Here is a 54,488-nt window from a genome sequence, read left to right as displayed (position 1 = left end):
CCGGGCATGGCGGCGGAAATGTACCTGGCCAGCGTGATGCTGGTGGACGACCAGCAGGACGCCGAGCGCAGCTACCTGGACGAGCTGGCGGCGGCGCTGCGGATCGACCCCGAGCTGCAAGTGCATCTGGAACAGCAGGCCAAGGGCGGGGCGGCCTGATCAACAACGCGGACCGGCCCCGGGTGGGGCCGGTCCATGACCCATGACGGGAGTGCGGCAACAGGGATATTCATCTTTCAAGGAGCGATACGCCATGAGTTCACTCAATCGAGAGCTGCCGGACATCTTCAGGCAATCGGCATTTTTCAGGGCGCAGGACGTCTATCACCCGTACATGGACTGGCAGACGCTGGTCCATGATTTCTACCCCGACTCGCTGCTGGAACTGACCCAGTCGCAATCCAGTATCACCGCGTCCTTTTACGGCCAGATGCTCAAGCAGGCCGGCGAGCTGTTTGGCCTGGAGCGCATGCAGGAACTGTCCAGCCGGACCTTCTACCAGCACGGCAAAAGCCTGGCGCAGCGCCACATGGCGAGGAAACCCGAGCTGGAGCGCAATGCCCGGGGCATCACCACGCTGGTGCTCGCGGGAGTCTTTACCTCCAATCCGGAATACCGTTTCGAGATCCTGCAGTTCGACGCCGGGCATGCGCGCATCCGCATGACCGGCGTCGACCGCTACCACCGCATCACCCACGCCCTGGGCATCGACCAGCACCTGCAATGGCCGGTGAACGGCGACTTCTTCACCGGATTGCGCGACGAGCTGGGACTGGCCGAGCTGTACGCCATCAGCCAGCAGCTCAAGTACCTGGATGAAAGCAGCCGCTGCGATTACGAGATCGATATCCGCGCGATCTGAGGGGGGGCGAAGTACCCGGCCACCCGCAGCGCTTCGGCGGTGCGGGTGGCGCCATCGATGGCCGGGGTGGATTGTCGCAGCGCGGATTTATTTGCCATCTCCGGGCGCCGGCGAGGTGATAATGCCCGACCTGTCCGCCACGCAAGCATAGTTGCCATGTTCGAGATCCAGCCGCAGAACCCCGAGAGTTTTCGCCAGCAAACCCGCCGCAGCACGCTGTTTATCGCCTTGATCTTCCTATCCCTGGCCATGCTGCTGTCCAGCGCCGCGGTGCTGCTGTTCGGCACGCCGGGCGGCGATAACTTCCGCCTGAATGTCGCCGGCGTGCTGGCCGGGTTGGTGCTGAGCATCGTGCTGATGCGCCTGCGCTTCTGGTCGCAGCCGTGGATGGCCGCGGCGGTCTACGGCTGGCAGCTCAAGCGCAGCCTGATGAGCGTGACCAATGTCATGCACCACGTCACCGCCGGCGTTGATGCCCAAGACCCGACGGCGATGAAACTGCTGCGCTTCTACCACCTGGGCCTGACCCAGATGCACCAGCTGGATGCCAACTCCAGTGCGCTGAGCCAGGCGGTGCATGAGATCGACCGGCACAAGGAGCGAATGGAAGCCCTGGGCATGGACACCGAGCAGAAGCGTTTGAATCCTGACTGGATCGACGCGGTGAAGCGGATTCCAGTAGCAAAATAAGCTGAAGAAGGGCGGTTTCGAGCCAATTTCGACATGTGATTGGTGCATGAAGTCTGAGGGTTTCATGCGCTGGATACATGACAAAAAGGCAAAGAGTTATAAGGTTAGATTTTATTTATATAAATGGACATAAGCATTAGCCGCTATGCTGCCGCCAGTTTTTTACCTGGCCGCGGTTGATGCGTAGGGCTTATTGATGGATGTGGGTAATTTCGGTTTTGTAATCGCGGGCCTGTTGGTGGGTTTCATTGTGGGGATGACGGGGGTGGGAGGCGGTTCGCTGATGACCCCGATCCTGTTGTGGTTTGGTATCAACCCGGCGACCGCTGTGGGGACCGACCTGCTGTACGCCGCCATCACCAAGTCCGGTGGTGTGCTGGTCCATCAGAAAAACCGCAACATCGACTGGAAGATCACCGGCTGGCTGACCCTGGGCAGCGTGCCCGCGGTGTTGGCCACCCTGTGGTTCCTCAAGAGCCTGGACACCGACCCGCAAGCGCTGAACAGCGTGATCAAGCAGGCCCTGGGCTTTGTGCTGCTGCTCACCGCGCTGGCGATCCTGTTCAAGAAAAAGCTCCTGGCTTTTGCCCAGAAGCATGCCGGCGATCACTACCACCTGAAGGACTCCAGCCTCAACGGGCTGACGGTGGTCACCGGCGTGATCCTCGGCACCATGGTCGCCCTGACCTCCATCGGCGCCGGCGCCCTGGGCACCGTGGCGCTGTTCATCCTGTACCCCTTCCTGGCCACCAAGCGCCTGGTCGGCACTGAAATCGCCCACGCCGTGCCCCTGACCCTGGTCGCCGGCCTGGGGCACGCGAGCATGGGCAACATGGACTGGCAACTGCTGGGCTTTTTGCTGATGGGCTCGCTGCCGGGGATCTGGCTCGGCAGCCACATGACCGGCCGCGTCTCGGACGAACTGCTGCGGCCGTTCCTGGCGGTCATGCTGTTTTCCATCGGTTACAAGCTGGCGTTCTGAACCCGCGCGGCGGGTCGAGCCAAAGCCTCCTGCGGGAGGCTTTTGTGTTTTTGGGGCGCGCCTTTCCTGTTGGACCAGCACTGGCGTCCAGCACAACTGAAGCGAGTACTGTGGATGGGATTATTCCCTGGATGGCATTCGCGCGTGGGCTTCTTCAGTAGGAGCGAGGCTTGCCCGCGATGGCGTCAGTGGCTACACCCAGATCTTTGAATTTCAGGATCCCCTGATTCAGCAGCTTGATCCCCGTCGTTACGTTCGAGGCCCATCCCTCACCAGGAACGTACTCCATGACTTTTGTTATCAGGGAAGGCGCCCCCCCCCCACAACAGGCGACAAGGTTATTGCCGGCCCGACAACAAGCTTTGCGGAACGGTGGTAGCCCTATTTTGCCCGTGAAGGTGAAGAACCAGCCGGGGAGTTTTTGGGAGAGCTGATTTATGAAGGAAGGAACGCATGGTAATCACTACCGCACATATCGTGCTTGGTGTTTTTATCGGGATAACTTTTCTCGGTATGTTCACCATGATCGGTATCTATATCTACTGGGGATATACCCGCATGGATGAGATGCTCAGGCATGTCAAAAACTGCCAGATGATCACCGGCAACAGGTTCTATCTGCATATGGGAGCCTGGGGGCGGATGATGATGGTGGGGGTGGTAGCGGGTTATCTGGCATGTCCCGGCTTCTTCATTAGAAGGGGATTGTTGGATGCTGATGAGATAAACAACTTTCCTCAGCCTCTTAAAAGAAGACTGATTATTTCGCATTGGATCATGGGCGGGCTGCTGGTGAGCCTGGGCCTGGAGTACATAGCGATGACGATAATAAGAAGCTAGTCCGCACTATTCACGATGCAGCCTGGCTCGCTGGCCTGGAGCCTGAGGGCAGGCGAGTGACCTACCCTCACGCCACTCTCAGCGTTGCGCCAACCAGTAATCGTGCAGCCCACGGGCTGCCTGTTCGACACTGGCGACAGTCTGACGATGCTGAACCAGATCCAGGTCGGCCGGCAGTTCGAAGTTGTCCTGTTCGGCGCAGGTGATGATGGCTTGCAGCTGGGCGGCCTGGGCGGCAGGGAGCTCGGGCCAGTTGCTGACGGCCATGGCGCGGAGGTAGCCGAAGCACCATTCTTCCGCCAGCGTCAGCGGCTGGTCCTGATGTTCGGTCTGTTCGAAGCGCGGCTGAAAGCTCGCCGAGTCGCTCGCCAGTGCGGTGGCGAGGGCGTTCAGGTGGCGCACGCTCAGCTCGATGAAGCGCTTGCACTCCTCGGGGTCCTGCCAGTCCGGGTTCTGCCCGCCCCAGATGGCCGGGAACCATTCGGCGATGTCCACCTGGGCCGGGCCGGACACCAGGGCGGTGCAAAAGCCGTCGAGCTCGGCCAGGTTGAGCACGGAGTGGTCGTCACCGTATTTGAGCAGGGTGTCTTCGATGAATTCGAACTCGGCGGGGCTGAGCGGCTGGTTGTGCATGGACGGCTTCCTTGGAAAAACGTGCGCCCCCCAGGGGCTGCGCGGAAAAAAGACGCGGAGGATGGCGCGTTCCGCCAGTTTTATCCAGCGCCGATCATCGTCGCGGAGCGCGTTGTGATGGATAAGGCGTGCCCCCAGCCGGTCCAGCGGCCTGGTCCGTCAATCGACCCGGCCGCTGTTTTTCTCAGGGTTGCGTCGCCGCGCCGACCTGCTTGTCCAGGGCATCGAGCAGGGCATGGGCGACCTTCACTCGTTCGGCGTTGGGGTAGTTCTTGTTCGCCAGCAGCACCAGGCCGATGTCCTTGCCGGGCACGAACAGCACATAGGCGCCGAAGCCGTTGGTGGAACCGGTCTTGTTCAGCAGGGCATTGGCCTGTGGTGCCTGGGGCGGGCTGAACCAGCGGGTCGGGTGCGGTTCGAAGGCCATCTGCGACGAGTTGCCGGCCAGCAGGGCATTCAGGCTGAGCGGGTAGGGGTAGAGCTCCCAGCCCAGGCCCTGGGTCATGCCTTCGACCTGGTAGTAGCCGGTGTGGGTGATGGCGATTGCCTGCGGCCAGGGTTGCGGCAGCGACTCGGGCTTGAGGTTGGCCTGGACGAAACGCAGCAGGTCGGCGGCGCTGGTCTTCACCCCGTAGGCTTCTGCATCCAGGGCACCGGGGCCGAGCCGCACCGGCTTGCCGTCCTTGCCGTAGCCCTCGGCGTAATTGCCCATCTGCGAGTTCGGCACCTGGATATAGCTGTGCTGCAGGCCCAGTTGCGGGAACAGCTTCTGCTCCATCAATTGCTCGAAGGGCTGGCCCAGGCTTTGCGCGGCCAGGTAGCCGAACAGGCCGATACTCGGGTTCGAGTACAGGCGCTGGGCGCCGGGGGCAAAGGCCGGTTTCCAGGCCTGGTAGTAGCCGAGCATCTTGTCCTGGCTGTCCCACTGCGCCGGGAACTGCAAGGGCAGGCCGCCGGCGCTGTAGGTCCCCAGTTGCAACAGGCTGATGTGCTCGAAAGCGCTGCCTTTCAGCGCCGGCAGGTAGCGGCTGGCCGGGTCGTTGAGGGACAGTTTGCCGCTGGCCTGGGCATAGGCCCCCAGGGTCGCGGTGAAGAGCTTGCTCACCGAGCCGACCTCGAACAGCGTGTCGGCGTCGACGGCTTTCTGCTCCTCTTTGGAGGCCAGGCCGTAGTTAAAGTAATGGGGCTGCCCTTTGATGCTGATGGCCACCGCCATGCCGGCGATGTCCTGTTGTTGCATCAGCGGGCGGATCGCCGCGTCGACCAGGGGCTTGAGCGCGCTGTCCGGCTGGCTGGCGGCCAAGCAGGCGCTGGTACCGGACAGCAGCAGGGAAACGGCGAAAAATCCAGATAGGGCTAGGTTTTTGTTGTGCATGATGGGCTGAAATTCCATGATTTTGCAGGGTGATGGCCGCTACACTCCGAGCGGCTTTTGCCAGCGCCTGCACCTGCACTCAGGGGGCAGGGCGCTGCGAGCCGGCTCAATGTAGGCGGTCGGCGAAGGATCGGCAAACGACGATATTTCGCAGGAGCCATTAGAAAAACTAGGGAATGCTCATGATCCGACCCCATCTGCCGCTGAATGCCCTGCGAGCCTTCGAGGCCTCGGCGCGGCATTTGAGTTTTACCCGCGCGGCCATCGAGCTGTGCGTGACCCAGGCGGCGGTCAGTCATCAGGTGAAAAGCCTCGAGGCCCAGCTCAACGTCACCCTGTTCAAGCGCCTGCCCCGCGGGCTGATGCTGACCAGCGAGGGCGAAACCCTGCTGCCGGTGCTGTGCGAGTGTTTCGATCGCATCGCCGAAACCCTCGGCCGCTTCGAAGGCGGGCACTACCGCGAGATGCTCAGCGTCGGCGCGGTCGGTACCTTTGCCGTTGGCTGGTTGCTGCCGCGCCTGGAGGACTTCCAGGCCCGCCATCCGTTTATCGACCTGCGCCTGTCGACCCACAACAACCGGGTCGACGTTGCCGCCGAAGGCCTGGACTACGCCATCCGTTTCGGCAGCGGTGCCTGGCACGGCACCGATGCCATCCAGTTGCTGGAAGCGCCGCTGTCGGTGCTCTGCGTACCGGAGCTGGCGCGGCAACTGCACAGCCCCGCCGACCTGCTTGGCCAGACCCTGCTGCGCTCCTACCGCACCGACGAATGGCCGGAATGGTTCAGCGCCGCCGGCTTGCCCGCCAGCACCCTGCCGTCGCGCAGCATCGTCTTCGACTCGTCCCTGGGCATGATGGAAGCCGCGCAGCAGGGCATAGGCATAGCCCTGGCGCCGCCGCTGATGTTCGCCCGGCAGCTGCACGCCGGCAGCATCGTCCAGCCGTTCGCGGTGGGCATCACCACCGGCAGCTACTGGCTGACCCGCTTGCAGTCACGGGCGCAGAGCCCGGCGATGCTGGCGTTCAAGGAATGGCTGTTGGGGACCGTAGAGGAAGGCTGAATGACTTTTATCAACATTAAGTTGAATATTCAACTTGGTGTTGATATTTTCGTCGGATTCTTTTTCTGCGAAACCGCCATGAAAACCCCCAGCAGCCCTTTTTCCCCTGAGTGTGCCGCCGAACGCCAGCTGGTGTTCAAGGTGCTGCACAGCACCCTGAACATGCTCGGCAGCGTGGTGGGCCGGCACACCGAAATCGTCCTGCATGACCTGACCCGGCCCGAGGCCTCCATCGTTGCCATCGCCAATGGCCATGTCACCGGTCGCCGGGTCGGCAGCCCGGTGCTGGCCGGGCCGCGCGAGGACCTGGGGTTTATCGCCGTGCGCCGGGCCATGGAAGATAGCTCCGGCAGCGAGCCGGTGCTGGTGGAGAACTACCCGACCACCGCGCCCGACGGTCGCCCGTTGCGCAGCTCGACGGTGGTATACCGCGACAGCAGCGGCCAGCCTTTCGCCACCCTGTGCACCAATGCCGACCTCAGCGGCATCGCCGCCGCCCATGCCTGCCTGGGCGAGCTGCTGGGCCTGGGCGCAGCCCCCGAACCGCGCCACGACGAGCCCCAGGACATGGAGCAACTGATGGCGGAAATCATTCAGCAAGCCTGCCCCGGCGGCCGGGCATTGATGAAGAAGGCCCAGAAGCTCGACGCCGTGCGCCAGATGCAGGACCGCGGGCTGTTCATCGTCAAGGGCGGCATCGAGAAGGCCGCCGCGGCCCTGGGCGTCACCCGCTACACCATCTACAACTACCTGGACCAGATCCGGGCCACAGACCAAGCCAGTCAACAGGAGTGAAGCCGATGCAGCTCGATATCTTTCAGGTGGATGCCTTTTCCTCCACGCCTTTCGGCGGCAACCCGGCGGCGGTCTGCCCGCTGGACGCCTGGCTGCCCGATGCCACGCTGCAACGGATCGCCGAAGAGAACAACCTCTCGGAAACCGCCTACTTCGTGCGCAACGGTGAGCTGTTCGAGCTGCGCTGGTTCACCCCGACCGTGGAAGTCGACCTCTGTGGCCACGCCACCCTGGCGGCGGCCTGGGTGCTGTTCGAACAGCTGAACGAACCCAGCGAACTGCTGCGCTTCAGCACCCGCAGCGGCGAGTTGCGCGTGCGCCGTGATGGCGAGCGCCTGTCCATGGACTTCCCGGCCAAGCAGCCGGTGGCCGTGGAGATTCCGCCGAGCCTGCTGCAAGCCCTCGGCCTGCCGCGCGCAGAAGCCCTGTACCGCACCGACGACTATTTGCTGGTGGTCGAGGACGCAGCGATCATCGCCGGCCTCAAGCCCGACTTCGCCGCATTGGCCAACTTCGATGTGCGCGGTATCGCCGTCACCGCGCCGGGCCAGCAGTTCGACTTCGTCTCCCGCTGGTTCGGCCCGAGTGTCGGGGTCAACGAAGACCCGGTCACCGGCTCGGCCCACACCTCCCTGGCACCCTACTGGGCCCAGCGCCTGGGCAAAACCCGGCTGAGCGCGGAGCAGGGCGGGGCGCGCAAGGGCCAGCTGTGGTGCGAGGTGCTGGATAACGGCCGGGTTCTGATCAGCGGCCAGGGCGCGCTGTATCTGAAGGGCACGATCTTTATCTGAAGCCCTGGCGTTCCCTTCGCCAGGATCATGAGTGAACGAAGATCGCCGGAACCGCTTCATGCGCTTCCGGCGATCCTTTATTGCCTGGTTCAGCCTTGCAGCGCGGTCATCAGCACCTGCACCAGTTGACCGCCCTGTGGCGTCGCCCAGCTTCCCGCCAGTTCGGCGATCAGCTGGTTGGTGCTGGTCAGGGTCACGCCGCCCTTGTCCATCCGGCGCAGGGCGATGTCATCGGCCATGGCGCTGGGGGAGCCGCCGGCGTCGGCCACCACCTGCACCTCATAGCCATCGCGCACCAGGCTCAGGGCCGGGTACACCGTGCAGACGTCATTGGTGACCCCGGCGATGATCAGTTTCTTGCGGCCCGTGGCCTGGACCGCCTTGGCGAAGTTGTCGTCGTCCATGGCGTTGACGATCCCCAGGCGCTTGATGCGCGCGGCGAATTCCCTGGGCAGGATCTGCTCCAGTTCACTCAGCAGCGGACCCTGGGCGTACTCCTCCATGCTCGAAGTCAGGACCACCGGCAGTTGCAGGATACTGGCGGCCCTGGCGAGCATCAGCGCGTTGCGTTTCATCTCTTCGAAGGGAATGGATTTCACCCAGCCCATGGTCCCCACCTGGTGATCGATCAACAGCAGGGCGGCATTCTCGGCACTGAATCTTTCGTAGGACATGATGGTGCTCCTAGTATGTGAGGCTGGGCGCTCGCGCCCTGGGATTGGAAACGCTCGCGCCCTGGGGTTAGAGGCGTTCACGCCCCGGGGGTGGAGGCGTTGCGCCCCGATTGATGGCCAGGGCGATCAGCGCGCTTGCAGCGTGCCGAATGCCCCGCGCTGGTAGGCCTCGACGGCCGCGGCCAGCGCCTCTTGCGAGGCAAGGGCCAGCGGCCCCTGCCAATACACCGGTTGCCCCAGGGGGCGACCGGAAAACAGCACCGCTTTAGCCGGCCCCTGGCCCGCCCGCAGGCTGATCTGGCGCTCCATGGGCTGTGGCGGGATCACCGGCAGCCGGGCTTGCATCAGGTCGAAGGGCTGGTCATCCACCGCCAGCTCGCCGTCGATCGGCATCACGAAGGCGCCATGGCCCGCCGCGATCGGCACCCTTACCTGCGCCCCTGGCTCCAGGGAGATGTCGAGCAAGCTGACCTCGGTGGGCAGCGACAGTGGCGAGCGGACATCCGCGAAGCTGCCCAGCGGCACCCGGACTTTCACTCCTGGCAGCTGCACCACCGGCACGTCCCGGGCTTCGAGGCTGAAGACGAAGGGTGCCGCGCCCTGCAGCTGCAGCGGCAGGTTGATGAAGACCTGCAGCATGTGCACGGTCTTGCCCGTCTCGGCGGGCACCTCCTCATGCACCACGCCTGTGCCCGCCGCGGTCCAGTGCAGGCCACCGGGCTGGATCAGGTTGCGGTTGCCCAGGGAGTCGCGGTTGTCGATCCCGGTCTCGGAGTCGAGAAACAGGTAGGACACCGCGGAAAAACCGGCATGGGGGTGCGGCGGGAAGGTCGGCCCGCTGGTCCAGGCATGGTCGACCGCGAGGAAGGGGTCGATGGCCGTGACGGGCTGGCCTCCGCGCAGGGTGAAGGCCCGGAAGTGGCTGCCGTGGTTCATCCGCTGCAGGCGTGCGATGTGGGTCATGGCGGTGTCCTCAGGCACCCAGGCTCGGGTAGTCGATATAGCCTTGCGCGCCGGGGCTGTAGAAGGTCTCCTTGTGCGGCGCATTCAGCTCGGCGCCCAGGCGGAAACGCTCGGGCAGGTCCGGGTTGGCGAGGAAGGCCGCGCCGAACACCACGGCATCGGCCCGGCCATCGGCGAGCAGCGCTTCGGCGGCCTGCTGGTCGAGCCCGCCACCGATCAGGTAGCGGCCGTCGAACAGCGGACGCAACAGGGCGTGATAGTCGAGGCTGGCGCCGAACAGAGCCACGTGCAGATAGGCCAGGTCGAGCCCGCGCAACTGCTCCACCAGGTAGCGGTAGGTCTGCTGCGGGTTGGCGTCGGTGATGTCGTTGAAGTTCATTTCCGGCGAGATCTTCAGGCCGACCCGGTCACCGCCGATTTCCGCGGTGAGCGCCGCCAGTACCTCAAGGACAAAGCGCGCGCGGTTCTCCACCGAACCGCCATAGGCATCGCTGCGCTGGTTGCTGCCGGACGAGAGGAACTGTTCCGGCAGATAGCCCGAGGCGCCATGCAGCTCGACCCCGTCGAAATCGGCCTCGATGGCCAGGCGCGCGGCCTGCCGATAGCCCGCGACCACTGTGGCGATTTCTTCCAGGCTCAGCGCATGGGGGGTGACGAAGTCCTGCAGGCCGCTCGCGGTCCAGGTCTGGCCCGCCGGCTTGATCGCCGAAGGGGCCAGGGGCAGGGCGCCTTCAGGCAGCAGCGAAGGGTGAGAGATGCGCCCGCAGTGCATCAACTGCATGAAGATCTTGCCGCCGCGGGCGTGCACTGCCGCGGTGACCTGCTTCCAGGCAGCCACCTGCGCTGCGGTTTCGATCCCCGGGGTACGCACGTAGCCCTGGCCCAGGGCGGCGGGGAACACGCCCTCGGAAATGATCAGGCCGGCGCCGGCGCGCTGGGCGTAATAGGTCACCGCCAACTCGCTGGGCACCCCCGCGTCATCGGCGCGGGAACGGGTCATCGGCGCCATGACCAGGCGGTTGGACAAGCGTTGGCGACCTAGTTGGACGGGGGAAAAAAGCGAACTCATGGCGGTGCTCCTCAATTGGCGATGTGGTTATCATTGATCAATCCAGAGGCGGGATAAATCCGCCTGAATTGAAATGACTGATCCACTGATGGAGCAATCTGCGTGGAATTGCTGAACGATATGGCGCTGTTCGTCGAGGTGGTGAAGGCCCGCAGTTTCCGCCGCGCGGCGGAAGCGATGGGGATGCCGAACTCGACCTTGTCGCGGCGCATCAGCGGCCTGGAAAAGGCCATCGGCCTACGGCTGCTGCACCGCACCACCCGCAAGATCGAACTGACCGAGGCGGGGCAGCTGTACTTCGATCGCTGCAAGCGCATCGTCGAGGAGGCCCGGCTCGCCCACGAGCAGTTGGGGGAAATGCTGGCGCGACCCAGCGGCCTGTTGCGGGCGTCGCTGCCGGTGGATTTCGCCACCATCTACCTGGCGCCGCTGATCGCCGAGTTCGCCGCCCGCTACCCGGGCATCAGCTTCGATTTCGATCTGACGCCGCGCCAGGTCGACCTGATCAGCGAGCCGGTCGACCTGGTCATTCGCATGGGCGAGCCGCCCAGCTCGAACCTGATCGCGCGCAAGCTCGCCAGCCTGCCGCGCTATCTGTACGCCTCACCGGCTTATCTGGAACGCTTCGGCGAGCCGGCTCACCCGAGGGAGCTGGCGGGCCATGAATGCCTGCGCCTGCGCTCGCCCAAAACCGACAACTGGACGCTGTCACGCCCTGGCGAAACGCTGGAGGTCGAGGTGGGCGGGCGCTTCCAGCTCAACAGCGTGGGCCTGATCCGTCGCCTGGCGACGCTCGACCTGGGCATCGCCGTGCTGGCGCAAGGCATAGTCGTCGAGGAACTGGCCAACGGCAGCCTGCGCAGGGTCATGCCGCAGTGGCAGGCCAGCCCCATCCCGGTCTACGCCCTCACCGAAACCCGCCTGCTGCCGGCAAAGACCCAGCGCTTTATCGAGTTTTTGCGGGAGCGGTTGGAGGAGGGGTGATCGACTCGGGTCGTGCCTGAGCCCCTCAGGATCGATCACTGCTGGGTGGACGATAGCTCTGTCAGATAACCCATGTAGCCCTGGGAGAAGTCCAGGTAGGCCCGCACGATGGCCGATGGGTGACGATGGGACGGGTAGAGCAGATTGATTTGCTGCTCCGGCAAGGGATGGTCGGGCAGCAGCGCCAGCAGCTGGCCTTCGCGGATGGCGCGTGCCGCGAGGAAGGGCGGCAGCTCTGTCACCAGGTCACCGGCCAGCGCGCGGCTGCGCAGGTGCGCATAGTCGTTGGTGGCGAGCATGGCCCTGGGCCTGAAGGCCACATCTCCCAGTTGCCAGGTCCCCGGGCTGCCCTGGCTCCAGACGCCGCAGGGGTAAGCGTTCAGCGCCTCGACGCTGCTGGGTGGGCCCAGCCGCTCGATCAGCCCGGGACTGGCTACCAGCAGGTGGCGATAGCTCAGCAGGCGGCGGGCGACCATGGTTTCGTGGGTAATCGCGCCGACCCGCAGCGCCACATCCACACCGTCTTCGATCAGGTCGATGCGCCGCTCCGTGGTATGCACGCTGACCTCGACCTGCGGGTAGCGGCGCTGGAACGCCGACAGCACATCCCACCAGGGTTCGAACGAGGGCGGCAACGACAGCCGCAAGCGGCCCTTCAACAATGCCTGATCGCTGATCACCGCCTGTTCGCCCTCGACCAATGCCTCGATGCCGCGGCTGGCGTGTTCGTACAGGCGCGCCCCCGAGTCGGTGAGCTTGGTGCCCCGCACCGAGCGTTCGAGCAGTTGTACCTTCAGCTGTTGTTCGAGTTCACGAATGCGTCGGCTCAAGGTCGGTAGGGGAATGTCCAGGCGCTCGGCGGCAGCGGAAAGACTGCCGGTCTGCGCCACGCTGACAAACATCCGGACGGCGTTGAAGTCCATGATTATTCCTCTCATTAGTGAGAGGAAGCCTATCTGTTGTGTGGATTATCTTCCAGTTTCGATTGATGGATAGTGAAGTCACTTGCCCAGGCGGCAATGGCTTCAACCCACAACGTACTTGAGGAACTCCACCATGAAAGCTTATGTGATCGAACAGACCGGCGGCCCGGAAGTCCTGCAACTGCGGGATATCCCATCCCCCGCGCCGACGGCCGACGAAGTGCTGATCCGCGTCCGCGCCTTTGGCCTCAACCGCGCCGAAACCTATCTGCGCGCTGGCAAGATGGGCGCCATCAGCGCACCTCGGGTGCCGGGCATCGAGGCGGTAGGCGAAGTCATCCAAGACCCCTCGGGCCTGTTGCGCACTGGCCAGCGGGTGGTCACGGCCATGGGGGGCATGCAGTTCACCCGTAACGGCAGCTACGCCGAGCAGGTAACGGTGCTGCGCAACAATGTGATCGCTCTGGACGACACTTCGCTGTCCTGGGAACAACTGGCCACGCTGCCGGAAGCGTACCTCACGGTGTGGGGCGCGCTGGACAAGAGCCTGGGCATCCAGAAGGGCCAGACCTTGCTGGTACGGGGCGGCACTTCATCGGTGGGCCTGGCCGCCATCACCTATGCCAAGGCTCGTGGGTTGAAGGTCATCGCGACCACCCGCAGCTCTGAAAACAGCCAGCGCCTTTACCAGGCAGGGGCCGACGTGGTGGTGGTCGACAACGGCGATATTGCCCCGCGCATTCGCGAAATCGCGCCCGATGGGGTCGATGCCGCCCTGGAAATCGTGGGCGCGCCCACCCTGCGAGACACGCTCAAGACCCTGCGACCCTTCGGCGCGGTGAGCGTGATCGGACTGCTCGGCGGTGCCCCCATCCTGGAGCAATTCCACCTGATGCAGGACCTGCCCGCGGGCGTGCGGCTGAACTTTTTCCCGAGCGGCTTGTTCGGGACGCCGGCCTTGCCCCTGCAGGACACGCCATTGCCGTGGCTGGCCAAGGAACTCGCCGCCAAGCGCATACCGTCGATCCATACCCGAACCTTCGCCTTTGACGAAGTCCGTGAGGCCCATCGCTTGATGGAAAGCGATCGTGCACTGGGCAAGCTCGTCGTGGTGCTTTGATCTCAAGGAGAACAGCATGCGTATCCCATTGATCACACTGATGCTCGGCAGCCTGTTGCTGCCCCTGGCGGCCCAGGCTGCCAAGCCGGGCGCCGAGGCGGGGGTGACCGCGGCGGTCACCCAGCAACTCAAACGTTATGAAACGGCGCTGAACACCTCCGACCTCGACCAGGTCATGACCCTGTATGCCGGCGATGCGGTGTTCATGCCGCAGAACAGCCCGCCGGCCGTAGGCCGTGACGCGGTACGCGCGGCGTATCGGCAGGTCTTCGACCTGATCAGGCTGAACGTGCGTTTCACCATCGATGAGATCCAGCCGCTGTCACGGGACTGGGCGTTTGCCCGGACCCGTTCCAACGGCACGGTCAAGTTGCTGAAGGGCGATCAGCCTGCCAGCGCCGAAGGCAATCAGGAGGTTTTCCTGTTGCATCGAGAAAGCGATGGCCAATGGCGTTTTGCACGCTACATTTTCTCGACCACCCAGCCACGCCAGTAGATGAAGGAAGCAGTGGCGCTGTCCTGGAACGGGCTACAGATGGATCACGGTTTTCAGGCGCGCCTTCAACGGGGCGGGAGTGGAGCTTGTCATGCTCCGATCCCGCCCCTTTTAGTTACCCGCCGATTATTTACCCGCCACCAGTGCCGGAGTCCGCGGCGGAATCAGGCGTTTGCTGCCGGTGGACTCGTAGGCCGCCGCCAGGCGCAGCAGGTTCGAGTCGTCGTAGGCGCGGCCGGCGAAGGTCAGGCCGATGGGCATGCCGATGTCCGGCATGACGCCCATCGGCACGGTGACCGTGGGCACGCCCAGGTGGCGGATGGCGAGGTTGCCGTTGGCCACCCAGATGCCGTTGCTCCAGGCGATATCCGCCGACGCAGGGTCGACATCGGCATTGGCCGGGCCGACGTCGGCCACGGTCGGGAAGATCACCGCATCGAGCCCCAGTTTGTCCATCCAGTCTTCGAGGTCGAGCTTGCGGGTTTTCTCCAGGCCGCGCAGGCCGTCGGGCAGGGTGCTGATCTGATCCCAAGGGGTGATGCCGCGCTCGGCCATCTTCACGTACTCGTCCATGCCGGCGGCGAGGTCGCCTTCGCGGTTGGGCAGGGTGCCCGGGTCGTGAGGGAAAATCAGCGGGCCGTCGACGTCCACCAGGCGATTGAGTTGCGGGTCGCCGTTGGCCCGCAGGAAGTCATCGAAGGCCCAGGCGGTCAGGTCCCATAACTCATGGTGCAGGAACTCCTTGGACACCAGGCCGCGGTTGAACACCGTCGGCGCGCCGGGGCGGTCGCCCTCGCAATTGGACACCAGGGGGAAATCCACTTCGAGCACTTCGGCGCCCGCGGCTTCGAGCGCCTGGCGCGCCTGCTGCCAGAGGCCGATCACCGAAGGGCGGGTATGGATGCGTTGCCCGGTCGGGCCACCGATCCCCGGCGCCTCGCTGGTGCCAGCCTCGGGGTCGGCGTTGATGTACATGCGCGGTACGCCGAAGCGTTTGCCGGCCAGGGCGCTGCCGGTGGCGGCCAGTTCCTGATAAGACGCCGGGCGCACCGAGGCCACGCTGGGAATCGGCACCCAGGGTTGCAGGCGCCACAGATCGCCACGGGTGTCCGGGTCTTCGGCGACCACCACGTCGAGCACTTCGAGCAGGTCGGCCATGGTCCGGGCGTAGGGCACTACCACGTCCATGGTCGGGGTCAGCGGCCAGTTGCCGCGCACCGAGATCACCCCGCGCGAAGGGGTGTAGGCACACAAGCCATTGTTCGAGGCCGGGCCGCGGCCGCTGGACCAGGTTTCTTCAGCCAAACCGAAGGCGGCGAAGCTGGCGGCGGTGGCGCTACCCGCGCCGTTCGACGAACCCGAGGCGAAGGGCGCGGTGAGGTAGTCGGCGTTGTACGGGCTTTCCGCGCGGCCATAGACCCCGCGTTGCATGCCGCCGTTGGCCATGGGCGGCATATTGGTCTTGCCCAGGCAGATCGCCCCGGCGGCGCGCAGCCGTTCGATGGTGAAGGCATCGCGATAGGCGATCAGCTTGGCRAAGGCAGGGCTGCCGGAAGCCGCGGTGAGGCCCTTGACCAGATAGCTGTCCTTGGCCGTGTAGGGAATGCCATCGAGCGGCCCCAGGGTCTGGCCCTTGGCCCGGCGAGCGTCGGAGGCCTGGGCTTCCTGGAGCGCGTCGGGGTTGCGCACCACTACCGCGTTGAGGGCGGTGGGAGTGTCGGGGCCGTCGTAGGCATCGATCCTGGCGAGATAGGCCTGGACCAGTTCGACCGCCGTGGTCTGGCCGGATTCGAGCGCGGCGCGCAGTTGGGCAATGGAAACCTCGGTGACTTCGATCATGCTGTTACCGCCGACTGCTGATGGGTGATGTGGTGAAGGTTGCCATCACACTGGCGCTGGGGTTTGGGCGGCTTGGGCACATCGCTTATCTCACAATGGGTGTTCATATCGGTTCTCGTTGCGCGGCACGACGCGACTGGGGCTGGGCTACAACCTGAGCGGGGTATTTTGCACCAAGTTGCCGGCGGGGGAATCGCTAAACGCTTGGCCGTCGTTGTTGGCTGCTGATCGGCAGCTGGCGCCCGCTGTCTAGCGGTTTCCGGGTATCGGTGGTTTTTACCTCAGTCCAGGCTTAAAAAGTAAGTAGCTGTTTTAAAAACAAATTTATGCATCCTGGTCTTCACAGACGGAGAAAAAGTTGATAAATTTCCGCGCGTTCTTGCAGAGGCCCCACGGGGCTAGCAGTGAAAGCAAGCAACACCAGAGATAGGGGCGTCGCCAAGCGGTAAGGCAGCAGGTTTTGATCCTGCCATGCGTTGGTTCGAATCCAGCCGCCCCTGCCATCTCTCACCCATCCAGATACCCCTCGGCCGCCAGGCATGAGGCGAGTCCTGCCGAAACACCCATCCTTCTGTTTTATCAAACACTCCCGTAATGCCCCGGTATCCGTGTGGATGCTCAAGCGGCCCGTTTTCCTGTGCCCGGATCACCCCATCGGCTCGCCCTTGCCCGACTGCTAGCGAAAGCGCTGCGGGATGGCCTCGGCAAAGGGGTAATGGACAAAGTAGGGCCGGGCTTCGTCGATGACCCGTTGGAACGAGGGCCGCTGTATCAGCCGCTCGAAATAGGCGCTCAGGTGGCGATGGTCGTCGGCAAAGGCCACGAGCGTGCTGGCATAGAACAAGGCCGGGGCGGCGGCGCAGTCGGCCAGGCTGAAGTCCGGGCTGGCCACCCAGATCCTCGAGGCCATGCGCTGCTCGAGCATGGCGTATGCGCTCAGCAGGGCCGCGCGTTCCCGGCTCAGGTCGCCGTTGGTGCCATACAGGCGATCGGCGACTATCCGCTGCATCGGCCCCTGGACATGGCAATCGAAAAAACGGTCCCACAGCCGGACTTCCAGCGCACTGTCCCAATCCTCGGGAATCAACGGCTGCGGGCCCCTGTAAAACCGGTCCAGATACTCGATGATCACACTCGATTCCGGCACATCGCGCTGCCGGGCATGATCGCGGATGACCGGGAACTTGCCCAGCGGCCACAGGCTTTGCAGCTCGGCCCGGTCGGCGTCGTTGGCCAGATCGATGATGCGCTTTTCAAAGGCGATGCCCTGTTCGTACAGGGCGATCAGCACCTTGTGGCAGAACGACGACAGGGGATGGAAATACAGGGTCAGCGGCATTGTCCGGTTCCTCGGTGAAGTGTGGGGCGCACAACTTGCCAGCAGGGCAACCCACAGAGTATCGACCTGCCTGGGCGGCCACGCGCTGGCAGGCGACGAGCCGGGCTACAGCCCTCCTGAATATTTCACCGCCGCCGCGGCCCGCGACGGCACGTTGAGGATGCGCAGCAGCGAAGACACATGGATGCGCACGGTGAAGGGCGAGATCTCCAGGTCGCGGGCGATCTCCTTGTTGGTCTTGCCCTGGGCGATCAGGCGCAGCACCTCGAGCTGGCGCGTGGTCAGGGTGGCGCCGGTGCCCAGGGGCAGCAGGCCGGAAGGGGCGAACTTGACCAGCACCTCGCCTTCGCGAATGGCCAGGACGGCCTGGCCGATCTCGTCCGGGGCGATGTTCTTGCCGATAAAACCGTCGATGCCGGCGGCCATGACCTCGCCGATCAGCGCCTGGTCATCTACCATCGACACCACGATCAGGGTGGTGCGCGGCAGTTGCTTGCGCAACTCGGCCAACTGGCTGACGCAGGTCAGGCCTGGGAAACGCAGGTCGAGGATCAGCGTATCCAGCTCGTCGCCGGCCTGGGTCAGGGCGAGTACTGTGTCCAGGTCGCCGGCCTGTTCGATCAGCGCATCCGGCAACAGGCGCTGGACCGTGCGCAACATGCCTTCGCGAAACAGCGGGTGATCGTCGGCTATGATGATCCGACATGTCATGGGGGACCCTCCTTGGGTCGAGCTTCCTTGAGGCATGCTACTTTAGCAGCGGGCCAGGCAACTGCCTGTGGTTCGTGCTGGGTATGACGACTACCGCACAAGGATGTTCCCCATGAAGTTCGAGAAAAACACCGAACTCGACCAGGCCAACCTGCGCATCATCGTGGGCAGCTGCGCCGTGGCCTATATCGGTGTACTGGGTTTTCTGCCCGGGCAGCGGGTCGATACCTACCTGCCGATCGTGATCTATATCGTCCTGTTCCTGCTGCTGTCGATTGTCCTGCGCCAGGCCATCCTGCGCTGGCCCGGCCACTATCCGGCGCGGCGGATCCTGAGCATGGTCCACGACTACACCGGCACCTCGTTCGGCCTGGTGGTCGGCGGGGAAGCGGCGCTGCCGCTGTACGCGGTGATGGTCTGGGTCAACCTGGGCAACGGCATGCGCTTTGGCTCGCGCTACCTGGCGATTGCCACGGCCCTGGCGTTGCTGGCGCTGGTGATCGTCTATCGCCTGACGCCGCTGTGGCAGGCGCAACCCTTCATGGTGCTGATGCTGCTGATCACCAGCACGGTGATCCCGATCTACGCCCATATATTGCTGGAGCGCACGCGCAAGGCCTCGGAAGAGGCGATTGCCGCCAACCTGGAAAAGTCGCGTTTTCTCGCCCAGGCCAGCCATGACCTGCGCCAGCCGATCCACTCCATCGGCCTGTTCACCGCCTGCCTGCGCGAGGCGCGCCTGGGCGACGAGGAGCGGCGCCTGGTGGACAACATCGACCGTTCGCTGCTCAACGTCTCCCAGCTGTTTCGCTCGATTCTCGACCTCTACACCCTGGACAACGGGCGGGTGCAACCCAGTTTCCAGACCCTGCACCTGGGGGAATTCCTCGCCGACCAGGTGCGGCAGAACGCCGAGGCCGCGCGCTGGGCCGGGGTCGAGCTGCGCCTGCGCCCCTGTGCGCACTGGGTCCGGGCGGACCCGGCGCTGCTCGCCACCATGGTCCAGAACGTGCTGTCCAACTGCTTCAAATACGCGGCCCAGCGCCCGGTGCTGATTGGCGTGCGCAAGCGCGGCGCGGGGCTGGCCATCGTCATCTATGACCGGGGCCGGGGGATTGCCGAGGAACACCTGCCGAACCTGTTCGAGGAGTTCTATCGGGTACGCGAGCTAAGGGACAAGGACGTCGAAGGCGTGGGCCTGGGCTTGTCCATCGTCAAGCGCCTGGGGCAGTTGACGGGGCTCGAAGTGGCGATCCGTTCGCGGCTTGGCCACGGCACTGCGGTGAGTCTGTACGGGTTGCCCTTGGCGCCACCGCAGTTGCAAGTGGGCAGCTTCGACGAGGCGCGGCAGGCGGGGCTGCTGACCGGTTTGAAGGTGTGCCTGGTGGAGGATGATCGCAATGTGCTGCTGGCCACTTCGGCTTTGCTCGAGCGCTGGGGCTGTGTGGTCCAGGCCGAGCTTTGCGGCCGGGACCTGGTCAGCGACTGCGACGTCATCGTCGCCGACTATGACCTGGGCAACCACGCCACGGGCATCGAATGCATCGACGACCTGCGCCGGCAACGGGGCTGGGCGGTGCCGGCGCTGATCCTCACCGGGCATGAGGTCGAGAAGATCCAGGCCGCATTGCACGACCGCAATATCGCCATCCTGTCCAAGCCGGTGCGGCCGGCCGAACTGCGCGGCAGCTTGCGTGCGCTGCGCCAGCATGCTGTGCCGGCGGCTATGCCTGAGGTGTGACTGGGCGGTTCAGCGAGCCGCGGCCACTCCCCGCACTAAGGCAAGGGGAGCGACTCGGTGTTGTTCGAATCGCTTCACTCCCCGCAGACTTCCCGCACGCAGTCGCGCAACCAGCGATGCGCCGGGTCGCTGTTCATTCGCGGGTGCCAGAGCATGGATACGGTGATTTCCGGTGTGGCCACCGGCAGGGCGAAGCTGTGCAGGCCGCTGCGCAGGTTGTGGGTGTGGCGCTCGGGGACGGCGGCGATCAGGTCCGAGGCGCGAACCAGGGCCAGGGCGGCGAAGAAGCCGCCAACGACGGTGGCGATATCGCGTGCCAGGCCCGCTGCCTGCAACGCGTCGTCCACCAGCCCGCGGTCGAGGCCCTGGCGCGATACCAGCACATGCTCGCCGGCGGCGTAACGGGCGGCGCTGATCGGGCCGCTGCTCAGCGGATGGCCGGTGCGCACCACGCCGATAAAACGATCGCGGAACAGCGCGCGGGTGTGGATTTCCGGGCTGGCGTTGGCGTCCACCACACCGGTGTCGAGGTCGACTGTGCCGTCGCGCAGGGGCGTGCTGTCCTTGCTGGTTTTCTGCATGAAATGCAGGCGTACCCCAGGGGCTTCGGCGCGCAGGCGGGCGACCAGGGCCGGGCCGAAGTTCTCGACGAAACCGTCGCTGCTGCGCAGGGTGAAGCTGCGCACCAGGCGCTGCAGGTCGAGCCGTTCGACGGGGCGCAGCATGGCTTCGGCATCCTGTACCAGGTGGCCGACCCGCTCGCGCAACTCCAGGGCGCGCGGGGTCGGCACCAGGCCGCGGCCGGCGCGCACCAGCAGCGGGTCGCCGGTGGTTTCGCGCAGGCGCGCCAGGGCCCGGCTCATCGCCGACGGACTCAGCCGCAGACGCTGGGCGGCGCGGGCCACGCTGCCTTCGGCGAGCAGCACGTCGAGGGTGATCAGCAGATTGAGATCGGGTGTGGACATGGCGGCGGCCCCGTAAAGTGATATGGCGTCAGATGCACGAATAACCTGCAAAGGCTGCGCCTTCCGCCATGTTAGACCGCGGGCTAGATTGGCGACAGCGCCGTTTCGCGCGGGTCAGAGGGGGAGTGCAGAGTGAAGCCAGTCAGTACCGGAACAGAACCACAGGGAGTGTCAGTCGGCTGGGCGCTGGCCAGCCTGTCGCTGTCGATGTTGCTGGCGTCCCTGGGCACCAGCATCGCCAACGTGGGGCTGCCGACCCTGGTGCAGGCGTTCGGGGCGAGCTTCCAGCAGGTGCAGTGGGTGGTCCTTGCCTACCTGCTGGCGATGACCGCACTGATCGTCAGCGTCGGCCGGCTCGGCGATCTGTTGGGACGGCGGCGCCTGCTGCTGGTGGGGATCCTGCTGTTCACCCTGGCCTCCATGCTCTGTGCTGCCGCTCCGACGCTGGGGATGCTGATCGCGGCCCGGGCGCTACAGGGCGTCGGCGCGGCAATCATGATGGCGCTGACCCTGGCCCTGGTCGGCGAGACGGTCAGCAAGGCCCGTACCGGCAGCGCTATGGGCCTGCTGGGCACGATGTCGGCGATCGGCACCGCCCTCGGCCCGTCCCTGGGCGGGGTGTTGATCGCCGGGTTCGGCTGGCAGGCGCTGTTCCTGGTCTGCGTGCCGTTGGGCGGGCTGACCTGGGCGCTGGCTTATCGCTATCTGCCGGCCGCTGGTCAGGCGCGGGCCATTGAACGGGGTGCTTTCGATCCGCTGGGCACCTTGCTGCTGGCCCTCACATTGCTGGCCTACGGGCTGGCCATGACCCTGGGCCGCGGCCATTTCGGCCTGCTCAACGCTGGGCTGCTGTTGGCGGCGCTGCTGGCGGCCGGCCTGTTTGTCTGGGTGGAGGCGCGGGTGGCCGCGCCGCTGATACGCCTGGCGCTGTTTCGCGATGCGGCCTTGAGCGGCAGCCTGGCCATGAGCGCGCTGGTTTCGACGGTGATGATGGCGACGCTGGTGGTCGGGCCTTTTTACCTGGCCCACGGGCTCGGGCTGGAAACCTTTGCGGTGGGGTTGGCGATGTCGCTCGGCCCCTGTGTCACCGCGCTGAGCGGCGTACCCGCCGGACGTATCGCCGATCGGTTTGGCGTGCGGCCCATGATCCTCGCCGGCCTCGGCGCCATGGCCCTTGGCTGCCTGATGCTGGCGTTGCTGCCAACGAGCCTGGGCATCGGCGGCTACCTGGCGCCCATCGTTATCACCACCCTGGGTTATGCAACGTTCCAGACCGCCAACAACACCGCGGTGATGAGTGACGTGAGGGCGGAGCAGCGCGGAGTGATCTCCGGCCTGCTCAACCTGTCGCGCAACCTCGGGCTGATCACCGGCGCCTCGCTGATGGGCGCGGTGTTCGCCGCGGTGGCCGGTGACCTCACCACGGCAAGCGCCGAGGCTGTCGCCAGCGGCATGCATTTCACCTTTGCCCTGGCCGCGGGGCTGGTGGTCATGGCCTTGTCTATTGCACTGGCCAGCCAGCTGCATGGGCGGCGGGCGGTGGATTCGGCGGCTTAGCCCGGAGACCGCATCAGCAAAAGCCTGACGAGCGCAAACGCCTTCTGTAGGAGCGAGGCTTGCCCGCGATAACAGACTNTGGTTCGACGCAAGAGTTGCGCTGCATGGGATGGCCCTATCGCGGGCAAGCCTCGCTCCTACAGAGATGTGGTGGGGAATGGCCGCGATTGCGTGGGACAATCGCGGGCCGTTTCTTGCCCGATGGTTTTACTGGGCGCTCTCGACGTTCACCGCGTCGTTGTTTGCGCCTTTCCTCATGGTGCCGTTGGTGGTCGGGCAATTGGGTTTGTAGCTGCCGACAATGCTGTAGTTGCGCTCCAGGTCGTCGTTCTGGCAGCGCTCGCGCCGGGCGTAACCCAGGTTGATCGGGTCGTAGCGGGCCTCGGGTTCGCGCAAGGGATGAGGTGCCTTCAACCGGGGGATATCCATCCTCAGAAACACACTGGCATGGACCTTGTCCCGTTCCACCGGTTTGCGGCGAATCAGCCCGGCTTCCTTGTAGGCGGAACTGATCACGTATTTGGCATCGTGGAATTCATCATGCAGCGGACCGCCGATGCACTCGGCCGGCCAGCTCGTGCTGTTGGCGAATAGGCCGTCGCTCTCGAGGTTTTTCAGCATCCAGCGCAGCGGGATGGTTTCCAGCCCCTGGCCGCCCTTGGCATAAGGGTTTTCACCGCACTTGGCGGTATCCGGGTCATTGAGGTAACCGCCCCCCACATCGGCATGGGCGCCGGCAAACCACACCTCTTCCAGTACCTGTGCCTTCGATTGCGGCAGGCCGAAGCGCAACAGACGGAACGAGGCCCGCTGTTCATCCAGGGACATGGCGTGGTAGCCGCGCTCGGCATACAGCTCCAGGCGGTGTTCGTCGGGCTCTTCCTTCAGGTTGGTGCCCACCGCCGGTACTGTGTCGAATACCCCGATGACTTTGACCACGACTTTCTTTTCGTCCTTTCCATTAAAACCATCACCGTAGACATGGATGTCATTGGCTTTTCGATATTGCGCCAGAAGGTCTCGCAGCTTGTCGTCGAAGCCAGGCACGCCATCGTTCCTCGACTTGTAGATGTCGTACATGTCCTCGACCACATCGTGCATATGGCCGGTCCAGCCCCACAGGAGGCTGTTGTCCCAGTCATCGGCTTTCAGATTGCTGGGCAGGCCGGCGACTTCGATAAACCCGTTCAACGAACGAGCGGTAAAGGCACCCCGGCTGAACCCGAAGATATAGATCTCGTCGCCGGGCCGGTAAGCCTCGATCAGAAAACGGTAGGCCTGGCGGATATTCAGGCTGACCCCGCTGCCGAACAGGGCGCCGAAGGGGGTGGTAATGCTGGTGGCCACGCCTTTGTCGTAATAGGGAATGACCCTGGCCCCGCTATTGGCCTGTTCGAGCGCCTGGTTATACATGCGCCAGATATTGGTGTTGTCCTTTTTGGTGTTTTCGGTGCCATCGAGCAGCACCACCAGTTTTCTGGGGCCTTGGTCGCTGTACAGGCACTTGTTGATCAGTTGCCAGCGTTTGCGGACTTTGCGATAGCCATCTTCGATGCCCTCGGCGGCTTTGGCGTCGTAATCCTTACAGTCGGGTGTCGTTGCTGCTTGGGGGGATATTCGAGCTTTTGCCAGTAGCTTGTGGTCCAGGGTTTGTGTGGTTTGCAGGTTGATCGCGCTGTGCTGTGAAGTGGAACAGGCTGACAGGAGGGCGAGGCTCAATAGAAGGGCAATGCGCATATCGAAGGTCTCCGTGACCAGATACGGACTATGGCGTGGCGATACCCGCAGCCACCGAGGCAGGGAGAGCGCTCCAATGGCTGCTTCAGTGACACTAGTCGAAGGTATTCAAAATGCCATCATTGGGCAGGGGCCAGATTTGACAGGGCGAAGCCAGGGCAGGTGAGGAATCAGCCCGCGCTTTCCCCCGCCAGCAACGCGCTGTAGGCCCGCAACCGCTGCACGAACTCACTCACCGAACCCTGGGGCACATAGGCCTGCTTGAGGAAGAACCCGGCGTATTCGGCCATCCCCGGTTCGGCTGCCGACAGCAGTTGCGCATGCTCCTCCAGGCTGGTCGGCCAGCCGCGTTCCTGTTCGCCGCGCAGCAGGTTGGCCGAGCGCAGCGCCTTGCGCGCCGCGGCCCGTTGCAGGCGTTGTTGCAGCAAAGGTTCGCGGCTTTGTTCCAGCTGTTGCGCGTAGCCTTCCAGCACCTGCGGGAAGTCGCCATTCAGCGCCAGGGCGATGGTCCGGCTCGGGCGAAAGGGCTCGAAGCGCAGCCCCAGGTCATTGCCCCAGATGCAGCGGCACTGATGCTTGAGCCAGAAACCCCAGCGGTAGCGATTGTCGGGCGCCAGCACCTCGCTGAGCACGCCGATATCGAAATCGATCTTCGACACTTCCGGGTGCCGCGCTTCCAGCTCTTGCCGAGTCTCCTCCAGCCGCTGGCGCTCCTCGGGGCTCGGCGCCCAGGCCAGCACCAGGGTCACATCCAGGTCGGAGGTGCCCGGCCGCGCATCGCCACGGGCCACGCTGCCGTACAGGTACAGGCCGTCGAGCAGCGCCGGAAAACGCCGCGAGAGCATGGCGCACAGCTCATCCACCAGAGGGCTGAACGCCGGTTGCAACGGTTGGTCGGGCAGGGACTGGATAAAACCTTCGGCGTCGACGCCTGGGTACTGCGACATGGTGATCTCTATGGGGCGCTGGCGATGAAAACAGCCCGGGCCAGGCGGGCGGTTGGCAGACAGTCTGGCTGACTTCAGGGATCGCGCAAGCCGGCGCGGTTCAGGCCACTGCTATCACGAGTCGAGGGTCGCCAGATCGTTACCCAGTGGCATCGGCGACTCGCCGCTGATGGCGCACAGCAATGCGCTGATGGTTTCCCCCTCGACCGTGCCGCGTTCTTGCAGCAGGTCCGCCACTGCGCCGACCGCCGGCCAGTAGCGATGCACCAGGCAACTGGCGCGGGCCATGGCCCGGGATTCGGCATCGAGCAGCTTGCGCGGTGGCAGCAGGCTGATCAACTCGTGACCGCGGCTCAGGTCGCCGCGGCCGCTGCCCCTGATCAGCCTGTCGGATCGGCCATGGCGGTAGATCGCTTCGGCCACCGGGCCGGCAAAGCAATGCAGCAGGTCGCGCTCGATGGCCTCGATCATCGACGGCAGGTATTCGGCGATCCCCGGAGCATCGAAGGCGGGGCGCGGGACCAGGTAATCGGCCTCCACCAAGCCTTCTACATAATGCGCGGTGCCACGCAGATCGAGCATCGGACCAGCGGCCGCTTCAGCCCTGGTGCGCACGCTGATACGGGCGATCGGCTGACCGTTCCACCAGAAGGCCAGGGCGTGGCCGGCTTCGTGGATGGCCGTGCCACGCGGGCGCTGGTTCATGCTCTTCTCCCGTGCTGGGCAGGCTTGGGGCGTGGTGAAAACGCGCCAGGGGCCGGAAAGCAGGCGACCCCGCAGGCGCTGTCCCTATCATTGGCTTCATCTGCGCAGGCCGGATAAAAGCTTGTTCCTATCAACAAGCAATAGTCCGCCTATTAGCGATCCGCCACAGAGGGTCTAGCCTTAGTTCAGCGCCGGCGTCAGCCGGCCGGATGAGACCTGATCAAGAGATAACGAAGAACGAGTCAGAAGCGTACTGGGCTTACCGTGGGCCACCGTCCTGGCAACTTGCTTGCCACTCTCCAGCAGCCTGTGGCCACAACCATCAGTTGAGCGAACTGTGAGCCCTGCAACCTATGTCATTGCTTTCGCCTGTCGCTATTCAGCGCCCGCCCGGGCCGGATAGCTGGATGAATACGACCAAAGGTAGCTCCTCATGGCAAACGAATCGAAATGCCCGTTCAACCACGCCGCCGGCGGTGGTGTCACCAACCGCGACTGGTGGCCGAACCAACTGAACCTGAAGATCCTGCACCAGCACTCGTCCCTGTCCGACCCCATGGGCGCGGACTTCAACTACGCCGAAGCTTTCAAAAGCCTGGATTTCCAGGCCCTGAAACAAGACCTGAATGCGCTGATGACCGACTCCCAGGACTGGTGGCCCGCCGACTTCGGCCACTATGGGCCGCTGTTCATCCGCATGGCCTGGCACAGCGCCGGCACCTACCGCACCGGTGACGGGCGTGGCGGCGCCGGTTCCGGCCAGCAGCGTTTCGCGCCGCTCAACAGCTGGCCGGACAACGTCAGCCTGGACAAGGCACGGCGCCTGCTGTGGCCGATCAAGCAGAAGTACGGCCGCAACATCTCCTGGGCCGACCTGATCGTCCTCGCCGGCAACGTCGCCCTGGAATCCATGGGCTTCAAGACCTTCGGTTTTTCCGGCGGTCGCCCGGACGCCTGGGAGCCGGATGAAGATGTCTACTGGGGCGCCGAAAGCACCTGGCTGGGGGGCGACACACGCTATGGCAAAGGGCCGGGAGCCCCCGCCGCCGAGCCGGGGCGCAACCTGGAGAACCCGCTGGCCGCGGTGCAGATGGGCCTGATCTATGTGAACCCGGAAGGCCCCGAAGGCAACCCGGACCCGGTCGCGGCGGCGGTGGACATCCGCGAAACCTTCGCCCGCATGGCGATGAACGACGAAGAAACCGTGGCCCTGATCGCTGGCGGCCACGCCTTCGGCAAGACCCACGGCGCCGGGCCCGCCAGCAATGTCGGCGCCGAGCCCGAAGCCGCCGGCCTGGAGCTGCAGGGCCTGGGCTGGAAAAGCACCTTCGGCAGCGGCAAGGGCGCCGACGCCATCACCAGCGGCCTGGAAGTGACCTGGACCACCACGCCCACCCGCTGGAGCAACAACTACCTGGAGAACCTGTTCGGCTATGAGTGGGAGCTGACCAAGAGCCCGGCGGGGGCGCACCAGTGGACGCCGAAGAACGGCGCGGGCGCCGGCACCGTCCCGGATGCCCACGACCCGTCCAAGCGGCGCAATCCGACCATGCTGACCACCGACCTGTCGCTGCGCTTCGACCCGATCTACGAACCGATCTCGCGGCGCTTCCTGGCGAACCCCAACCAGTTGGCCGACGCCTTCGCCCGCGCCTGGTACAAGCTGATCCACCGCGACATGGGCCCGCTTTCGCGCTATCTGGGTCCGGAAATGCCCAACGAGGAACTGCTGTGGCAGGACCCGGTCCCCGCGGTCGACCACCCCCTGGTCAACCACGGCGACGTCGCCACCCTCAAGAGCAAGCTGCTGGCCTCGGGCCTGTCGGTGTCCCAGCTGGTATCGACCGCCTGGGCGGCGGCCTCCAGCTTCCGTGGCTCCGACAAACGCGGCGGCGCCAATGGCGGGCGCCTGCGCCTGGCCCCGCAAAAAGACTGGGCGGCCAACCAGCCAACGCAACTGGCGACGGTGCTGCAAACCCTGGAAGACATTCAGCGCGACTTCAACAGCGCGCAAACCGGCGGCAAGAAAATCTCCCTGGCCGACCTGATCGTGCTGGCCGGCAGTGCCGGCATCGAACTGGCGGCGAAAAACGCCGGGCTCACTATCAGCGTGCCGTTCACCCCGGGCCGCACGGATGCGAGTCAGGAACAGACGGACGTCCAGTCCTTCGCTCACCTCGAACCCATCGCCGATGGCTTCCGTAACTACCTCAAGGGCCACTACCGCGTACCCGCCGAGGCTCTGCTGGTGGACAAGGCGCAACTGCTGACCCTCACCGCACCGGAAATGACCGCGCTGATCGGCGGCCTGCGCGTGCTCGACATCAACGTCGGCCACACCCCCCACGGCGTCTTCACCATGCGCCCGGGGGCGCTGAGCAACGACTTCTTCGTCAACCTGCTGGACATGGGCGTGGAATGGAAACCGCTGTCCGACGCCCAGCAAGAGTTCGAAGCCCGCGACCGCAAGACCGGCCAGGTCAAATGGACCGGCACCCGCGTCGACCTGGTCTTCGGCTCCAACGCCCAACTGCGGGCATTGGCCGAGGTCTATGCCAGCGCGGATGCGCAGGAGCAATTTGTGAAGGACTTTGTCGCGGCCTGGGTCAAGGTGATGAATCTGGATAGGTTTGATTTGAGGTGAGGGGGCTTTTGAGGTCTGAAAGGAAGAGCCCTCGACCTGAGTGTTCGGGTTGGGGGTTGGAGTAGAAGGCCTTATTTGCTGCTGAGTGTTTCTGTAAATCCGTAACGCCTCCCTGTTGGGAGGCGTTTTTTTGCTTGAGTGGAGTGACGAAATATCGGCTTTTTCCCCGCTTGCAGTCCTGTGTTCGCCGGGCGATCGAGGCGTAATTGACCTTACTGTCGACAAAGTCATCGGAGAGAGCCGCTCACATGGCTTAGGATCACCGAAGGCTGCAATGGACCCTCTCGACCAACAGGAAGCGACATTTATGGAAACTCCCTTTTCTCAAGTCAGCGAGCGTTTGAACAATCGTCGATTTATCGTCGCGAACAACGCCCAAGGCTTATCCGGCACAGGCACGGTATTTCATTACCAGGTCGAGGAAGATGCCATTTTCAGCACTTACCAAGGCGGGCGGATCCGCATGGGCAATCAAGTCGGGCGCGCGACAGGCCCCAATACCATCGAGCTGCTTTATCAGTGCTTGACCACGGAAGGCGAGCTGCTTGCCGGCTGGTCGCGTGGCACGGTGGGTGTTGATCAAGCAGGACGTACCACGCTGTCTTTCGTATGGGGCTGGTTGTCGGGCGCGACGGGAGGAGGGGAGTCGAACTACGTCGAGTTCATCGCGTAGTCGTCGATTCGCCAAAGGTCAGTGCTTACTTCACCTTGGTGGTGACCCACGCATCGTGGACGGCCATTTCCAGAGCATGGGAGTAATGCTGGAAGGAATGAGGTTTTATGGCGGATCCCTCTCGCGCAATGGGTATTGGCTGATAGGGCGCTCCGGTGTCTGCAGGGGAGTGGTAGGGGGGGCGTTGGATGGTTGGGGCCTGGACATAAACAGCGACGCTTTAGCGGTTGTCTCACCCTGAGCACAAACCTAGTCTGCCTCTGTCCCTGCAAAAGCAGCGACCGGGCCTGAGAACCCGATTAGATGCAGGCGCACAATATGGGAGCTTCAACCATGTACGCCCGTAATTCATCTGGATATTGCCGCTTTTCGTCTCGGCTGCCTCTACTCAAAAACACCTGCTGCCTGACAGTCGCGGGAGGTGACCTATGAGCACTCAGGCCTCCGTCAAAACCCTGGGTTTCGTCACCTTCGGTCAATGCACCGACCCCGAACAAACCCTGTTCCGCGTTAACGCCGACGTCCCCTTGAAACAAGCCCTGGAGCACGCCTCGACCCTGCTGTACTACGCCAAGAAGCTCGCCCTGGATGCCGCCATGGAAGAGCGGGGCGAGCGCTACGCTTGGGCTTCGCATTTTTTGGTGGAGATGGGGAAGGCGGTGATTGATGATGTTTGTTTGGGGTTGGGGGAGGGGCGATGATTTGATTTTGAGTTAAGGTTTTATGGTGTGAACTATGTAAAAAACGCCGCTTATCGTTGGGGGGGATGAGTGGCGTTTTTTATTCTGTGGGATACCGCTTTCGGCCAGATACAGACCTACTGCACTAGCTTTGGATGAGAGACCTTCCGTCTAGGCTGCCCAAGTAGTCTGAAATCTCTGGATAAAAAAGCGTCTTGCTGGCAGTGATCATGAATACAAACATTGCGAATGCTCTGATGTGACAGACGCCACCCTCAGTTGGTCGAAAGAGTTGATGCTTTAGATTAATACCCGCCAGACTAGAATAAGGAAGAAAGCCACCTTCGGAGGCGTACGCTAAAACACCATCATCAATACTCAATATGAGATTGTGTTTATGTCTATGCTCAATCGAAGAGTCATACATTGCATCGATCTCAGTCTCGAGGTTTGAGATGTCAAAATCGAGCTTCTGGCATATAAGAATCGAGGGAACAAGATCGTTAGGATTGTTGAGTGGATCGAATGGTCCCGGCGTACCTTTGCGAATGATCGTTGGATGAGAAATTCGCTCACTGAGAATCTTGATTTTCGCTAACTTATTCAGTGCGTCAGCAAACTGCGACTTGCCAAGCGTCGATTTAACTTCACCTATACAGAAAATTGATTCAATTGGGAAAAATCTTTGGCGGTCACCCTCTACATATAAGGGGGTCATGCTCGAGTCGAAGATTACGATATCACACTGGGTGCTCACGTCATTCATGCTTGTAATTACAAAGCCAGTGGATAAATCCAGGCTGCGCGGCACCACAAATTTTAGAAAGTCACGCACAATTGCTTCACGAAAGGTACCGTACTCACCTGTATGGCGAAGCCGTTTGGTGATTTGATCATAGAATACTTCTGTCGAGACACTCGAGAAAGCAGACTTAAAGATATCAATCCTTTCTTTTAGGAGAGCGTTAAATACTTCACTTGCCATCTAAGTTCCCTTTTTCTTCAGTATTGATCTGAACTCACTATACTGAGACTTGAGCTCTCTAATGGTCAACTGGACCGACAGTGCCCTGCTGCCTAAGGTCCGCTTTGGGGCGGAAGCAGCGATTCCTGAAAGGTTTCTTTTAACTAAAACAATTAAGTTCTGCCCAGCGATCTATCTCGTAGACCACCTTTGGAAGCAACTGGATCAGCCTTTCGAAAAGGACTAGCTTGATTCAGACCCTCTTGGGTTCTTGGTTGTAATGGCTACCGTAGTTGCAGAGGTGCCTGCTAGATAAAAGAAGATTTCACAGCCAAGAGCGACAACACCCCGTGGTGCCATCTGGCGACCAGAGCCTCCAACCCACCAAGCCTACCCAACCCCCGAACTATAATTAATAAGCACCCCCATTTGCCCGGCGAGTACCACCACGTCCATCCACAACCCACCACGCTCACCCGCCAGGCAGAGGGCAGTCCAACCAATGGGACGGGACGCCCAACTGATTACGCGAGAGGGGCCCGCCATGAAACTTCATTCCTTCCAGCATTACTCCCATGGTCTGGAAATGGCCGTTCACGATGCCTGGATCACCACCAAGGTGAAGTCGGCCCTGGCCTTTGCCGAACCGACCCGCGGCCTGCATATCAATGTCAAAACCCATGCGGGCATGGTCACCTTGAGTGGCCGGCTTATCACCCACAAGCAGTGTGAGCAGGCCGTCAGCCTGACCCGCGCGGTGCATGGCGTCGTCGATATCGAGGCCAGCGACTTGCAGACCCATATGTTCACGCCGGGCAGCCTGCCTGAAGCGCCCAACGCCGAAGAGAGCAGCGAATACCCTTCGCAGTCGTCGACGAAGAGGGACGACAAATGATGAAGGCGATCGCTTGAGCGTCGCGCCGGGAAGCCAGGGCGGCGCAGGGTTCGAGAACCCTTTCGACAGGGCCTCGGGAGGATCATCAGCACCTTAAAAGCCCCACTCCAGCCGGGTGGGGCTTTTTCTCATGCGCGAAGTTGGGCTGTATCCGGCCTGTTGCAACGCGCGGGCAATCCCGACGAAGCCTTTAGTCCATCGCAGCCAGCATCAAATCCAGATTCTCCACCGCCGCCCCCGCCGCGCCTTTGCCCAGGTTGTCGAACACCGCCGCCAACAGCACCTGACCCTCACCCTCGAACACCATCAAGCGCATACCATCCGTATCGTTCAGCGCCCGTGGATCAAGGCCCGTGAGTTCTTGTGCATGCCGAATCGACATCACCTGCACACAACCGCTCCCGGCGTAATGCTGCTCCAGGCAGGCATGGATACGGGCGGCATCGACACCCGGGGCAAGCAGGTGCAATTGCAGGGGAATGGTCAGCACGATGCCCTGGCGAAAGGCACCGTAGGCCGGGACGAACAGCGGGCGTTCACTGAGGCCGCTGTGTTGCTGGATCTCCGGCACATGTTTGTGAGCCAGGCCCAGGCCGTAGATCTGGAAAGGGGCGGCTTTGGACGCATTCGGCCCTTCGTGTGCTTCGACCGCGGCGCGGCCGCCGCCGGAGTAGCCGGAGATCGCGTTGATGCTGATCGGGTAGTCCTGCGGCAGCAGTCCGGCTTGCAGCAAAGGGCGCAGCAGGCCGATGGCGCCGGTGGGGTAGCAGCCGGGGTTGCTCACCCGTTTGGCGCTGGCGATGCGTTGTGCCTGTTGCGGGTGCATTTGCGCAAAGCCGTAGGTCCAGTGGGGGTGGGTGCGGTGCGCCGAGCTGGCGTCGATCACCCGCACGGCCGGGTTGCGGATGCTGGCGACGGCATCGCGGGCAGCGTCGTCGGGCAGGCAGAGCAGGGCGATGTCGCAGGCGTTGATGGCTTCGGCGCGCCGCTGCGGGTCTTTGCGCTGGTCGGCGGCGAGGGTCAGCAGGTGCAGGTCGCTGCGGCCGCGCAGGCGCTGGTGGATCTGCAACCCGGTGGTGCCCTGGTCGCCGTCGATAAATACGAGGGGTGTGCTCATGCTGTGTGCTCGCAAGCCGGAAAAGTTGGGCAAATCTTCCGGCCGAAGCTGAAATAGAGAAAGTTGAATTTAATAACGCTAAGATTCAGTTTTTCTGAATCTGGAGCGACCCATGCGCGAAATCAGCCTCGACCGGCTGCGCACCCTGGTGGCGATTGTCGACCTCGGTTCCTTTGCCGAAGCGGCCCGCGCGCTGAACCTGGCGCCGCCCACGGTCAGCCTGCATATCGCCGACCTGGAGGCGCGGGTAGGCGGCTCGCTGTTATCGCGCACCCGCGGCCGGGTGCAGCCCTCGGCCATTGGCGAAACCCTGGTGGAGCGGGCGCGGCGGTTGTTGGCCGATGCCGAGCAGGCGCTGGAGGATGTGCAGCGCCAGGTCCTGGGCCTGGCCGGCCGGGTGCGCCTCGGGGCGTCCACCGGCGCCATCGCCCAGTTGCTGCCCCAGGCCCTGGAGATTCTTGGCCAGCGGCACCCGGGCATTGATCTGCAGGTGGCGGTGCTGACTTCCCAGGAGAGCTTGAAGAAACTCGCCGAAGGTTCGCTGGATATCGGCCTGGTGGCCTTGCCGCAAACCCCGGTCAAGGGCTTGCGCATCGAGCCCTGGCGCAAGGACCCGGTCATGGCCTTCCTGCCGTCCCGCTGGCAATGTCCCGACCCAGTGACCCCGCAGTGGCTCGCTACCCAGCCCCTGATCCTCAACGACCACAGCACCCGGCTGTCGCGCCTGACCTCGGAGTGGTTCGCCCTGGGCGGGCAGCAGCCCACGGCGCGCATCCAGCTCAACTATAACGACGCGATCAAGAGCCTGGTGGCCGCCGGTTATGGCGCCACCTTGCTGCCCCACGAAGCCGCCACGCCGCTGCCCGACACACGGATCGCCATGCGCCCGTTGCAGCCGCCGCTATGGCGACAGCTGGGCATTGCCCATAGAGCCGGGGACGTGGAGCGCTCGACCCAGCATGTGCTGGAGGTGTTGTGGGGGTTGAGCGCCGATTGACGACCGAGCGTCCTAGCCCAGCAGATGCTTGGAGATCTACTTGGAGATTTCCACCATCGAGGTCTTGCCGGTGAACTCGAACTTCACCCTGCCCAGCGACGAAAAGTAGATCTCCAGTTCGGAGTCCAGGTCGAAGGTGCCGGAGGTTTCCACCGAGTAGGCAACGATGTTTTTGTAGGGCAGGGAGGTGAAGTCCTTTTTGCTGCCAGTGATGCCCTGCACGTTGATCGCGATGATGCGCTTGTTGGTAAACACCACACCGTCGCGCATGGCCTTATAGGCGTCGATCACCTGCTCGCCTTCCAGCAACAGGTCGCTGACCCGCTCGGCGTATTCGTCGTTTTGCTTGAGCTTGAAGAAGCCTTTGTTGTTGAAGTCGATCATGGGGGGAGTCCTCATTCTTGAAGCGATATTCCAGGTTTTTGCTGGCTGTTAAGGCGTGTCGAACCCGGCTCAGGTTCCATCGGCTCCAATGCAAAGCGTATGGCCTTTGCGGTGGGTCCGCCGCTTGGGTATTGGTGGCACAGCGCTATACCAAGAGTTTGCTGGCAGCAGATACCCGTTAAGGCGATGTCTCTGATGGCCTTCGGATTATTCTGATTGATTTTTAGCCGGAATTAATAATTCATGAGGCGGCCACTATTTTTGAGTACACATGATTTTATTTTCATGTGGCATCACTGGTGAAGACTAATTGTTGGGAGCTAAAAGGGTGAAACGGATTTTAGCGGTATTGCTTTTGACCGCAGGCAATATAGGCAGCGCTGCTTATGCTGGGGTTGATGTTGCAGCGGCCCGGCAGTCGTTGAAGAATTATGGTCTTGGCTATTGCATCGTTAATCAGTTTAAAGATGAGTCCGATGTGAAGAGCGATATCGAGTCGGCTATTGGCGCCTATTCCTTCATGGGAAGTGGTATGCACAGCATTCTTCAGAATGAAGATACCTTGGAGACGCGGCATAACCCTTATGACGCGACAACGGATTTTGTATCTTCCATGTATGAGAAAACCCAGGCCAGTAGCAAATACACGGATAAGAAAGTCGTGTTTTATGCCTGTCTCGATATCTATAACTCCAAGGCGTTCGACGAATTTATCAAGACGCAGGACCCATACATTACACAATGATGGGTAAAGAGCTGGCCGAGCGCGATATCCAATATCGCGCTCGCTGCCCAGCCTTAAAACAACTTCCAGCTATAACTCAGCAACAACCGGTTCTCATTGATATCGGTCCGATAGTTCGACCTCGCCACCACGTTACGCACCTTGATCCCCAGTCCGCCCAACGGCCCGGACTGGATCACGTAACCGATATCCAGATCGCGCTCCCAGTCCTTGCCCTCAAAGCCCTTGCCGGTGTCGACGTTGTCGCCGCGGATGTAGCGCACAGTGCTGGTCAGGCCGGGGAGGCCGCTGGCGGCGAAGTCGTAGTCGTAGCGCAGCTGCCAGGAGCGTTCGTCGGTGTAGGCGAACTCGTAGGTGGGTACTTCGTTGCCCAGCGGGGTGATGTTGGCGAAGACCCGGGGAAAGGCGCTGTCGCCGAACATGCCCTGGTAGCCGACATAGAAGGTATGGCCGCCGCGTTTGGCCGACAGCAGCGAGAAGAAGGCCTGGTTGTCGATGGCGCCGAGCAGCTGTTTGCCGTCTTCTTCGCTGTTGTAGTAGCCGAGGTTGGCGCCGAGTGTCCAGTCGCCCAGCGGCTGGCTGTGCTTCAGGCCGAGGAAGCGCTGGTGGTAGATGTCCTCCAGTTGACCGTACCAGGCACTGACGCTGGTGCGTTTGTCGTTGAAGGCGTAGTCGGCGCCGGCGTAGTTGAAGGCGTCGCTGCTGACTGCGCGTTTCGGCACGTGGCCGAGCATGGCTTGCAGTTTGCCGTCGCCGGATTCGTTGCGCAGGCTGGTGGAGCGCAGGCGGCCGCCTTGCAGGGTCAGGCCGTCGATGTCGTTCGAGACGATGCTCGCGCCCTGGTAGGACGGCGGCAGCAGGCGGATATCGCTGAAGCTCAGTACCGGCAGGTTGGGTTGCAGTTCGCCGATGCGCAACTCGCTTTTCGCTAGGCGCAGTTTCAGCGCCAGGCCGAGGCGGCTGTAGTCGTCGGCGGCTTCGCCGTCCTCCTGTACCGGCAGCAGGCCGCTGTTGACCCGGCCCTTGCCGCTGTCGAGCTTGAGCCCCAGGGTGCCGATGGCATCCAGGCCCACGCCTAGGGTGCCGGGGGTGTAGCCGGACTTGAAGTTGAGGATAAAACCCTGGGCCCATTCCTGGGCCATGGACTGCTCGGTGCCGCGGATATCCGAATAGTCGCGGCTGAAGAAGTAGTTGCGGGCCTGGAGGGTGGCGGTGGCGTCCTTGATAAAACCACCTTCTTCGGCCAGCAGCGGCTGGGGCGCGCTCAGGCACACCGAGCTGGCGCCCAGCACGGCGAGGGTCTTTGCAGGTTTCATTGCTTTTACTCTTATTGTTATGGAAAGCAGTTCACTGTGCGCAGGCTAGGGGCGGGTATGGGGCGGGCACTATCCGTTGCCTGCAGACCTGTATCCCTTTTCTGCAGGCGCGCTTTTTTTGCGGCAAGGGGAGGCGGGCGCAACCGCTGACCGGTTGTGCGCGAGGGGAGGTCAGGCGTCGGGATGTTCGGCGCGCAGTTCGTCGATCATCCGCAGGCAGTGGCTGAGCCCGGCGGACACATCGCCGACCCGCCGGCTGATGATGATCGGCGAGGTGGCGTTGGCTTCCAGCAGCGGGCTGAAGCCGATGTCGTCGCGATGCAGCAATTGCACCGAGGCCGGCACCAGGGTGATGCCGATGCCGGCGCCCACCAGGCCGATGGCGGTCTGCAGTTCGTTGGTCCATTGCACGATGCGGATATTCAGGCCGTGGGTGTTGAACAGCGCGATCACGTGGTCGGCGTAGCTCGGACGCGGGTTGCCGGGGTAGAGCACGAAAGGTTCGTCGGCCAGTTGCGCCAGGCTCACCGGCTGGCCGATCAGCGGATGGCCGGCGGGCAGGGCGGCCACCAGGCGATCCTCGGTCTGCACCTTCTGCACGATGGCCGGATCGTCGATGCGGATCCGCCCGAAGCCGATGTCGATGCGCCCGGCCTTGAGGGCTTCCACCTGTTGCAGGGTGGTCATTTCCGACAGCCCCAGCTCCAGGGCCAGGGTCTCGTGGCTGCGCAGGCGGCGGATCAGTTCCGGCAGCAGGCCGTACAGGGTCGAGGGGGCGAAGCCGATGCCGAGCCAGGTCTTTTCGCCGTGGCCGATGCGCCGGGTGTTGTCGCAGACCTTGGCCAGTTGCTCCAGCAGCACGCTGGAATGCTCATAGAAGAAGCGCCCGGCTTCGGTCAGGCGCAACGGCCGGCCGCGCTCCAGCAATAACACCCCGAGTTCCTCTTCCAGTTGCTGGATCTGCCGGCTCAGGGGCGGCTGGGCGATGTGCAGGCGCTCGGCGGCCTTGGTGAAGTTGAGGGTCTGGCCCAGCACCTGGAAGTAACGCAGATGACGCAGTTCCATAAGGCCTCCGCAGGCAAAGAGTGAATACCTTTGAGGTATCGAGCCAGACCAATTCTATATTGGAACCCCGGAAAAAGCCGTACGAGAATCGGGTCCATAACTTCAAGAACCTGATGGGTATGGAAATGCTTTCGAGTGCCATTGAATCGATCGAAACGATCATCGTCGATCTGCCGACCATCCGCCCGCACAAGCTGGCGATGCACACCATGCAGAACCAGACCCTGGTGCTGATCCGCTTGCGCTGCGCCGACGGCATCGAAGGCCTGGGCGAGGCCACCACCATCGGCGGCCTGGCCTATGGCAATGAAAGCCCGGACAGCATCAAGACCAATATCGACCGCTTCTTCACGCCGCTGCTGCTCGGCCAGGACGGCGCCAATGTCAATGCCGCCATGCAGCGCCTGGAGCGCAGCATCCGCGGCAACACCTTCGCCAAGTCCGGTATCGAAAGCGCCTTGCTCGACGCCCAGGGCAAGCGCCTGGGGCTGCCGGTCAGCGAGCTGCTCGGCGGCCGGGTGCGCGACGCCTTGCCGGTGGCCTGGACCCTGGCCAGCGGCGACACTGCCAAGGACATCGCCGAAGCGGAAAAAATGCTCGACCTGCGCCGCCACCGCATCTTCAAGCTGAAGATCGGCGCCGGCGAAGTGGACCGCGACCTGGCCCATGTGATCGCGATCAAGAAGGCCCTGGGCGACCGCGCCAGCGTGCGGGTCGACGTCAACCAGGCCTGGGACGAAGCGGTGGCGGTGCGCGCCTGCCGGGTCCTGGGCGGCAACGGCATCGACCTGATCGAACAGCCGATCTCGCGCAACAACCGCGCTGGTATGGTGCGCCTCAACGCCATCAGCCCGGCGCCGATCATGGCTGACGAATCCATCGAATGCGTGGAAGACGCCTTCAACCTGGCCCGCGAAGGCGCGGCCTCGGTGTTCGCCCTGAAGATCGCCAAGAACGGCGGCCCGCGCGCCGTGCTGCGCACCGCGGCGATCGCCGAGGCGGCGGGCATCGGCCTGTATGGCGGCACCATGCTCGAAGGCGGCATCGGCACCCTGGCGTCGGCCCATGCCTTCCTCACCCTCAATACCTTGAGCTGGGATACCGAGCTGTTCGGCCCGCTGCTGCTGACCGAGGACATCCTCGCCGAGCCGCCGCTGTACCGCGATTTCCAATTGCACGTATCCCAGGCGCCGGGCCTCGGCCTGAGCCTGGACGAGGAACGCCTGGCGTTCTTCCGCCGCGACAAAGCCTGAACTGCCATTCATCACGTCTGAGGAGAGCACCATGCTGTTCCACGTCAAAATGACCGTGAATCTGCCGGTCGACATGAACCCCGAGCGCGCCGCCCAGCTCAAGGCCGACGAAAAGGCCCTGGCCCAGCGCCTGCAGGAGCAGGGCAAGTGGCGGCACCTGTGGCGCATCGCCGGCCTGTACGCCAACTACAGCGTATTCGACGTCGACAGCGTGCAGGAACTGCACGACCTGCTGATGCAACTGCCGCTGTACCCCTACATGGCTATCGAAGTGAACGCGCTGTGCAGGCATCCTTCGTCCATTCATGCGGATGACCGCTGAGCCCGCGCCGGCTCGCTCCAGACTCTAATAAATACAAGATGAGGAATAACCATGAACGTCCGAATTTCCCACACTGCCAGCGCCCAGAAATTTCTCGAAGAAGTCAGCGGCCAGTTCAACGACCAGGGCAACCCGCGCACCAAGGCCCTGGTGTACCGCATCCTGCGTGACACGGTGAACATCATCGAGGACCTCGATGTGACCCCGGAAGAATTCTGGAAGGCGGTCAACTACCTCAACGTGCTCGGCGCGCGCCAGGAAGCCGGGCTGCTGGTGGCCGGCCTGGGCCTGGAGCACTACCTGGACCTGCTGATGGACGCCGCCGACGAACAGGCCGGCAAGACCGGCGGCACCCCGCGCACCATCGAAGGCCCGCTGTACGTGGCCGGTGCGCCGCTGAGCCAGGGTGAAGCGCGCCTCGACGATGGCCGCGATCCGGGCGTGGTGCTGTTCATGCAGGGCCAGGTGCGCAACACCGCCGGCCAGCCGCTGGCCGGGGCTATTGTCGATGTCTGGCACGCCAATACCGGCGGCACCTATTCCTACTTCGATACCGCCCAGTCCGAGTTCAACCTGCGTCGCCGCATCGTCACCGATGCCGAAGGCCGCTATCGTTTCCGTAGCATCGTGCCCTCGGGTTACGGCTGCCCGCCGGACGGTCCGACCCAGCAACTGCTCGACCAGCTGGGCCGTCATGGCCAGCGTCCGGCGCATATCCACTTCTTCATCTCGGCCGACGACCACCGTCACCTGACCACCCAGATCAACCTCGATGGCGACCAGTACCTGCACGACGATTTCGCCTACGCCACCCGCGACGAGCTGATCGCCAGGATCACCTTCAGCGACGATCAGCAGCGTGCGGCGCAGTACGGGGTCAGCGGGCGTTTTGCCGAGATCGACTTCGACTTCACCCTGCAGTCGTCCGCCCAGCCCGAGGAGCAACATCGCCTGGAGCGGGTACGAGCGCTGGAGGACTGACATCGCGGCAGATCCCGATTCGGGGCCACGGGATAACTTGAGTTATCCCGTGGTTTTTGCCGTTGTGAGCCGTGGTCGATGTTTTGCGTGATGTGCCAGCGGTGGCGAACGATCACCGCCCGATAATAACAATGAGAGTGACCCGCTTATGGAAACGCATCTGTTGAGTGAGCGCAGCAGGGTATTTGCCCAGGCCGATCCCTATGCTGTGTCCGGCTATGTCAACCAGCATGTGGGCAGCCACTGCATCCGTTTGCCCAAGGCCGGCAGTCCCCAGGCCAGCCTCAATCATCGGCAGTTCGCCAGCCTCGACCTGTGCTCGATCAGCTACGGCGGCAGCGTGCGTGTCACCTCGCCGGCGCTGGAAACCATCTACCACCTGCAAGTGTTGCTGCGCGGCCACTGCCTGTGGCGCGGCCATCGCCAGGAACATTACTTCGCCCCCGGCGAGCTGCTGCTGATCAACCCCGACGATCCGGTGGACCTGACCTATTCCGACGATTGCGAGAAATTCATCATCAAGGTGCCCACCAGCCTGCTGGAGTCGGTGTGCCAGGAGCAGCGCTGGCTGTATCCGGGGCAGGGCGTGCGCTTCGTGGGCAACCGCTACCAGCTGGATGAACTGGAAGGTTTTATCAACCTGTTGAGTGTGGTTTGCCGCGAAGCCGAAGCCGCGGAATGTATCCCGCGGGTGCAGGAGCATTACGCGCAGATCGTCGCGAGCAAGATGCTCAGCCTGATGAAGACCAACATCCGGCGCGCGGGCCTGGGTTCGTCGTCGGCGACCTTCGAGGCGATTGCCGATTACATCGAGCGCAACCTCAAGCAGGACATCGGCTGCGAGGAACTGGCGCAGCAGGCGCAGATGAGCCTGCGCTCGCTCTATGCGCTGTTCGAGCGCAACGTCCGCTCCACGCCCATGCGCTACATTCGGCAGAAGAAACTGGAACGGATCCACGCCTGCCTGCGCGACCCCAGCTGCAACGTGCGCAACATCACCGAACTGGCCATGGATTTCGGTTTCCTGCACCTGGGGCGCTTCTCGGAAAGCTACCGCAAACAATTCGGCGAACTGCCGTCCGACACCCTCAGACGCCGGCCTTGATCCGGCTTGTGCTTCTGTAGGAGCGAAGCTTGCTCGCGATAGCGTCGGATCTGACCCACCGCGTCGCCCGCCATCGCCGGCAATCGAGCGTCGACCGGCCGCTCCTACAGAAGCCGTGTCCGTCACGTCATCCCCGATTCCTCGTAGCCGCTGCCGAGCCCGCGAGGCTGCGATCGACTGCGCAGCAGTCGCAAGACCTGAAACCGTGTTCGTTCTGGATAAATGCGCGGCCCGGGTGGCGGCCGCTACGTCGGAATGCCACCCAACCCGATCGCAGCCTCGCGAGCTCGGCAGCGGCTACAGCAGCGGCTACCCCCTGTAGGACTTGCCCTACAAAACTCTGCAGAAAACGGATAGTGATCTGCACGCAACGGATATTGCCCCCGCACACCCCGCCCTAGCATGAGCCTTGCCTGAATAAAAACAATGGAGGCGGCGGCCATGACCCTGCGACCCGAATACCTTCACTCCCTGCTTGAAGAAGACCGTGACCGGGGCGTCTACCGCTGCAAGCGGGAGATGTTCACCGACCCCCGGCTGTTCGACCTGGAAATGCAGCACATCTTCGAGGGCAACTGGCTGTACCTCGCCCACGAGAGCCAGATCCCCAACAACAACGATTACTACACCACCACCATGGGCCGGCAGTCGGTCTTCATCGCGCGCAACAAGGACGGCGAACTCAATGCCTTCCTCAACGCCTGCAGCCACCGCGGCGCCATGCTCTGCCGGCACAAGACCGGCAACAAGTCGTCCTACACCTGCCCGTTCCACGGCTGGACCTTCAACAACTCCGGCAAGCTGCTCAAGGTCAAGGACCCGGCCGCCGCGGGTTACCCGTCGAGCTTCAACTGCGAAGGTTCCCACGACCTGACCAGGGTCGCGCGCTTCGAGTCCTATCGCGGTTTCCTGTTCGGCAGCCTCAACCCCGACGTGTTGCCCCTGGTGGAGCACCTGGGCGAGTCGGCGAAGATCATCGACATGATCGTCGACCAGTCCGCCGACGGCCTGGAAGTACTGCGCGGTTCCTCCAGCTACATCTACGAAGGCAACTGGAAACTCACCGCGGAAAACGGCGCCGATGGCTACCACGTAAGCTCAGTGCACTGGAACTACGCAGCCACCCAGAGCCAGCGCAAGCAGCGCGAAGCCGGCGAAGAGATCAAGACCATGAGCGCCGGCAGCTGGGCCAAGCAGGGCGGTGGTTTCTACTCCTTCGACAAGGGCCACATGCTGCTCTGGACCCGCTGGTCCAACCCCGAGGACCGCCCACTCTATGAGCGTCGCGACGAGCTGGCCCGGGACTTCGGCCAGGCCCGCGCCGACTGGATGATCGAGAACTCGCGCAACCTGTGCCTGTACCCCAACGTCTACCTGATGGACCAGTTCAGCTCGCAGATCCGTATCGCCCGGCCGATCTCGGTGGACCGCACCGAAATCACCATCTACTGCATCGCACCCAAGGGCGAAAGCGACGAAGCCCGGGCCATGCGCATCCGTCAGTACGAGGACTTCTTCAACGTCAGCGGCATGGCCACCCCGGACGACCTGGAGGAATTCCGTTCCTGCCAGATGGGCTACCAGGGCAGCGGCAGTGCCTGGAACGATATGTCCCGTGGCGCCGAACACTGGGTCGAGGGTGCGGACGACGCGGCCCGGGAAATCGACCTGCAACCCATCCTCAGCGGCGTGCGCACCGAAGACGAAGGCCTGTTCGTGATGCAGCACAGGTACTGGCAGCAAACCATGCTCAAGGCGCTTGCCGCCGACGCTGCGCGAACCATTGCCGTGGAGGCTGTGTGATGAGCATTTCCCATGACACCGTGCGCGACTTTCTCTACCGCGAAGCGCGCTACCTGGACGACAAGGACTGGGACAGCTGGCTGGAGCTCTACGCCCCCGACGCGACCTTCTGGATGCCGTCCTGGGACGACAACGACGAGCTTACCGAAGACCCGCAGCGGGAAATCTCGCTGATCTGGTACGGCAGTCGCTGCGGCCTGGAAGACCGGGTGTTCCGGATCAAGACCGAGCGCTCCAGCGCGAGCATTCCCGACACCCGCACCTCGCACAACCTGAGCAACATCGAGGTGCTGGAGCAGGCCGACGGCCTGTGCAAGGTGCGCTTCAACTGGCACACCCTGAGCTTTCGCTACAAGACCGTCGACAGCTACTTCGGCACCAGCTTCTACACCCTTGACGTACGGGGCGAGAACCCGTTGATCAAAGCCAAGAAAGTCATCCTGAAGAACGATTACGTTCGTCAGGTCGTCGATGTCTACCACCTCTGAGGCGACTGCCATGACTCACCAAATCGCACTCAATTTCGAAGACGGGGTGACCCGTTTCGTCGTCGCCAACGCTGGCGAAACCCTGGCCGATGCCGCCTACCGCCAAGGCATCAACATTCCCCTGGACTGCCGCGACGGCGCCTGCGGCACCTGCAAGTGTTTTGCCGAAGCCGGGCGTTACGACCTCGGCGAGGAATACATCGACGATGCGCTGACCGCGGATGAAGCCGAGCAGGGCTTCGTGCTGACCTGCCAGATGCGCGCCTTGAGCGACTGCGTGGTGCGGGTGCCGGCGTCGTCGCAAGTCTGCCGCACCGCCCAGGCCACCTTCGACGCCACCATCAGCGCGGTGCGCCAGCTGTCCGACAGCACCATCGCCCTGTCGATCAAGGGCGAGGCTCTGAGCAAGCTGGCGTTTCTGCCGGGGCAGTACGTCAACCTCGGCGTGCCCGGCAGCGAGCAGACCCGCGCCTATTCCTTCAGCTCGCTGCAGCGCGACGGCGAGGTCAGCTTCCTGATCCGCAACGTGCCGGGCGGCCTGATGAGCAGCTTCCTCACCGGCTTGGCGAAAGCCGGCGATCACATGAGCCTGGCCGGCCCATTGGGCAGCTTCTACCTGCGGGATATTCGCCGGCCGCTGTTGCTGCTGGCCGGTGGCACCGGGCTGGCGCCGTTCACCGCGATGCTGGAGAAAATCGCCGAGAAAGGCAGCGAGCATCCGTTGCACCTGATCTACGGGGTGACTCACGATTTCGACCTGGTGGAAATCGACCGCTTGGAAGCCTTCGCCGCGCGCATTCCCAATTTCAGCTTCAGCACCTGCGTGGCCAACCCCGAGAGCCGCCACCCGCTCAAGGGTTACGTGACCCAGCATATCGAGCCCAAGCACCTGAACGATGGCGATGTGGATGTGTACCTGTGCGGCCCGCCGCCGATGGTCGAGGCGGTCAGCCAGTTCATCCGCGAGCAGGGCATTACCCCGGCCAATTTCTACTACGAAAAATTCGCCGCCAGCGCGGCCTGAAACCCACCCCAATTCTGTAGGAGCGAAGCTTGCTCGCGATCAGCCGACAGGCTGAAAGGTCAGCGCTGCACGCACTATCGCTATCGCGGGCAAGCCTCGCTCCTACAGAAGAAGGGACGGTGGTGCATCGAGCCTATTGGCATGAGGTTTTGAGATGAGCAGATTCGAGGAAAAAGTCGCCCTGGTCACCGGGGCGGCGCAGGGCATCGGCCGGCGGGTTGCCGAGCGTCTGGCCGAGGAGGGGGCGCGACTGGTGCTGGTGGACCGCTCCGAGCTGGTGTTCGAGTTGCAGGCCGAGCTGGCCCCCAGGTTCGAGGTGCTGGCGCTGACCGCCGACCTCGAGCGGTACGCCGAATGCAGCCGGGTGATGGCCGCCGCCGTCGAGCGTTTCGGGCGCCTCGACGTGCTGGTCAACAACGTCGGCGGCACCATCTGGGCCAAGCCGTTCGAGCACTATGAAGTGCAGCAGATCGAAGCCGAAGTGCGCCGCTCGCTGTTCCCTACCCTGTGGTGCTGCCACGCGGCGCTGCCCTACATGCTGGAGCAAGGCAGCGGCGCCATCGTCAACGTGTCGTCCATCGCCACCCGCAGCATCAACCGCGTGCCCTATGGCGCGGCCAAGGGCGGGGTGAATGCCCTGACCGCCTGCCTGGCGTTCGAGACCGCCGGGCGCGGGGTGCGGGTCAATGCCACCGCTCCCGGCGGCACCGAAGCGCCGCCACGGCGCATTCCACGCAACAGCGCCGAGCAGAGCGCCGAGGAAAAGGTCTGGTACCAGCAGATCGTCGACCAGACCCTCGACAGCACCCTGATGAAACGCTACGGCACCATCGACGAGCAGGCCGCAGCGATCCTGTTCCTGGCCTCCGACGAGGCGTCCTACATCACCGGCATGGTCATGCCGGTAGGCGGTGGCGACCAGGGCTGAAGTCTCAGGCGTCATCGAAAACCGCACCCAACTGTAGGAGCGAGGCTTGCCCGCGATCGGAGCGCCGCGGTGTGTCAGGCCGGACGCCATCGCGAGCAAGCTTCGCTCCTACAGAAGAGCTGCGCAAACGCACATCCGGTTTCTCATAAAACAACAACAAGAGTCAGATGCCATGCGAAACATAGACAGCAATCAATTGATCGACGGGGCACGCTTCAATGCCTTTCACTGGCGCGTGCTGTTCTGGTGCGCGCTGATCATCATCTTCGACGGCTACGACCTGGTGATCTACGGTGTGGTACTGCCGGTGCTGATGCAGGAGTGGGGCCTGAGCCCGCTGCAGGCCGGGGCACTGGGCAGTTACGCGCTGTTCGGCATGATGTTCGGCGCGCTGTTTTTCGGCTCGCTGTCGGAGCGTATCGGCTGCAAGAAAGTCATCGCCATCTGCGTGGTGCTGTTCAGCGGCTTCACCCTGCTCAACGGGTTCACCACCACGCCCACCCAGTTCGGCATCTGCCGCTTTATCGCCGGCCTCGGCATCGGCGGGGTGATGCCCAACGTGGTGGCGCTGATGAACGAATATGCGCCGAAGAAAATCCGCAGCACCCTGGTGGCGATCATGCTCAGCGGCTACTCGGTGGGCGGCACCCTGTCCGCCGGCCTGGGCATCCTGCTGCTGCCGAGTTTCGGCTGGCAGGCGGTGTTCTATGTGGCGGCGATCCCGCTGGTGCTGCTGCCGCTGATTCTCAAGTTCCTGCCCGAATCCCTGGGCTTCCTGCTGCGCCAGGGCCGGGAAGACGAGGCGCGCCAGGTGCTGCAATGGGTCGAGCCGGGCTTCGTGCCGCAACCCGGCGACCAGTTCGCCAAGGCCAACCTCAAGAGCGCCGGCGCGCCGGTGGTGCAGCTGTTCCGCGAAGGCCGGGCGCTGAGCACCTTGATGCTCTGGGTCGTATTCTTCTGCTGCCTGCTGATGGTCTACGCGCTCAACTCCTGGCTGCCCAAGCTGATGGCCAGCGCCGGTTACAGCCTGGGCTCGAGCCTGATGTTCCTGCTGGTGCTGAACCTCGGCGCGATCTTCGGCGCCGTGGGCGGCGGCTGGATCGGCGATCGCCTGAAACTGCAAAAGGTCCTGGTGGCTTTTTTTGTCGTGGCCGCGGTGTCCATCAGCCTGCTTGGCTTCAAGAGTCCGCACGGGCTGCTGTACGCACTGATCGCGATTGCCGGGGCGACCACCATCGGCACGCAGATCCTGGCCTTTGCCTGCGTCGCCCAGTTCTATCCGGTGACGATCCGTTCCACCGGCATTGGCTGGGCCTCGGGGATCGGCCGCAGCGGGGCCATAGTCGGGCCGCTGTTGGGCGGTGCCTTGGTGAGCATCGAGCTGCCGCTGCACTATAACTTCATGGCCTTCGCCATTCCGGGGGCAGTGGCGGCGCTGGCGATGTGTTTCGTCTACCAGCGGCCGGCCAAGGCGCTGCCGGTCAGCCAGGCCAGCGCACCATCGCTGTAGCGATGCCATGACCGGCGCGGGCGCCCAGGTGCCTGCGCCGGCGGTTCAGCCATGCCATGCCTCAGGGCTTTGGAGCTTGCATGCGGCAGTTGATCAAGGACTTTTCGTTGTCGGCGCTGGTGGCCGGGTTTATCGCCACGCTGATTTCCTATGCCGGGCCGCTGGTGATTATCTTCCAGGCGGCCAAGGCCGCGGGCCTGCCCCAGGAAGTGTTGTCGTCCTGGGTCTGGGCGATTTCCATCGGCAGCGGGGTGCTGGGCATCCTCCTCAGCCTGCGCTTCAAGGTGCCGGTGGTCATCGCCTGGTCGGCGCCGGGCTCGGCGCTGCTGGTGGCCTTGCTGCCGGGCATTGGCCTCAACGAGGCGGTGGGTGCCTACCTGGTGGCCAGCGCGCTGATCCTGCTGATCGGCCTGTGCGGCATCTTCGACAAGATCATCGGCCGGCTGCCGGCGGCGATTTCCGCGGCGATGCTGGCGGGCATCCTGTTCAGTTTCGGTACCGGGCTGTTCCGCTCGATCCAGGACAAACCGCTGCTGGTCGGGGCGATGTTCCTCAGCTACCTGCTGTGCAAGCGCCTGTCGCCGCGTTATGCGGTATTGGCCGTGCTGCTGGTGGGCTGCGCCATCTCCCTGACAATGGGCGATATCGACCGCTCGGCACTGGTGATCGGCCTGGCCACGCCGCACTGGATCAGCCCCGCGTTCAGCTGGAACAGCGTGCTCAACGTCGCGCTGCCGTTGGTGGTGGTGGCTTTGACCGGGCAATTCGTGCCGGGCATCGCCGTGCTGCGCAACGACGGCTACAACACCCCGGCCAGCCCGATCCTCGCCAGCAGCGCCTTCACCAGCCTGCTGCTGGCGCCGTTCGGCTGCCACGGGTTGAACCTGGCGGCGATCACCGCGGCCATCTGCACCGGCCGCGAAGCCCACGAAGACCCGGGCAAACGCTATGTGGCCGGGGTCATGGGCGGGCTGTTCTACCTGCTGCTGGGGATCTTCGGCGCGACCCTGGTTTCGCTGTTCAGCGCCTTTCCCCGGGCATTGATCGCGGCCCTGGCCGGGCTCGCGCTGTTCGCCGCCATTGGCGGCGCCCTGAGCAGCGCCATGGCCGTACCGCGGGATCGCGAAGCAGCGCTGATCACTTTCCTGGTGACGGCCTCGGGCATGTCGCTGTTCGGCCTGTCGGCGGCTTTCTGGGGGCTGCTGTTTGGCCTGCTGGCCCATGGGGTGCTGACCTTGCGTCGCCCGCAAGCCTTGCCTGCGGCGGGGGACGCACCGGCCCAGGCGCGTAACTGACAGCGCTGCGGCGCCCGCCCTGTATCAAAACCCTTGCACAGGCGAATCCTCCCGGCACGGCCTGTGCTTGCGGGCCTGCCGTTCGCTGCTGGTGAAATAAACGCGTGAATCCCCGGAAACCTGTGGATTTTTCGATACAACCCTTACCCATTCTTTACCTTCATGCGCTGCTCAATGTCGCGCAAACGCTGTCTGAAACGGCGAGAAACTTGTGGTTCTCGTCCTGAAAGAGAGTGAAGTGATGATGTTGAGTCGAGTTGCAAAAGTGGCGGTGGTGATCGCCTTGTTGTCGTCCCTGTCGGGCTGCTGGATGTTCTTCCCGCCGGGTGGTGGCGGTGGTGGTCATGGCGGCGGTGGCGGTGGCGGCCAGCATGGCGGTTTTGGCGGAGGTCCTGGTGGCGGCGGCCCACGCTGACCGCGACTGACCCGATTCTGTAGGAGCCAGGCTTGCCGGCGATCGAGGCGACGCGGTGTGTCAGGCCGGACGCCATCGCGGGCAAGCCTCGCTCCTACAGGGACTGTGGTGGTTGCAGATACCGCGGCGCCGACAAGCAAGCGGCTGGTCGGATGCGTTGTTGCAAACCCCTTCTTGAGCCTGGGGCACAAACCCCAGCACCTATACTCAATCCAGGCATGGTCGTGTAGTACCCGGTTGAAGCCTGCCCCGTCGTGAGCGGGTGGCCGTGGTCGACGCTGTGCGAGGGTTGCCATCTTGTACCTGCGTGCGCTGATCGTCGTGATGCTGCTGGTGCTGGCCGGGTGCGCCGTGACCCAGCGCGTCCGCGAGGTGGTAGCGCCGGTGGCGGTGGTGCCGGCCAGCACCTGGCGCCAGGTGGACCGGGAAATCGCCGAGGCTTCGCAAGAGGCGGTGATCCAGGTCAAGGTCTTTGCCCGCGGCTCCATGGAGCACTGGCGGGTACGGGTCTACGCGGTCACCGAAGAAACCTTCATCCCCTGGTTCAGCAGTTACTGGACCCAGGAATGGATGGCCATGAAAGTCAGTTGGTACAGCCTCACCGCCGGCGACGAGAAGGACGCGGCGGCGACGCGGCTGGCGGCCTACCTCAAGGAACAGTACCAGGAACAGGTGCTGGCTCCGGTGGCGGTGGAAATCGACCCGGATGCGATTCTCAACCAGGCCACGGAGTTCTATATCGAGCTGCTGGACAAGCAGGTGCAGGTGATCGCCCAGCGTTATCGGTTGCCGGCCAAGCAGCTCGACCAACGGCTCAATGGCATCCAGGCGATTCGCCTGGGGCCGCCGCCGGCGCGCGATGCGTCGATGTACCAGGTGCTGCACGCCAAGCCCTTGACCACGCTGCCGGCCTACTCGGCGCTGTACCAGCAGATCCATGGCGCCCCCGCGGGCACCGGCGAGGTGTCGTCGGAGGCCGGGATCGTCTCGGTGGCCAAACAGGCCAGCGAAAAATTCGAAGCGCAGATGGCCGGTCGTGGCATTGCCGGCGCCGCGTCGGCGGTGGCCGGCAAGGTCGCCGGTGCGGTGATCTCCCTGGGGGCGGCGGGGTTTCGCGCGATCGCCCATGAGAGCGACCGGGCCGAGACCGAGGCGCAGATTCGCCAGAGCCTGGGCAAGGCGTTCGACCAGGCCTGGTTCAAGCTGATGAACAACACCGGCAACGGGGTGATGGCCGGGGTGTATTACCTGGCCGGGCAGATCGAGGGCGAGCTGGGCAAAAGCGCGGTACCTAACCCTCCGCTGGAGACCGTGCCGGGCAGCGTGCATCCGCCTGCCACGCCAGGCCTGAGCGCCCCGGAAACCGGCTGGCACCCGGAGCCATGAGGTCCGTTGGTCGGCGCCCTGGTTTTTTTCGCGCCGGCCTGTCGATTGTCGGCGATGCGGATCGACCAGTTCCCAGAAGCCGCGACCGATACCCAGGTCGGGCCTTGATGTCCAACCCCAATCAGCAGGAGCAGGATCATGTCTTATGTCGATGGTTGTGTACTGGCGGTGCCCACCGCCAACCTTGAAGCCTTCAAGCAGCATGCGCAGACCGCGGCGAAGGTGTTCAAGGGCTACGGTGCCCTGAGTGTGGTCGATTGCTGGGGCGACGATGTGCCCGAGGGCAAGCTGACCTCGTTCCCCATGGCGGTCAAGCTCAAGGCGGATGAGACGGTGGTGTTCAGCTGGATCATCTGGCCGTCCCGCGAAATCCGCGACGCGGGCATGCAAAAAGCCATGGAAGACCCGCGGCTCCAGCCTGACGCCTGCCCGATGCCGTTCGACGGCCAGCGCATGATTTATGGCGGGTTCAAGATGCTGGTGAATGCCTGAGGGGTTACCAGCGAAACATCGGTAGCGGCCGCAGCGGGGTGCGCAGGAACTGGCGGGCCGAGGCGCGTGCCAGCATCCAGTGAAAACCCTGGTCGGGGTAGCGGGCCTGGACCTCGCGGATGAACGGGCGCGGCAGGCCGAAGCTGAGCAGGCCCAGGGACACGTCGATCATGTCGGCCTGCCGGAAGGGTTCGACGCTCGCGGCGTGGGCCCGGCGATAGGGGCGCAGTTTGTGATGCTCATCGATCAGCGCGCTGACCTGCTCAGCCAGCGGCGACTCGCCGCGCTCGGCTAGAAAGGCCCGGGCCAGTTGGATCGACGGCGCCAGGTAGTCGAGGGTGCCGTGGGTCCAGATACCCAGGTCATGAAAGGCCGCGGCCACCTGCACCGCCGTGCATGGCGGCCGGTCCTGGGGGTTGAGCGCGGTGTAGAAGCTCAGCACCCGATACACATGATTGCGATAGCCGGGCAGGTCCTTGCCGATCACGGCTGCGTAAGAGGCGAGGATCTGCTCGGTGAGCGGGCATTCGAGAACGACGTCCATGTGGCTCTGCTCTGGAGTGGGGAGCGCGACAGTATAAAGGCCGGTGAGGGGCTTGAGGGATTGCATGCGGGAACCAGCTGGTTGGCGATGCGGGCGCTGTAGCCTGTCAGGCAGGACGCCATCGCCAGCAAGCGGGTTTCAGCAGATGGGTGATGTCTGTGGTTAACGCGGCCAGTTTGCTGGCGATCAAGAGTCAGGAGAGAGTTTATGAGTATCGAGTTGAGTGCGTTTCGTTGGGTACCGCCCTTTGCCCGGGGCTATGTGCGCGATCTGCGGGTGCGCTGGGCGCTGGAGGAGGCCGGGTTGCCTTATGAGGTCCGGTTGATCGACCCAGAAATCCAGGCCAGCGACAGCTACCGGCGCTGGCAGCCGTTCGGCCAGGTGCCGGCCTACCGCGACGGTCGGGTCGAGATGTTCGAGTCCGGGGCGATCGTGCTGCATATCGCCCGGCAGTCCGAGGTGCTGGCGCCGGTGGATGAGGCCGGGCGGGCGCGGGTCGAGACCTGGGTGCTGGCGGCGCTGAACACTATCGAGCCTTCCGCCCAGAACTTCGCCGGCCTCGAGGTGGCGTATGGGGCGCAGACGCCGGGCAAGGAGCAGGAAAGCCTCGACCGGCGCCTGGAGGCGCTCGCTGCCTGGCTGGGGCAACGGGAGTACCTCGAACAGCGTTTCAGTGCCGGCGACCTGATGATGACCACTGTATTGCGGGAACTGGTGGCCTGCGGCGCCCTGGCGCATTACCCGACGCTGGACGCCTACCGCCTGCGCTGCGAGGCCCGCCCGGCATTTGCCAGGGCCCTGGAAGGGCAGTTGCAGCCGTTCCGCGAGCACCCCGCGGGCTGATTCAAGCGCAATGAAAACAGGGCGGACCAGATGCTGGCCCGCCCTTTTTTATTGCGCCGTTCGCTGGCGATATTCGGTGGTGGTCATGCCGGCGTAGCCCCAGTTATCGATGTCGACTTCCTCGATGACGATATGGGTCAGTTCCGGGGCCTTGTTCAGCACCCGTTGTAGGGTTTCGGTGATCTCGCGGATGACCTGGGCTTTCTGTTCGCGGGTCACGCCGTCACGGGTGATGCGCAGGTTGACGAAGGGCATGGCTGTACTCCTGAGGACGAGGGGTGGTTTGCAAGAGACGGGAGGCACTCAGGCCTCCCGCCGGGTTTACCATTTGCCGCTGCTCATGCCGCCGTCCACCGGCAGCACCACGCCGGTGGTGAAGTCGGCGCCGGACAGGTAGAGCACCGCGTCGGCGATTTCCTCGATGCGTCCCAGCCGCCCGGCCGGTTGCAGGCCGTCGAGGAAGGCGCGGTGCGCCGGGTCGTGCATCGGCGTGTCGATGATCCCCGGGGCCACCGCGTTGACCTGGATGTTGAACGGCGACAGCTCCAGGGCCAGGGCGCGGGTCATCTGGTTCACGCCGCCCTTGATCAGCACCGGCAAGGCCGCCGGGACCGCCAGGTTCGGTTGCAGCGCGACACTGGCGCTGATGTTGATGATGTGGCCCTGGCGCCGCTCGATCATGTGCCGCGCCGCAGCTTGGGAGGCATAGACCACGCCCTTGAGGTTGGTCTCCAGCAGGCTTTCCAGCTCCTCGGGGCTGTAGTCGATAAATGGCTTGGGCAGGAAGAAGCCGGCGTTGTTGACCAGCACATCGACCTGGCCGAAACGGGCGACGGCGCGTTCGACCAGTTGCGTGGCGGTGGCCGGGTTGGCGATGTCGCCTTCGACCCCGAGAAAGCGCTCGCTATTGCCCAGGGTTTCGGCTGCCGCGGCCAGCCGCTGCGCCGAGCGGGCATTGCCCACCACGTTGTAGCCGCGGGCCAGGTAGGCCTGGGCCAGGCCGAGGCCGATGCCGCTGGAGGCGCCGGTGATGATGACGGTTCTGTTGTGGCTCATGGGGAAGCTCATAGGGATAGTCCTGTTCTGCGGTGAGAGAAGTGCCAGCGCTGTTGGGCAGAACTATATTTGTGTGTCGAATGCTGATAAATAGCGTTACGGGTACTTCACTTGATACATGGTGTAATCAATGAGTCGGCAATTCGACGATGTGCTGCTGGGCAGCATCGAGCTGTTCTGCATGGCGGCGGAGATCGGCAGCTTTACCGGCGCGGCGCTGGCGGCCGGGGTCACGCCGGCGGCGGTCAGCCGCTCGGTGTCGCGCCTGGAAGAGCGGCTCGGCGTACGGCTGTTCGTGCGCACCACCCGCAGCATCCGCCTGACCGACGGCGGGCGTGACTATCACCAGCAATGCCGCAGCGCGCTGAACCAGATGCTCGAAGCCGAGCGCCAGTTGACCGGGCAGCAGCTGGCGCCTTCCGGCACCTTGCGCATCAGCCTGCCGACCACCTACGGCCATCTGCGGATCTTGCCACTGCTGCCGGAATTTCGCCGGCGCTATCCGCAGATGCGGGTGGAGGTCAACCTGAGCAACCGCAATATCGATTTCGTCGAAGGGGGCTACGACATGGCGATCCGGGTGCGCGCGCAGCCGGATTCCGGGCTGGTCGCGCGGTTGCTGGAAGACGCCGAACTGGTGGTGTTCGCCGCCCCGGATTACCTGGCGCGGGCCGGCACCCCGCAGCGGCTCGACGACCTGGCGCAGCACGAGTGCATCCAGTTCGAGCTGCCCAGCAGCGGCCGGCGCATCGCCTGGCTGTTCAACGGCCCCGACGGCCCCTGCGAAGTGCTCGCCGAGGGGGCCTACGTGTGCTCCGAGGACCTGCTGGGAGGCGTGACCCTGGCCAGGCATGGCGCCGGCCTGTTCCAGACTTACCGTTTCATGGTCGAGCGCGAGCTGGCCGAGGGTTCCCTGGTGGAGGTGCTGCAACCATACGGCGGTCGCACCCGGCCCTTCAGCCTGCTGTATCCCCACAGCCGGCATGTGCCGTTGCGCCTGCGGGCCTTTATCGATTTCCTGCTGGAGAAGCAGCCGGGTTGGAAGACCTGAAGCGGGGATGGGCAGCCCGGGATGGATTGGTTAGTATGGCGACCGGGCTTCCTGGGCGCCCACCTCGCGAAAGCGCAAGCACCTTCAATTCCCGCAAGCACCACGCTTGCATACCCCCTCCGGGCCAATAGCGAGCAGGCCGATTCTCTTGGAGTTGGTATGCCTATCCAGAAATCCGTTCCCCGTTCACCCGCCAGTCAGGCCGCCAGCCTGGTACTGCGCGAAGCCAAGCGCCTGCATCGCACTGCAACCAGCGGTTCGTTGGCCAGCGCCTTGCCGATCCTGCGGCGCTTGCTGGCGAGCAACAGTTTGCCTGGCCTGTCGTTGCCCGAGCTGTATCGGCAGCGCGACAAGGTGCAGCGCAAACACCTGTTGCGCACCCTGGCCAGCGAAGCCGGTTTTGCCCATTGGGAGAGCTATCGCCAGGTCCTCGACGAGCTGGCGCCCGAGCAGTTGCAGCACTTCGAGCTGGTCTACCGCCAGGCGGGCCATCTCAACTGCTGGTTCTCGTCGCCGGACGAGGCTCGGCAGTACGTGGCCCATCATGGCGGCCGGCTGTTGTGCGTAGGGCAACAGGCGGTGGTGCTGGTGGATCTGCCGGCGGCGTAAGGCGCTATCCATCGTTGTACAGAAGCACGGCACCCGGGATCTCCCCGGGTGCCGTTTTTATTGGCATGCAACATCTGAATCAACAACACACATCTGTAGGAGCG

56 protein-coding genes, 1 tRNA gene and 1 pseudogene (1 of these 58 running past the window's edge) are annotated in these 54,488 nt (G+C 63.7%); 36 read left to right on the top strand and 22 right to left on the bottom strand.

The window, feature by feature from the left end:
* From ACTJKT_RS10325 to ACTJKT_RS10305, 5 genes are all read left to right on the top strand, one after another.
* Positions 1-159, top strand: partial view of a DUF533 domain-containing protein gene (locus ACTJKT_RS10325; protein ID WP_440787012.1) — the 3' portion only. 612 nt of this gene lie to the left of the window's left edge; 159 of the gene's 771 nt are visible here — the last part of the coding sequence; its start codon lies off the left edge, out of view; its stop codon occupies positions 157-159.
* A gap of 94 nt (positions 160-253) precedes the next feature.
* Entirely contained in the window at positions 254-862 is a 609-nt protein-coding gene (locus tag ACTJKT_RS10320) for a hypothetical protein (protein WP_440787011.1), read from the top strand.
* Positions 863-1,018: 156 nt separating this feature from the next.
* Positions 1,019-1,552 carry a DUF3087 domain-containing protein gene (locus tag ACTJKT_RS10315; protein ID WP_440787010.1) on the top strand — a complete coding sequence of 178 codons (534 nt, stop codon included), beginning with the start codon at positions 1,019-1,021 and terminating at the stop codon, positions 1,550-1,552.
* A gap of 196 nt (positions 1,553-1,748) precedes the next feature.
* Positions 1,749-2,534 (top strand): sulfite exporter TauE/SafE family protein, encoded by a 786-nt coding sequence (locus ACTJKT_RS10310; protein WP_097304403.1) that lies wholly within the window; start codon positions 1,749-1,751, stop codon positions 2,532-2,534.
* Between the two features lie 453 nt (positions 2,535-2,987).
* Positions 2,988-3,374 (top strand): hypothetical protein, encoded by a 387-nt coding sequence (locus ACTJKT_RS10305; RefSeq protein WP_440787009.1) that lies wholly within the window; start codon positions 2,988-2,990, stop codon positions 3,372-3,374.
* Between the two features lie 78 nt (positions 3,375-3,452).
* Here ACTJKT_RS10305 and ACTJKT_RS10300 read toward each other — a convergent pair whose 3' ends face one another.
* Both ACTJKT_RS10300 and ampC read right to left on the bottom strand, forming a co-directional pair.
* Complete coding sequence (locus tag ACTJKT_RS10300) at positions 3,453-4,007, bottom strand: UPF0149 family protein (RefSeq protein WP_440787008.1); 555 nt, start codon at positions 4,005-4,007, stop codon at positions 3,453-3,455.
* A gap of 184 nt (positions 4,008-4,191) precedes the next feature.
* Positions 4,192-5,382, bottom strand: coding sequence for a class C beta-lactamase (gene ampC, locus ACTJKT_RS10295; RefSeq protein ID WP_440787007.1), 1,191 nt, complete (start codon positions 5,380-5,382; stop codon positions 4,192-4,194).
* A 182-nt stretch (positions 5,383-5,564) separates the two neighbouring features.
* Between ampC and ACTJKT_RS10290 the strand changes: the two genes are divergently transcribed.
* The 3 genes from ACTJKT_RS10290 to ACTJKT_RS10280 all read left to right on the top strand — a co-directional run bounded on the left by ACTJKT_RS10290 (position 5,565) and on the right by ACTJKT_RS10280 (position 8,029).
* Entirely contained in the window at positions 5,565-6,443 is an 879-nt protein-coding gene (locus ACTJKT_RS10290) for a LysR family transcriptional regulator (protein WP_440787006.1), read from the top strand.
* A gap of 78 nt (positions 6,444-6,521) precedes the next feature.
* A complete protein-coding gene (locus ACTJKT_RS10285) occupies positions 6,522-7,238 on the top strand; it encodes a helix-turn-helix transcriptional regulator (protein ID WP_440787005.1) in 717 nt (238 codons plus the stop codon).
* Between the two features lie 5 nt (positions 7,239-7,243).
* Complete coding sequence (locus tag ACTJKT_RS10280) at positions 7,244-8,029, top strand: PhzF family phenazine biosynthesis protein (RefSeq protein WP_440787004.1); 786 nt, start codon at positions 7,244-7,246, stop codon at positions 8,027-8,029.
* An 89-nt stretch (positions 8,030-8,118) separates the two neighbouring features.
* Here ACTJKT_RS10280 and ACTJKT_RS10275 read toward each other — a convergent pair whose 3' ends face one another.
* The 3 genes from ACTJKT_RS10275 to ACTJKT_RS10265 all read right to left on the bottom strand — a co-directional run bounded on the left by ACTJKT_RS10275 (position 8,119) and on the right by ACTJKT_RS10265 (position 10,735).
* Positions 8,119-8,703: an isochorismatase family protein gene (locus ACTJKT_RS10275; protein WP_440787003.1), complete on the bottom strand. Its 585-nt coding sequence runs from the start codon at positions 8,701-8,703 to the stop codon at positions 8,119-8,121.
* A 126-nt stretch (positions 8,704-8,829) separates the two neighbouring features.
* Entirely contained in the window at positions 8,830-9,666 is an 837-nt protein-coding gene (locus tag ACTJKT_RS10270; protein ID WP_440787002.1) for a pirin family protein, read from the bottom strand.
* Positions 9,667-9,676: 10 nt separating this feature from the next.
* Complete coding sequence (locus tag ACTJKT_RS10265) at positions 9,677-10,735, bottom strand: alkene reductase (protein WP_440787001.1); 1,059 nt, start codon at positions 10,733-10,735, stop codon at positions 9,677-9,679.
* A gap of 102 nt (positions 10,736-10,837) precedes the next feature.
* Between ACTJKT_RS10265 and ACTJKT_RS10260 the strand changes: the two genes are divergently transcribed.
* Positions 10,838-11,719: a LysR family transcriptional regulator gene (locus ACTJKT_RS10260; RefSeq protein WP_440787000.1), complete on the top strand. Its 882-nt coding sequence runs from the start codon at positions 10,838-10,840 to the stop codon at positions 11,717-11,719.
* 35 nt (positions 11,720-11,754) lie between these two features.
* On the opposite strand, the gene ACTJKT_RS10255 is transcribed toward ACTJKT_RS10260, so the two are convergent.
* A complete protein-coding gene (locus tag ACTJKT_RS10255) occupies positions 11,755-12,642 on the bottom strand; it encodes a LysR family transcriptional regulator (protein WP_440786999.1) in 888 nt (295 codons plus the stop codon).
* A gap of 133 nt (positions 12,643-12,775) precedes the next feature.
* On the opposite strand from ACTJKT_RS10255, the gene ACTJKT_RS10250 reads away from it, so the two are divergent.
* Both ACTJKT_RS10250 and ACTJKT_RS10245 read left to right on the top strand, forming a co-directional pair.
* Entirely contained in the window at positions 12,776-13,762 is a 987-nt protein-coding gene (locus ACTJKT_RS10250) for a zinc-binding alcohol dehydrogenase family protein (RefSeq protein ID WP_440786998.1), read from the top strand.
* Positions 13,763-13,778: 16 nt separating this feature from the next.
* Complete coding sequence (locus ACTJKT_RS10245; RefSeq protein ID WP_102678008.1) at positions 13,779-14,258, top strand: YybH family protein; 480 nt, start codon at positions 13,779-13,781, stop codon at positions 14,256-14,258.
* Between the two features lie 126 nt (positions 14,259-14,384).
* Here the strand turns inward: ACTJKT_RS10245 and ACTJKT_RS10240 are convergent, their stop codons facing one another.
* Positions 14,385-16,097 carry an amidase gene (locus ACTJKT_RS10240; protein WP_440786997.1) on the bottom strand — a complete coding sequence of 571 codons (1,713 nt, stop codon included), beginning with the start codon at positions 16,095-16,097 and terminating at the stop codon, positions 14,385-14,387.
* A 428-nt stretch (positions 16,098-16,525) separates the two neighbouring features.
* Here ACTJKT_RS10240 and ACTJKT_RS10235 point away from each other — a divergent pair.
* Positions 16,526-16,600 (top strand) — tRNA-Gln (locus ACTJKT_RS10235).
* Positions 16,601-16,773: 173 nt separating this feature from the next.
* Here the strand turns inward: ACTJKT_RS10235 and ACTJKT_RS10230 are convergent.
* Both ACTJKT_RS10230 and ACTJKT_RS10225 read right to left on the bottom strand, forming a co-directional pair.
* A complete protein-coding gene (locus ACTJKT_RS10230) occupies positions 16,774-17,436 on the bottom strand; it encodes a glutathione S-transferase family protein (protein WP_440786996.1) in 663 nt (220 codons plus the stop codon).
* 105 nt (positions 17,437-17,541) lie between these two features.
* Entirely contained in the window at positions 17,542-18,147 is a 606-nt protein-coding gene (locus ACTJKT_RS10225; RefSeq protein WP_440786995.1) for a LuxR C-terminal-related transcriptional regulator, read from the bottom strand.
* A 112-nt stretch (positions 18,148-18,259) separates the two neighbouring features.
* On the opposite strand from ACTJKT_RS10225, the gene ACTJKT_RS10220 reads away from it, so the two are divergent.
* Complete coding sequence (locus tag ACTJKT_RS10220) at positions 18,260-19,888, top strand: ATP-binding response regulator (RefSeq protein ID WP_440786994.1); 1,629 nt, start codon at positions 18,260-18,262, stop codon at positions 19,886-19,888.
* A gap of 74 nt (positions 19,889-19,962) precedes the next feature.
* Here ACTJKT_RS10220 and ACTJKT_RS10215 read toward each other — a convergent pair whose 3' ends face one another.
* Positions 19,963-20,853: a LysR family transcriptional regulator gene (locus ACTJKT_RS10215; RefSeq protein WP_440786993.1), complete on the bottom strand. Its 891-nt coding sequence runs from the start codon at positions 20,851-20,853 to the stop codon at positions 19,963-19,965.
* A gap of 132 nt (positions 20,854-20,985) precedes the next feature.
* On the opposite strand from ACTJKT_RS10215, the gene ACTJKT_RS10210 reads away from it, so the two are divergent.
* Entirely contained in the window at positions 20,986-22,410 is a 1,425-nt protein-coding gene (locus tag ACTJKT_RS10210) for an MFS transporter (RefSeq protein ID WP_440786992.1), read from the top strand.
* 207 nt (positions 22,411-22,617) lie between these two features.
* Here ACTJKT_RS10210 and ACTJKT_RS10205 read toward each other — a convergent pair whose 3' ends face one another.
* The 3 genes from ACTJKT_RS10205 to ACTJKT_RS10195 form a co-directional block, all read right to left on the bottom strand.
* Entirely contained in the window at positions 22,618-24,147 is a 1,530-nt protein-coding gene (locus ACTJKT_RS10205; protein ID WP_440786991.1) for a phospholipase effector Tle1 domain-containing protein, read from the bottom strand.
* A 170-nt stretch (positions 24,148-24,317) separates the two neighbouring features.
* Complete coding sequence (locus ACTJKT_RS10200; RefSeq protein WP_440786990.1) at positions 24,318-25,094, bottom strand: nucleotidyltransferase domain-containing protein; 777 nt, start codon at positions 25,092-25,094, stop codon at positions 24,318-24,320.
* Between the two features lie 114 nt (positions 25,095-25,208).
* On the bottom strand, positions 25,209-25,799 hold the full coding sequence (locus tag ACTJKT_RS10195; RefSeq protein WP_440786989.1) for a hypothetical protein: 591 nt from the start codon (positions 25,797-25,799) through the stop codon (positions 25,209-25,211).
* 433 nt (positions 25,800-26,232) lie between these two features.
* On the opposite strand from ACTJKT_RS10195, the gene katG reads away from it, so the two are divergent.
* Both katG and ACTJKT_RS10185 read left to right on the top strand, forming a co-directional pair.
* Positions 26,233-28,443 (top strand): catalase/peroxidase HPI, encoded by a 2,211-nt coding sequence (gene katG / locus ACTJKT_RS10190; protein ID WP_440786988.1) that lies wholly within the window; start codon positions 26,233-26,235, stop codon positions 28,441-28,443.
* A 307-nt stretch (positions 28,444-28,750) separates the two neighbouring features.
* Positions 28,751-29,116 (top strand): hypothetical protein, encoded by a 366-nt coding sequence (locus ACTJKT_RS10185; protein ID WP_440786987.1) that lies wholly within the window; start codon positions 28,751-28,753, stop codon positions 29,114-29,116.
* Positions 29,117-29,144: 28 nt separating this feature from the next.
* Here ACTJKT_RS10185 and ACTJKT_RS10180 read toward each other — a convergent pair.
* Positions 29,145-29,225, bottom strand: a pseudogene (locus tag ACTJKT_RS10180) (BON domain-containing protein); the annotation flags it as partial.
* 319 nt (positions 29,226-29,544) lie between these two features.
* Here ACTJKT_RS10180 and ACTJKT_RS10175 point away from each other — a divergent pair.
* The gene (locus ACTJKT_RS10175; RefSeq protein ID WP_440786986.1) at positions 29,545-29,817 is read left to right on the top strand and encodes a DUF3077 domain-containing protein; all 273 of its coding nucleotides are present in this window, start codon (positions 29,545-29,547) and stop codon (positions 29,815-29,817) included.
* A gap of 124 nt (positions 29,818-29,941) precedes the next feature.
* On the opposite strand, the gene ACTJKT_RS10170 is transcribed toward ACTJKT_RS10175, so the two are convergent.
* Positions 29,942-30,781 carry a DUF6602 domain-containing protein gene (locus tag ACTJKT_RS10170; protein WP_440786985.1) on the bottom strand — a complete coding sequence of 280 codons (840 nt, stop codon included), beginning with the start codon at positions 30,779-30,781 and terminating at the stop codon, positions 29,942-29,944.
* 523 nt (positions 30,782-31,304) lie between these two features.
* On the opposite strand from ACTJKT_RS10170, the gene ACTJKT_RS10165 reads away from it, so the two are divergent.
* Entirely contained in the window at positions 31,305-31,655 is a 351-nt protein-coding gene (locus tag ACTJKT_RS10165) for a BON domain-containing protein (RefSeq protein WP_097304382.1), read from the top strand.
* A gap of 190 nt (positions 31,656-31,845) precedes the next feature.
* Here ACTJKT_RS10165 and argC read toward each other — a convergent pair whose 3' ends face one another.
* Positions 31,846-32,772, bottom strand: a complete 927-nt coding sequence (gene argC, locus ACTJKT_RS10160; protein ID WP_440786984.1) for an N-acetyl-gamma-glutamyl-phosphate reductase — start codon at positions 32,770-32,772, stop codon at positions 31,846-31,848.
* 112 nt (positions 32,773-32,884) lie between these two features.
* On the opposite strand from argC, the gene ACTJKT_RS10155 reads away from it, so the two are divergent.
* Positions 32,885-33,769 carry a LysR family transcriptional regulator gene (locus ACTJKT_RS10155; RefSeq protein WP_440786983.1) on the top strand — a complete coding sequence of 295 codons (885 nt, stop codon included), beginning with the start codon at positions 32,885-32,887 and terminating at the stop codon, positions 33,767-33,769.
* Positions 33,770-33,805: 36 nt separating this feature from the next.
* On the opposite strand, the gene ACTJKT_RS10150 is transcribed toward ACTJKT_RS10155, so the two are convergent.
* Positions 33,806-34,153: a PH domain-containing protein gene (locus ACTJKT_RS10150; protein WP_440786982.1), complete on the bottom strand. Its 348-nt coding sequence runs from the start codon at positions 34,151-34,153 to the stop codon at positions 33,806-33,808.
* Positions 34,154-34,481: 328 nt separating this feature from the next.
* Between ACTJKT_RS10150 and ACTJKT_RS10145 the strand changes: the two genes are divergently transcribed.
* Positions 34,482-34,898 carry a hypothetical protein gene (locus ACTJKT_RS10145; protein WP_440786981.1) on the top strand — a complete coding sequence of 139 codons (417 nt, stop codon included), beginning with the start codon at positions 34,482-34,484 and terminating at the stop codon, positions 34,896-34,898.
* 53 nt (positions 34,899-34,951) lie between these two features.
* Here ACTJKT_RS10145 and ACTJKT_RS10140 read toward each other — a convergent pair whose 3' ends face one another.
* Positions 34,952-36,214, bottom strand: a complete 1,263-nt coding sequence (locus ACTJKT_RS10140) for an OprD family porin (RefSeq protein ID WP_440786980.1) — start codon at positions 36,212-36,214, stop codon at positions 34,952-34,954.
* A gap of 171 nt (positions 36,215-36,385) precedes the next feature.
* Positions 36,386-37,279 (bottom strand): LysR family transcriptional regulator, encoded by an 894-nt coding sequence (locus ACTJKT_RS10135; protein WP_023964142.1) that lies wholly within the window; start codon positions 37,277-37,279, stop codon positions 36,386-36,388.
* A gap of 125 nt (positions 37,280-37,404) precedes the next feature.
* On the opposite strand from ACTJKT_RS10135, the gene ACTJKT_RS10130 reads away from it, so the two are divergent.
* The 13 genes from ACTJKT_RS10130 to ACTJKT_RS10070 all read left to right on the top strand — a co-directional run bounded on the left by ACTJKT_RS10130 (position 37,405) and on the right by ACTJKT_RS10070 (position 50,281).
* Positions 37,405-38,532, top strand: coding sequence for a muconate cycloisomerase family protein (locus ACTJKT_RS10130; protein ID WP_440787040.1), 1,128 nt, complete (start codon positions 37,405-37,407; stop codon positions 38,530-38,532).
* A 31-nt stretch (positions 38,533-38,563) separates the two neighbouring features.
* Positions 38,564-38,854, top strand: coding sequence for a muconolactone Delta-isomerase (gene catC / locus ACTJKT_RS10125; RefSeq protein ID WP_009044734.1), 291 nt, complete (start codon positions 38,564-38,566; stop codon positions 38,852-38,854).
* A gap of 51 nt (positions 38,855-38,905) precedes the next feature.
* Positions 38,906-39,835 (top strand): catechol 1,2-dioxygenase, encoded by a 930-nt coding sequence (gene catA, locus ACTJKT_RS10120; protein WP_440786979.1) that lies wholly within the window; start codon positions 38,906-38,908, stop codon positions 39,833-39,835.
* Positions 39,836-39,983: 148 nt separating this feature from the next.
* Positions 39,984-40,940 (top strand): AraC family transcriptional regulator, encoded by a 957-nt coding sequence (locus tag ACTJKT_RS10115; protein WP_440786978.1) that lies wholly within the window; start codon positions 39,984-39,986, stop codon positions 40,938-40,940.
* 441 nt (positions 40,941-41,381) lie between these two features.
* Positions 41,382-42,743, top strand: a complete 1,362-nt coding sequence (gene benA, locus ACTJKT_RS10110) for a benzoate 1,2-dioxygenase large subunit (protein WP_440786977.1) — start codon at positions 41,382-41,384, stop codon at positions 42,741-42,743.
* Positions 42,743-43,231, top strand: a complete 489-nt coding sequence (gene benB / locus ACTJKT_RS10105; protein WP_440786976.1) for a benzoate 1,2-dioxygenase small subunit — start codon at positions 42,743-42,745, stop codon at positions 43,229-43,231. Before benA ends, benB begins: the two co-directional genes overlap by 1 nt.
* Before the next feature lie 10 nt (positions 43,232-43,241).
* On the top strand, positions 43,242-44,255 hold the full coding sequence (gene benC / locus ACTJKT_RS10100; RefSeq protein ID WP_440786975.1) for a benzoate 1,2-dioxygenase electron transfer component BenC: 1,014 nt from the start codon (positions 43,242-43,244) through the stop codon (positions 44,253-44,255).
* A 154-nt stretch (positions 44,256-44,409) separates the two neighbouring features.
* Complete coding sequence (locus ACTJKT_RS10095; RefSeq protein ID WP_440786974.1) at positions 44,410-45,183, top strand: 1,6-dihydroxycyclohexa-2,4-diene-1-carboxylate dehydrogenase; 774 nt, start codon at positions 44,410-44,412, stop codon at positions 45,181-45,183.
* 172 nt (positions 45,184-45,355) lie between these two features.
* On the top strand, positions 45,356-46,693 hold the full coding sequence (locus ACTJKT_RS10090; RefSeq protein WP_440786973.1) for an MFS transporter: 1,338 nt from the start codon (positions 45,356-45,358) through the stop codon (positions 46,691-46,693).
* An 80-nt stretch (positions 46,694-46,773) separates the two neighbouring features.
* Positions 46,774-47,988 (top strand): benzoate/H(+) symporter BenE family transporter, encoded by a 1,215-nt coding sequence (locus ACTJKT_RS10085; protein WP_440786972.1) that lies wholly within the window; start codon positions 46,774-46,776, stop codon positions 47,986-47,988.
* 241 nt (positions 47,989-48,229) lie between these two features.
* On the top strand, positions 48,230-48,403 hold the full coding sequence (locus tag ACTJKT_RS10080) for a hypothetical protein (protein ID WP_009049922.1): 174 nt from the start codon (positions 48,230-48,232) through the stop codon (positions 48,401-48,403).
* A gap of 297 nt (positions 48,404-48,700) precedes the next feature.
* Positions 48,701-49,789, top strand: coding sequence for a hypothetical protein (locus ACTJKT_RS10075; RefSeq protein ID WP_440786971.1), 1,089 nt, complete (start codon positions 48,701-48,703; stop codon positions 49,787-49,789).
* A gap of 138 nt (positions 49,790-49,927) precedes the next feature.
* The gene (locus ACTJKT_RS10070; RefSeq protein WP_097304365.1) at positions 49,928-50,281 is read left to right on the top strand and encodes a DUF1428 domain-containing protein; all 354 of its coding nucleotides are present in this window, start codon (positions 49,928-49,930) and stop codon (positions 50,279-50,281) included.
* Between the two features lie 4 nt (positions 50,282-50,285).
* On the opposite strand, the gene ACTJKT_RS10065 is transcribed toward ACTJKT_RS10070, so the two are convergent.
* Positions 50,286-50,825, bottom strand: coding sequence for a phosphohydrolase (locus ACTJKT_RS10065; RefSeq protein ID WP_440786970.1), 540 nt, complete (start codon positions 50,823-50,825; stop codon positions 50,286-50,288).
* A gap of 207 nt (positions 50,826-51,032) precedes the next feature.
* Between ACTJKT_RS10065 and ACTJKT_RS10060 the strand changes: the two genes are divergently transcribed.
* A complete protein-coding gene (locus tag ACTJKT_RS10060) occupies positions 51,033-51,668 on the top strand; it encodes a glutathione S-transferase family protein (protein ID WP_440786969.1) in 636 nt (211 codons plus the stop codon).
* Between the two features lie 48 nt (positions 51,669-51,716).
* Here the strand turns inward: ACTJKT_RS10060 and ACTJKT_RS10055 are convergent, their stop codons facing one another.
* Both ACTJKT_RS10055 and ACTJKT_RS10050 read right to left on the bottom strand, forming a co-directional pair.
* Entirely contained in the window at positions 51,717-51,923 is a 207-nt protein-coding gene (locus ACTJKT_RS10055; protein ID WP_440786968.1) for a tautomerase family protein, read from the bottom strand.
* Between the two features lie 66 nt (positions 51,924-51,989).
* Positions 51,990-52,724 (bottom strand): SDR family NAD(P)-dependent oxidoreductase, encoded by a 735-nt coding sequence (locus ACTJKT_RS10050; RefSeq protein WP_440786967.1) that lies wholly within the window; start codon positions 52,722-52,724, stop codon positions 51,990-51,992.
* A 130-nt stretch (positions 52,725-52,854) separates the two neighbouring features.
* Between ACTJKT_RS10050 and ACTJKT_RS10045 the strand changes: the two genes are divergently transcribed.
* Both ACTJKT_RS10045 and ACTJKT_RS10040 read left to right on the top strand, forming a co-directional pair.
* Positions 52,855-53,775 (top strand): LysR family transcriptional regulator, encoded by a 921-nt coding sequence (locus tag ACTJKT_RS10045; RefSeq protein ID WP_440786966.1) that lies wholly within the window; start codon positions 52,855-52,857, stop codon positions 53,773-53,775.
* A gap of 159 nt (positions 53,776-53,934) precedes the next feature.
* Complete coding sequence (locus ACTJKT_RS10040; protein ID WP_081360363.1) at positions 53,935-54,384, top strand: hypothetical protein; 450 nt, start codon at positions 53,935-53,937, stop codon at positions 54,382-54,384.
* The last annotated feature ends 104 nt before the right edge of the window (positions 54,385-54,488 follow it).

Origin of the sequence: Pseudomonas sp. 22526, from assembly GCF_052044735.1 — a bacterium.
Taxonomy (GTDB): Bacteria; Pseudomonadota; Gammaproteobacteria; order Pseudomonadales; family Pseudomonadaceae; genus Aquipseudomonas; species Aquipseudomonas piscium.
The sequence above is the reverse complement of the archived record's forward strand: the minus strand, read 5'-3'. Positions and strand labels throughout refer to the sequence as shown.

What these genes read in the sequence shown, in the direction of transcription:
- ACTJKT_RS10195 (WP_440786989.1), bottom strand. Translation starts at nt 25,799, where the DNA reads ATGAACCAGCGCCCGCGTGGCACGGCCATCCACGAAGCCGGCCACGCC.
- ACTJKT_RS10250 (WP_440786998.1), top strand. Translation starts at nt 12,776, where the DNA reads ATGAAAGCTTATGTGATCGAACAGACCGGCGGCCCGGAAGTCCTGCAA.
- catC (WP_009044734.1), top strand. Translation starts at nt 38,564, where the DNA reads ATGCTGTTCCACGTCAAAATGACCGTGAATCTGCCGGTCGACATGAAC.
- ACTJKT_RS10090 (WP_440786973.1), top strand. Translation starts at nt 45,356, where the DNA reads ATGCGAAACATAGACAGCAATCAATTGATCGACGGGGCACGCTTCAAT.
- ACTJKT_RS10170 (WP_440786985.1), bottom strand. Translation starts at nt 30,781, where the DNA reads ATGGCAAGTGAAGTATTTAACGCTCTCCTAAAAGAAAGGATTGATATC.
- ACTJKT_RS10305 (WP_440787009.1), top strand. Translation starts at nt 2,988, where the DNA reads ATGGTAATCACTACCGCACATATCGTGCTTGGTGTTTTTATCGGGATA.
- ACTJKT_RS10215 (WP_440786993.1), bottom strand. Translation starts at nt 20,853, where the DNA reads ATGTCCACACCCGATCTCAATCTGCTGATCACCCTCGACGTGCTGCTC.
- ACTJKT_RS10155 (WP_440786983.1), top strand. Translation starts at nt 32,885, where the DNA reads ATGCGCGAAATCAGCCTCGACCGGCTGCGCACCCTGGTGGCGATTGTC.
- ACTJKT_RS10285 (WP_440787005.1), top strand. Translation starts at nt 6,522, where the DNA reads ATGAAAACCCCCAGCAGCCCTTTTTCCCCTGAGTGTGCCGCCGAACGC.
- benA (WP_440786977.1), top strand. Translation starts at nt 41,382, where the DNA reads ATGACCCTGCGACCCGAATACCTTCACTCCCTGCTTGAAGAAGACCGT.
- ACTJKT_RS10065 (WP_440786970.1), bottom strand. Translation starts at nt 50,825, where the DNA reads ATGGACGTCGTTCTCGAATGCCCGCTCACCGAGCAGATCCTCGCCTCT.
- ACTJKT_RS10230 (WP_440786996.1), bottom strand. Translation starts at nt 17,436, where the DNA reads ATGCCGCTGACCCTGTATTTCCATCCCCTGTCGTCGTTCTGCCACAAG.
- ACTJKT_RS10115 (WP_440786978.1), top strand. Translation starts at nt 39,984, where the DNA reads ATGGAAACGCATCTGTTGAGTGAGCGCAGCAGGGTATTTGCCCAGGCC.
- ACTJKT_RS10040 (WP_081360363.1), top strand. Translation starts at nt 53,935, where the DNA reads ATGCCTATCCAGAAATCCGTTCCCCGTTCACCCGCCAGTCAGGCCGCC.
- ACTJKT_RS10070 (WP_097304365.1), top strand. Translation starts at nt 49,928, where the DNA reads ATGTCTTATGTCGATGGTTGTGTACTGGCGGTGCCCACCGCCAACCTT.
- benC (WP_440786975.1), top strand. Translation starts at nt 43,242, where the DNA reads ATGACTCACCAAATCGCACTCAATTTCGAAGACGGGGTGACCCGTTTC.
- ACTJKT_RS10220 (WP_440786994.1), top strand. Translation starts at nt 18,260, where the DNA reads ATGAAGTTCGAGAAAAACACCGAACTCGACCAGGCCAACCTGCGCATC.
- katG (WP_440786988.1), top strand. Translation starts at nt 26,233, where the DNA reads ATGGCAAACGAATCGAAATGCCCGTTCAACCACGCCGCCGGCGGTGGT.
- ACTJKT_RS10140 (WP_440786980.1), bottom strand. Translation starts at nt 36,214, where the DNA reads ATGAAACCTGCAAAGACCCTCGCCGTGCTGGGCGCCAGCTCGGTGTGC.
- ACTJKT_RS10045 (WP_440786966.1), top strand. Translation starts at nt 52,855, where the DNA reads ATGAGTCGGCAATTCGACGATGTGCTGCTGGGCAGCATCGAGCTGTTC.
- argC (WP_440786984.1), bottom strand. Translation starts at nt 32,772, where the DNA reads ATGAGCACACCCCTCGTATTTATCGACGGCGACCAGGGCACCACCGGG.
- ampC (WP_440787007.1), bottom strand. Translation starts at nt 5,382, where the DNA reads ATGCACAACAAAAACCTAGCCCTATCTGGATTTTTCGCCGTTTCCCTG.
- ACTJKT_RS10050 (WP_440786967.1), bottom strand. Translation starts at nt 52,724, where the DNA reads ATGAGCCACAACAGAACCGTCATCATCACCGGCGCCTCCAGCGGCATC.
- ACTJKT_RS10310 (WP_097304403.1), top strand. Translation starts at nt 1,749, where the DNA reads ATGGATGTGGGTAATTTCGGTTTTGTAATCGCGGGCCTGTTGGTGGGT.
- ACTJKT_RS10205 (WP_440786991.1), bottom strand. Translation starts at nt 24,147, where the DNA reads ATGCGCATTGCCCTTCTATTGAGCCTCGCCCTCCTGTCAGCCTGTTCC.
- ACTJKT_RS10200 (WP_440786990.1), bottom strand. Translation starts at nt 25,094, where the DNA reads ATGTCGCAGTACCCAGGCGTCGACGCCGAAGGTTTTATCCAGTCCCTG.
- ACTJKT_RS10095 (WP_440786974.1), top strand. Translation starts at nt 44,410, where the DNA reads ATGAGCAGATTCGAGGAAAAAGTCGCCCTGGTCACCGGGGCGGCGCAG.
- ACTJKT_RS10270 (WP_440787002.1), bottom strand. Translation starts at nt 9,666, where the DNA reads ATGACCCACATCGCACGCCTGCAGCGGATGAACCACGGCAGCCACTTC.
- ACTJKT_RS10135 (WP_023964142.1), bottom strand. Translation starts at nt 37,279, where the DNA reads ATGGAACTGCGTCATCTGCGTTACTTCCAGGTGCTGGGCCAGACCCTC.
- ACTJKT_RS10175 (WP_440786986.1), top strand. Translation starts at nt 29,545, where the DNA reads ATGAGCACTCAGGCCTCCGTCAAAACCCTGGGTTTCGTCACCTTCGGT.
- ACTJKT_RS10150 (WP_440786982.1), bottom strand. Translation starts at nt 34,153, where the DNA reads ATGATCGACTTCAACAACAAAGGCTTCTTCAAGCTCAAGCAAAACGAC.
- ACTJKT_RS10315 (WP_440787010.1), top strand. Translation starts at nt 1,019, where the DNA reads ATGTTCGAGATCCAGCCGCAGAACCCCGAGAGTTTTCGCCAGCAAACC.
- ACTJKT_RS10165 (WP_097304382.1), top strand. Translation starts at nt 31,305, where the DNA reads ATGAAACTTCATTCCTTCCAGCATTACTCCCATGGTCTGGAAATGGCC.
- ACTJKT_RS10265 (WP_440787001.1), bottom strand. Translation starts at nt 10,735, where the DNA reads ATGAGTTCGCTTTTTTCCCCCGTCCAACTAGGTCGCCAACGCTTGTCC.
- ACTJKT_RS10290 (WP_440787006.1), top strand. Translation starts at nt 5,565, where the DNA reads ATGATCCGACCCCATCTGCCGCTGAATGCCCTGCGAGCCTTCGAGGCC.
- ACTJKT_RS10280 (WP_440787004.1), top strand. Translation starts at nt 7,244, where the DNA reads ATGCAGCTCGATATCTTTCAGGTGGATGCCTTTTCCTCCACGCCTTTC.
- ACTJKT_RS10085 (WP_440786972.1), top strand. Translation starts at nt 46,774, where the DNA reads ATGCGGCAGTTGATCAAGGACTTTTCGTTGTCGGCGCTGGTGGCCGGG.
- catA (WP_440786979.1), top strand. Translation starts at nt 38,906, where the DNA reads ATGAACGTCCGAATTTCCCACACTGCCAGCGCCCAGAAATTTCTCGAA.
- ACTJKT_RS10055 (WP_440786968.1), bottom strand. Translation starts at nt 51,923, where the DNA reads ATGCCCTTCGTCAACCTGCGCATCACCCGTGACGGCGTGACCCGCGAA.
- ACTJKT_RS10130 (WP_440787040.1), top strand. Translation starts at nt 37,405, where the DNA reads ATGCTTTCGAGTGCCATTGAATCGATCGAAACGATCATCGTCGATCTG.
- ACTJKT_RS10060 (WP_440786969.1), top strand. Translation starts at nt 51,033, where the DNA reads ATGAGTATCGAGTTGAGTGCGTTTCGTTGGGTACCGCCCTTTGCCCGG.
- ACTJKT_RS10080 (WP_009049922.1), top strand. Translation starts at nt 48,230, where the DNA reads ATGATGTTGAGTCGAGTTGCAAAAGTGGCGGTGGTGATCGCCTTGTTG.
- ACTJKT_RS10245 (WP_102678008.1), top strand. Translation starts at nt 13,779, where the DNA reads ATGCGTATCCCATTGATCACACTGATGCTCGGCAGCCTGTTGCTGCCC.
- ACTJKT_RS10300 (WP_440787008.1), bottom strand. Translation starts at nt 4,007, where the DNA reads ATGCACAACCAGCCGCTCAGCCCCGCCGAGTTCGAATTCATCGAAGAC.
- ACTJKT_RS10255 (WP_440786999.1), bottom strand. Translation starts at nt 12,642, where the DNA reads ATGGACTTCAACGCCGTCCGGATGTTTGTCAGCGTGGCGCAGACCGGC.
- ACTJKT_RS10225 (WP_440786995.1), bottom strand. Translation starts at nt 18,147, where the DNA reads ATGACATGTCGGATCATCATAGCCGACGATCACCCGCTGTTTCGCGAA.
- benB (WP_440786976.1), top strand. Translation starts at nt 42,743, where the DNA reads ATGAGCATTTCCCATGACACCGTGCGCGACTTTCTCTACCGCGAAGCG.
- ACTJKT_RS10275 (WP_440787003.1), bottom strand. Translation starts at nt 8,703, where the DNA reads ATGTCCTACGAAAGATTCAGTGCCGAGAATGCCGCCCTGCTGTTGATC.
- ACTJKT_RS10185 (WP_440786987.1), top strand. Translation starts at nt 28,751, where the DNA reads ATGGAAACTCCCTTTTCTCAAGTCAGCGAGCGTTTGAACAATCGTCGA.
- ACTJKT_RS10320 (WP_440787011.1), top strand. Translation starts at nt 254, where the DNA reads ATGAGTTCACTCAATCGAGAGCTGCCGGACATCTTCAGGCAATCGGCA.